The organism is Sulfitobacter sp. SBS6 (assembly GCF_048285585.1).
GTDB classification, from domain to species: Bacteria; Pseudomonadota; Alphaproteobacteria; order Rhodobacterales; family Rhodobacteraceae; genus Sulfitobacter; species Sulfitobacter pontiacus.
Map to the genome: position 1 here is coordinate 1,014,306 of NZ_JBLWBA010000005.1, position 57,671 is coordinate 1,071,976.

Here is a 57,671-nt window from a genome sequence, read left to right on the forward strand (position 1 = left end):
TGCGCCTGCCGCTTGAGCTCTTCGATCTCGTCATCCGCAAACTTCGGCAGGATCGGATCACGGCGATACGCCATAAACGCACAGCGCTTGGCGATCTCGACCGTGTTCTCGATGGCTTCGGGCAGATCGGCAAACAGCGTCACCATCTCGGCCTGCGATTTGAAGTAATGCTGCGCGGTCAGCCGGCGGCGTTCGTGCTGCTGATCGACATAGGCCCCATCCGCGATACAGATCAGCGCGTCATGGGCCTCGTACATATCGGCCTTGGGGAAATAGACGTCATTCGTCGCGACCAAAGGGATGCCCATGTCATAGGCCATCTCGACAAAGCCCCGCTCGGTCAGCTGTTCGGCTACGGGCTGGCCATCCTCGCCGGGGTGGCGCTGCAACTCGACGTAAAGCCGGTCGGCAAAGGCCCCGTGCAGCCGTGCCATCAATGCCTCTGCCGCGGGGCGTTGACCGCCCTGCAACAGCTGCCCCACGGGGCCGCCCGCCCCGCCCGTCAGACAGATCAACCCACCGTTCAGCGCCTCCAGCTCCTCCAAGGTGACCTGCGGCAGCGCCCCACCCTTGTCGATATAAAGGCAGGAGTTCAGCTTCATCAGGTTTTCATACCCGGCCTCGGATTGGGCCAGCAAAACCACAGGGGCCGGATCGCGCGGTTTTTCCCCCGGTTGCACCTTCACATAGGTCAGATCCACCTGACAGCCGATGATCGGTTGCACACCGGCCCCCGCCATGGCGACCGAGAATTCCAACGCGGCGAACATGTTGTTGGTATCCGTCAGGGCCAGCGCCGGCATATCGGCCCCCTTGCACAGATCAGGCAGCTTTTTCAGCCGCAACGCCCCTTCCAACAACGAATACTCGGAGTGCGTGCGCAGGTGAATGAATCGGGGTGCTTGTGCCATGGGGCCAACTTACCCAAGCCCACCCGCAGTCACCAGTCCCACCGGCACCCCGCGCCCGTTTTTCCAGCAACACGACAGGTCCTGGAGCGCAGGACGCCACAAAATCTCTTGCCAAGCCCCCTTGCCCCCGCCTAGCCTCGTTCAACATTTGCCCGCGCCGCGTTCTACGTCGCATCGAACGCCGCGCAGATCACGGGCTGAGGTACCGCGGCGGAACGAACCCTATGGACATCACTTTTCTCCTCAACGGGGAAGTCGTGTCACTGACCGGCGTCTCCCCCACCCTGACGCTGCTGGATTGGCTACGCGAAACCCGACATCTGACCGGCACTAAGGAAGGCTGCAACGAAGGCGATTGCGGTGCCTGCTCCGTCATGATCAGCGACGATCAGGGCCACCGCGCCCTGAACGGCTGCATCCTGTTCCTGCCCCAGATCAACGGCAAATCCGTCACCACCGTCGAAGGGCTCTCGGCACCTGATGGCAGCCTGCATCCTGTGCAGCAAAGCATGGTCGACCACCACGGCAGCCAATGCGGCTTTTGCACGCCGGGCTTCGTTGTCACCATGGCCACAGACCATCTGAACGGGGCCACGGATCACGACACGCAGCTCGCCGGCAACCTGTGCCGCTGCACCGGTTACGCCCCAATCATCCGCGCCGCCAAAGCCGCCGAGGCCGCCCCCGTGCCCGCCCACCTGCGCAACCTCAAACTTCCAGATGGCCCTAAATCCTCGGGGGGGCCGGCGCAGCCGGACGGGGGCGGACAGCCCCCTGCGACCTCGCGCCCTACGACCACGGATGAACTGGCCCGCTGGTACGTCGATCACCCCGATGCGACCCTGATTGCGGGGGCAACGGATGTCGGCCTCTGGGTCACCAAACAATTCCGCGATCTGGGGCCGGTCGTGTTTCTCAACCAGATCCCCGACCTGCGCGGCATCACCGATGGCGGGGATCACTGGCGCATCGGCGCAGCCACCACCCTTGCCACGCTTACCGCGCATTTTGCCCCGCTCTACCCCAGCTTGGGCGCGATGCTGCGGCGGTACGGATCCGCGCAGGTGCGCAATGCGGCCACCATCGGGGGCAACATCGCCAATGGCTCGCCCATCGGGGACGGCCCTCCGGCGCTGATCGCGATGGGGGCAACATTGCACCTGCGTCACGGCGATACCCGCCGGAGCCTGCCGCTTGAAGACTTCTTTATCGACTACGGCAAACAGGACCGCGCCCCCGGCGAATTTGTCGAGGCGATCACCGTCCCGAAACTCCCCACTGGCAGGGATGACAGCCTGCGCTGCTACAAGATCAGCAAACGTTTCGATCAGGACATCTCGGCCCTGTGCGGCTGTATCAATATCACCCGCGCGGGCGATGTGATCACTGACGCACGCATCGCCTTTGGCGGCATGGCAGGCACGCCGAAACGGGCAAGCCAGACCGAAGCCCTGTTGATCAACCAACCTTTTGACGAGGCGACGATCCGCCGCGCGATGGATGCCTTGGCGCTGGATTATCAGCCAATGACCGACATGCGCGCCTCGGCGCAGTATCGCCTGCTGACCGCCCAGAACCTGCTGCTGCGCTATCTGCATGACGTGAACGGCCTGCCCACGAACCTGCACGAGGTGACAGCATGAGCGTTGCCAAACCCCTCCCCCATGATGCAGCCAAGCTCCATGTAACCGGGGCTGCGCGTTACGTTGACGACATCCCGACACCGGCCACAACGCTGCATATCGCCTTTGGACTGAGCACGGTGGCCGCGGGCACGCTCAACGGCATGGACCTGCGCGATGTCGCTGCTGCCCCCGGGGTGGTGGCGGTGCTGACGGCGGCAGATCTGCCGTTTGACAATGATGTATCGCCGTCAAACCATGACGAACCCCTGCTGGCCACCGACGCGGTACATTATGCGGGCCAGCCCGTCTTCATGGTCATCGCGACAACCCACCTTGCCGCCCGCCACGCCGCACGGCTTGGGGCGGTGGACATCACCCCGACCACCCCGATCCTGACCATCGAAGAGGCGCTGGCCGCCGATGCACGGTTCGAGGATGGCCCCCGCATCTACCAGAAGGGGGACGCTGCCGCCGCGCTGACCACCGCCCCCCAAACTCTGAGCGGGACGATCAATATCGGCGGGCAAGAGCATTTCTACCTCGAAGGTCAGGCCGCCCTCGCCCTGCCGCAAGATAATGGCGACATGGTCGTCCATTCCTCGACCCAGCACCCGACCGAGATCCAGCATAAGGTGGCAGAGGCCCTTGGCACGCCGATGCACGCCGTGCGGGTAGAGACGCGGCGCATGGGCGGGGGTTTCGGCGGCAAGGAAAGTCAGGGCAATGCGCTCGCCGTGGCCTGTGCCGTCGCGGCCGCGCGCACGGGACGCCCCTGCAAAATGCGATATGACCGCGATGACGATATGATCGTCACAGGCAAACGCCATGATTTCCGCATCGACTATACCGTAGGCTTTGACGCCACTGGCCGCATCTCGGCGCTGGATTTCACCCATTACACCCGCTGTGGCTGGGCGATGGACCTGTCCCTGCCCGTGGCCGACCGCGCGATGCTGCATGCGGATAATGCCTATCACCTCGATAACATCCGCATCACCTCGCACCGCTTGCGCACCAACACGCAAAGCGCCACGGCGTTTCGCGGGTTTGGCGGGCCACAGGGGATCGTGGGCATCGAACGGGTTATGGACCATATCGCGCAGTCACTCGGGTTTGATCCGCTGGCGGTGCGGCGCGCCAATTTCTACGCCGATGTGATGCAGCCTGACGCTACCGGACAGGCCCATGACCACCGCGCCCTGCCCCATGATACCGAGGCGGATCTTGCCTCTCGCGGGGCACCGCCCGCACCACAGGAAAGCACGCCACCCCAGCCCACGGGTCTGCAAACCACACCCTACCACCAACCGGTGCAGGACTGTATCATCAACGCGCTGACCGACCGGCTGGCCCAAACATCAGACTACGCCGCCCGCCGTGCCGCCATTGCCGACTGGAACGCGACGCAGCCGGTTCTGAAACGCGGCATCGCGCTGACGCCGGTCAAGTTCGGCATCTCTTTCACCCTCACCCACCTTAATCAGGCGGGGGCGTTGGTGCATGTCTATCAGGACGGGTCGATCCACCTGAACCACGGCGGCACGGAAATGGGACAAGGCCTGTTCCAGAAGGTCGCACAGGTCGCCGCCAGTCGCTTTGGCGTTGACCTCTCGGTCGTCAAGATCACCGCGACGGATACCGGCAAGGTGCCCAATACCTCGGCCACGGCGGCGTCTTCGGGGACGGACCTGAACGGCATGGCGGTGCAAGCGGCCTGCGACACGATCCGCGACCGCATCGCCGACCATCTGGCCGAGCGTTATCAGACCACCGCAGACCAGATACGCTTTGCCCAAGGCCAGGTTCATATCGGGGAAGAGGTGATCAGCTTTGCCCAAGCTGCCGCCTCTGCCTATGAAAACCGCGTGTCGCTGTCGTCAACCGGTTACTACAAAACACCCGAAATCGAATGGGACCGCATCAAGGGTCGCGGCCGCCCGTTCTTCTACTTTGCCTATGGCGCAGCCGTCACCGAAGTGGTGATCGACACGCTGACGGGCGAAAACCGCATTTTGCGCGCGGACATCTTGCATGACGCGGGCGCATCGCTGAACCCCGCGCTGGACATTGGCCAGATCGAAGGCGGCTATGTGCAGGGCGCGGGCTGGCTCACGACCGAAGAGCTCGTCTGGGATGCCAAAGGCACGCTGAAAACCCATGCGCCGTCGACCTACAAGATCCCCGCCATCTCGGACCGGCCCGAAGTGTTCAACGTGGCGCTTTGGGACGAACCCAACCCCGCGCAGACGATCTACCGGTCAAAAGCGGTGGGGGAGCCGCCGCTGATGCTGGGCATCTCGGCCTTCATGGCGTTGTCGGATGCGGTAAGCGCCTGTGGCGACGGGTTTGGCGACCTGCAAACACCCGCCACGGCCGAAGCAGTGCTGACCGCCATCGGGAAGGCCCGCAATGCCCTTTGACCGCGCAGCCCTGGCGCAGGCCGTTGCCGCGCATGGCACGGTGGCGCGCATCGTTCTGGTGCAGGTCAAAGGCTCTGCCCCGCGTCCGGCGGGAACGTCGATGCTGGTCTGGGCGGGCGGTGCTTCCGGCACAATCGGCGGCGGCCAGCTTGAGCTACAATCGATGCGCGATGCCGCGGCCATGCTCGCAGGTGGCCCGCGCAGCAAGCTGACCCGCGCCGCCCTTGGCCCCGCGATGAACCAATGCTGCGGCGGGGCGGTGACAGTCGTGACAGAGCGTTTCGACGCCGCCACAGTCAAAACCCTGCCCGACATCTACCCCGACATCTACCTGCGCGCTGTTGATCCGGCGGCCCCGCCCCTTGCCGACAGCTTTCGCGCCAAGATCGACCGTGCCAGTGGCGGCGCGACACCGCTCGCCATTACCCTGCACGGCGGCTGGTTGGCAGAGCCGCTGTGGCAGCCCTCGCGGCAAGTGGTCATTCACGGCGCGGGCCATGTCGGCAGCGCGCTGGCGCGTATTCTGGCCCCGCTGCCGCAGTTTCGCGTCACACTCGCCGACCCGCGCCCCGGGTATCTCGACGATCTGCCAGAGGGCGTCAGCGGCGTCGATGCCCCTTGGGGTGCCGCACTGCACAGCGCCGAAGATGACGCTGCACATTTCATCATGACACCGGCCCATGACGACGATCTGGACCTGTGCCACCGCTTGCTGCAACGCGATTTCGCCTTTGGCGGGTTGATCGGGTCAGACACGAAATGGGCGCGGTTTCGCAGCCGTCTGGCGGCCCTTGGCCATGCCCCCGAACAGATCGCCCGCATCACCTGCCCCATCGGCGCGCGGCAATTTGGCAAGCATCCTCAAGCGATTGCGCTTGGGGTGGCCACGCAACTCTTGCAATTTGACCCCGCCCGCACGAATAAACAGGTTCGTTTGACACAAAAGGAACGCTGCGCATGACCGACACGCCCCTTCTGGCGCTTTCCGGGCTGACCAAAGCCTACCCCGGTGTTGTCGCCAATGATGACGTGTCACTGCGGATCGCGCCGGGCGAGGTCCATGCGCTGCTGGGGGAAAACGGCGCGGGCAAGTCGACGCTGGTCAAGATGATCTATGGGCTGGTCAAACCCGATAGCGGCACAATGCAGATGCACGGAGCCAGTTTCGCCCCGCACGAGCCCCGCGCCGCTCGCGCCGCCGGTGTGGGCATGGTGTTCCAGCATTTCTCGCTGTTCGACGCGCTGAGCGTGGCCGAGAACATCGCCCTCGGGATGGAGAACGCGCCCAAGCTGCGCACCCTCAGCAAGCAGATCCGCGATGTGTCCGAGGCCTACGGCCTGCCGCTGGCCCCCGACCGCATCGTCGGCGACCTTTCTGCCGGTGAACGCCAGCGGGTCGAGATCATCCGCTGCCTGCTGCAAGACCCCAAACTGTTGATCATGGATGAACCCACCAGCGTTCTGACCCCGCAAGAGGTTGAAATCCTGTTCAAAACCCTGCGCAAGCTCAGCGCCGAGGGCACCGCGATCTTGTATATCTCGCACAAGCTCGAAGAGATCCGCAGCCTGTGTGACAGCGCCACGATCCTGCGATTGGGCAAGGTGGTAGGCCATTGCACCCCGTCAGGGACGACGGCACGGGATATGGCAGAAATGATGGTGGGCAGCACGCTCAAGACACCGACCCGCGCAGGCAAGACCCCCGGCGCGGTCAAGCTGGACCTGAGGGGGCTGTCCGCGCCCTCGCCCAGTTCCTTTGGCATGCCGCTGCGTGACATCACCGTGCAAGTCCGCGCAGGCGAGATTCTGGGCATCGGTGGCGTGGCGGGCAACGGGCAGGATGAATTGCTGTCGGCCCTGTCGGGCGAGCTGCCGACCGCCGCTGGCATGATCGGGTTCGAGGGTCAGGACGTGGGCCAGCTTGGTCCCACCGCGCGCCGCCGTCTGGGTATCCTGACCGCGCCAGAGGAACGGCTTGGCCATGCCGCCGCCCCTGATATGTCCCTGACCGAGAATGCGATGCTGACCGGTGCCGTGCGCGAAAAGCTGGAGCGGCGCGGCATGTTGAACTGGCCCGCCGCCAAACGGTTTGCCGAACGTATCATCGCGGATTTCGACGTGCGCACCCCCGGCCCCGGCAATGCCGCGCGGTCGCTGTCGGGCGGGAACCTGCAAAAATTCGTCATCGGCCGCGAGGTGTTGCAAAATCCGCAGGTGCTGGTGGTCAACCAACCCACATGGGGGGTCGATGCCTCTGCCGCGGCGGCGATCCGACAGGCGTTGCTGGATCTGGCCGAGAATGGCACAGCGGTGATCGTGATCAGTCAAGATCTGGACGAGCTGATGGAAATCTCGGACCGCTTCGCCGCGCTGAACGAGGGCCGCCTGTCGGAGCCGCGCGCCGCGGCAGGGCTGACGGTGGACGAGATCGGATTGATGATGGGCGGGGCCCACGGGATGGAGGTGGCGCATGTTTGACGCGTCGCTTGCGGGGGTTTCACACCCCCACACCCCCGTGGAGTTTTCCTTGCAAAATGAAGCAGATGACAAGAACTGGGGCGCGGCATGATGCGGCTTGAGAAACGGCCGCAGGCCAGCCGGGCGTTTTCTTATGCAACGCCGGTTCTGGCGGTGATTGCCACGATGGTTTTTGGCGGCGCGCTGTTCTCGGTGCTTGGCAAAGACCCTGTGGCGTCGATCATGACGATTTTCTGGGAGCCGCTGTTCGGCGATTTCGCCTTTTACTATCGCCCGCAACTGCTGGTGAAAGGAGCACCCCTGGTCTTGATCGCCATTGGCCTGTCGCTGGGGTTCAAGGCGGGGATCTGGAACATCGGGGCCGAGGGCCAGTACATCATGGGGGCCATTTGCGGTGCCGGTGCAGGTCTGGCCTTCTACCCCGCAGAGAGTGTTTTTATCTTTCCGGTGATGGTGCTTGCAGGCGCGCTTGGCGGATGGGTCTGGGCCATGATCCCTGCCGTGCTCAAGGTCAAATTCGGGACGAACGAGATTCTCGTGTCATTGATGCTGGTCTATGTTGCGGAACAATTCCTCGCCTCTGTCAGCCTTGGTTTGCTGAAAAACCCCGAAGGCTTCGGCTTTCCGGGCAGCCGCAACCTGCAACAATATGCATCGGCCCATAATGGTGAGTTAATCGCGGGATCGGGGATGCATTGGGGGGTGGTTGCCGCGCTGATCGCGGTGATCTTTGCCTATGTCTTATTGGCGCGGCACCGGTTGGGCTTTGCCATCCGCGTGACCGGGGAGGCACCGCGGGCGGCGCGGTTTTCCGGCGTGAACCCGACACGGCTGGTTTTGTTCTGCATGGGCATGTCGGGTTTGCTGGCCGGTCTGGCAGGGATGTTCGAGGTCGCGGGTCCTGCGGGGCAGATCACCATCGATTTCAACGTGGGCTACGGGTTCACCGCGATCATCGTCGCCTTTCTGGGGCGGTTGCATCCGGTGGGTATCCTGCTGGCCGGTGGTCTGATGGCGCTGACCTATATCGGGGGTGACATCGCGCAAAGCCAGTTGGGATTGCCCGCCGCTGCCATCCAGGTGTTTCAGGGGATGTTGCTGTTCTTCCTGCTCGCCTTTGATCTTTTCACCCATTACCGGCTACGCTTTGGCCGGACGGAGGTCGCGTAATGGATCTGTCTGCAATCAATCCGGTGCTCTTTGTCGCGGGCTTTCTGGTGGCGGCGACACCGCTGATCTTTGCCGCTTTGGGCGAGTTGGTGGTCGAGAAATCCGGCGTGCTGAACCTTGGGGTCGAAGGGATGATGATCATCGGCGCGATCTGCGGCTTTGCGACCGCCGTTGAAACCGGATCGCCCCTGTTGGGCTTTGCCGCCGCGGCCGTGGGGGGCGCGTTGCTGAGCCTGCTGTTCGCCTTCCTGACGCAGATCACGCTGGCCAATCAGGTCGCATCGGGCTTGGCGCTGACGCTGTTCGGGCTGGGGTTTTCGGCGTTGCTGGGGCAAAGCTATGTCGGGATCAAACCACCGCGCCTGCCGGATGTGAACTTTGGCCCGCTGCATGACATCCCCGTCATCGGGCCGATCTTCTTTTCCCATGACATTATTCTGTACTTGGGCTTTGCGCTGGTCGTCGCCGTTTGGGCAGTGCTGAAATTCACCCGCATGGGGCTGATCCTGCGCGCTGTCGGCGAAAGCCACGAGGCGGCCCATGCCCTTGGCTACAAGGTGGTGCGCATCCGCACGCTGGCGATCATGTTCGGCGGGGCCTGTGCCGGTCTGGGCGGGGCCTACATCAGCCTGATCCGTGTGCCCCAATGGACAGAAGGCATGACCGCAGGTGTGGGCTGGATCGCCCTTGCGCTGGTGGTTTTTGCCAGCTGGAAGCCCTGGCGGCTGTTGCTGGGTGCCTATCTTTTTGGCGGTATCACGCAGCTTCAGCTGAATCTGCAAGGCGCGGGCGTTGCCATTCCGGTCGAGTATCTGGCAATGTCGCCCTACCTCATCACCATCCTTGTGCTGGTGATCCTTTCCGCGGATAAAAGCGCTGCTCCGGCATCGCTGGGCCGCACTTTCCACGCCTCTCACTAGGGGCCTATCTTCAAGCGCCGGATAAAAGGCGCGTTACTCAGGGGACTACGTTATGAAATTCACCACACTTATGGCCAGCGCGGCACTGGCGCTTGGGCTTGCGGGCGGCGCATATGCCCAAGACAAGACCAAAGTCGGCTTTGTCTTTGTTGGCCCCGTCGGCGATGGCGGCTGGACCTATGAACACAACCAGGGCCGTCTCGCAGTCGAGAAAGAATTCGGCGACGCTGTCGAAACCGTCTTTGTTGAAAACGTGGCCGAGGGCCCCGATTCCGAGCGTGTGATGACGCAGATGGCGCTGGACGGCGCGGACCTGATCTTTACCACGTCATTTGGCTATATGGACCCGACCATCAATGTCGCGGGCAAATTCCCGGATGTGAAATTCGAACACGCCACCGGCTACAAGCGTGCCGACAACGTGTCGACCTATTCCGCGCGTTTCTACGAAGGTCGCGCCATTCAGGGTCACATCGCGGGCAAGATGACTAAATCGAACATCATCGGCTATATCGGGTCCTTCCCGATCCCCGAAGTGATCCGGGGCATCAACTCGGCCTATATTCACGCCAAGAAGGTGAACCCCGATGTCGAGTTCAAGATCGTCTGGGCCTACACATGGTTTGACCCCGCCAAAGAAGCAGATGCGGCCAAGGTTCTGATCGAACAGGGTGCGGATGTTGTCCTGCAGCACACCGATTCCACAGCACCTCAGGCGGCGGCGCAAGAAGCGGGTGACGTGATCACCTTTGGTCAGGCGTCCGACATGGCGCAATACGCGCCCAAGCCGCGCGTCTCGTCGATCATTGACGATTGGGCCCCCTATTACATCGCCCGCACCAAAGCGGTCATGGATGGCACCTGGGAAAGCAAAGACACATGGGACGGCATCGGTGCCGGCATGGTTGGTATCGGCGAGATTACGGACGCCGTGCCTGCTGACGTAAAAGAAGAAGCGCTGGCGCTGAAAGCATCGATCGCGGATGGGTCCTACCACCCGTTCACCGGCCCGCTGAAAAAGCAGGACGGTTCCGATTTCCTGGCGGAAGGCGAAACCGCCGATGACGGCACGCTGGCGGGCATGAACTTCTATGTCGAAGGCATCAAGGGCGACATTCCGAACTAAGCCGGACACTGACCTGTCACGATCAAAGGCCTCGCATCTGCGGGGCCTTTTTTGTTGCGAAATCACCGCGGTGTCCCGTCTTGCGACAAAACGCATCTGGTGCGGGGCGACCAAGCTGCCTACAGAAGGTACATGCGCTTTCTGCCCGCCTTCCCCTGCCAACTTCTTGCCACCGTTCTGGTGCTGCTGTCGCTTGCGACATCGGGGTTTGCGCATCGTTTCGCGCCCGTAGACCTGTCGCCCGAGCTGCAAGCCTATGTTGCCAATGGCGGCGCGCTGGCGGACCTATGCGGCACTGGTGATAGCCCGCACTCAGGCACTATGGCCGATTGCAAGACCTGCCGCCTGATCGGTGCCATGGCGCTGCCCGAAGCGGTCACCGGCCTGCCCGTTCCCGTGCTTGAGAAAACGCAAACCCTGCGCTTTGTCGCGAAACGGCTGCTGCACACGCGCAAGCCTGACCCCAGCCGGCTGACCCGCGCCCCGCCCCAAGTCTGAACATCTATCCCATCTGTTCATTCTTTCCGCCTGCCGATGATGCAGGCCCTTAGGCTTGGAGCCCTCATATGACGACCCCTACCCAAACCGCGCAGCCCGACGGCGGCGTGAACAAACTCTACTTTGCTGCATGGCGCTGGCATTTCTATGCGGGGCTGTTCGTGCTGCCCTTTCTGTCGGTTCTCGCCATAACCGGCATGGCGATGCTGTGGATCGCCTGGATTGACGGGCGCGACGGTGAATTTACCCCGGTGACCGTGCAGGAAACCGCCCTGTCGGTCTCGGCACAGTCGCAAGCCGCGGTCGAGGCCGTGCCCGGCGGCACGCTGGTGCAATATGTGGCGCCGCGCGCGCCTGATCTGGCGGCCCTGTTCCGCGTGGACCACGATGGGGATGCGGTGATGGTTGCGGTTGATCCCTATACGGCCAAGGTAATCGAGAGCTTTCCGCGTCGGTCCGGCTGGTACGATTTCGCGGATGGCATCCACAGTGATCTGATGCTGGGGGTGACCGGTGATCGCATGATAGAAGCCGCGGCCTCGATCGCTTTGGTGCTGATTGCCACGGGGCTTTATATGTGGTGGCCGCGTGGTGCAGGCTGGCGCGGGACGCTGGTGCCACGTTTCACCAAGGGCCGTGCGATGTGGAAATCGCTGCATGGTGTTGTGGGCATCTGGGTATCGGCCTTTCTGGTGCTGTTCCTGATCTCGGGCCTGTCCTGGGCGGGCATCTGGGGCGGCAAGATGGTGCAAGCCTGGAGCCAGTTCCCCGCCGAGAAATGGGATGCCGTGCCCCTCTCGGACGACATCCACGCCAGCATGAACCACCACCGCCGCGAGGTGCCTTGGGCGCTGGAACAAACGCCGATGCCTGCCTCTGGTAGCGCGGCTGGGGAGGCGGGCATTGAAGGGGCCGTCACGATTGACAGCATCGATGCATTGGCGCGCGAGATCGGCTTTGACGCGCGCTATCAGATGAACCTGCCGCAGGACGATACCGGCGTCTGGACGCTGAGCCGCGATTCCATGAACACCGACAGCACCGACCCGATGTCGGACCGCACCGTGCATATCGACCAGCACAGCGGCAATATCCTCGCCGATGTGCGCTATGCCGATTATTCTCTTGCGGGCAAAGCCATGGCGCTGGGGATTGCGCTGCACATGGGCACGTTGGGGCTGCTGAGCGTGCTGGCCAATACGCTGGTCTGCCTGTCGGTGCTGTTCCTCTGCGTCAGTGCGCTGGTGCTTTGGTGGAAGCGTCGCCCTACCGCCGCTGGCCGCCTGTCCGCCCCGCCCATGCCGTCAGAGCTGCCGTTGTGGCAGGGTGCCGTGCTGGTCGGGCTGTTCGTGTCGATGGCCTTCCCCATGGCCGGGGCCGTGCTGCTGAGCGTGCTGGCGGTCGATGTGTTGATCCTGTCGCGCCTGCCCGCGCTGCGCCACCGTCTGACCTGACCTGAAGCCCCCGCGCCGTTTGTCAAATACGGCGCGGGGGATGCATGCCCACTACCCATCCGCCTGCAACACGCTATCATCAGCGTCATGATCAAAATCCACCACCTGAACCGGTCCCGCTCTCATCGCATTTTGTGGCTGCTCGAAGAAATCGGCGCGCCTTATGATGTCATCCCCTATACCCGCGATGCCAAGACCAACCTCGCCCCGCCCGAACTAAAGCTCGTGCACCCCTTGGGCAAATCCCCCATGGTCGAGATCGACGGGACGCTGATCGCCGAGAGCGCGGCCATCACCGAGGTGCTTTGCACCCGTTTCGCGCCGCAGATGATCCCCGATCGTGACAGCGCCGCCTATTTGCAGCACCTTGAACTGATGCATTTCGCCGAAGGGTCCGCGATGACGCCGATCCTGCTGAACCTCTATGTCAGCCGTTTGGGCGACGCCGGTGCACCGCTGCATCCGCGCATCGCGTCTGAACTGGAGAACCACTACAGCTACATGAACAGCCGCGTGCGGGCCTCGGGGCATTTTGTGCAAGATACGCTGTCGGCGGCGGATATCATGCTCAGCTTTCCGGCAGAGATCGCGATGCAGCAGGGCCGCGCCAAGGATTATCCCGCGCTCGCTGGCTTTGTCGAGATGATCCACGCGCGCCCCGCCTATGGTCGCGCCACCGCGCGCGGCAAGACTGATGCCTAACCGCGCGGTTGCACGTCCCACCTGCCCATGTCACCCATAAGCAAAGAGCTTGGGGCCGGCGGGACAGGCCTGCGTGAAACCAGTGCAAGGGACAGGGGGCAGCTATGACAGAAAACACATCCGATATCCTTGTGATCGGCGGCGGCATCGCGGGCATCTCTGCCGCGGCGCGCCTGTCCGGTGATGCAAAAGTCACGGTGATCGAAGGGGAAAAAGCGCTTGGCTATCACGCCTCGGGCCGGTCGGCCGCGCTGATCGAAGAAAACTACGGTGCCCCCTCCGTGCAGGCGCTGAACAAGGCCACCATCGGCTACCTGCACGACGGCGGCTACCTGTCCCCGCGCGGCCTGATGATCATCGCCGACCGCCACGAGGAAGAGGCGTTTCACAGCGATCTCGCCCATATGGGGGTCGAACAGATCACCCCCGATGATGCGCTGCGCCTTGTGCCTATCCTGGCCGCCGAGCGCATCGCCTTTGCCGGCTACCACGCTGACGCCCATGATATTGATACCGACCGTCTGCTGCAGGATTTCGCCAAAGAGCTGCGCGGCAATGGCGGACGGATTGAAACCGGGCATCCCGTCACATCCATCACCCGCACGGGCAATACGTGGAAGGTCACCGCAGGCCCGCACATCCATCACGCCGCAAAACTGGTTAACGCCGCCGGAGCCTGGGCCGACCAGATCGCCATTCTGGCCGGTCTGCCCCCCATCGGCATCACCCCCTACCGCCGGTCCATGGCCCGCATTGCGGCACCGGGCGGGCATGACCTGTCGCGCTGGCCGATGTTCTTTGGCGTGGGCGAAAGATGGTACGCCAAGCCCGACGCGGGTGCGCTGCTGATCTCGCCCGCCGATGAGGACGCGACCGAACCGCAGGACGCATGGGCCGACGACATGGTGCTGGCCGAGGGGCTGGAGCGGTATCAGAATATGGTCGCCGTGCCGCTGACGAAACCCATCGCGACATGGGCGGGGCTGCGCAGCTTTGCCGTGGACCGCACGCTGGTGCTGGGCCCCGATCCCGCCCAGCCCGACTTCATCTGGAGCGCGGGACAAGGCGGCTACGGCTTCCAGACCAGCGCCGCCGCCTCGCAACTGGTGGCAGATCTGACCCTTGGCAACGCCCCCTCGCTGCCCGATCCGGTGGACGAGGCACTGCGCCCCGATAGGCTGCGCGCATGACAGCCAAGCTTCCCCCAAGCGCCAGCGTCGCTCTGCCCACCCGCGGTGCCATGCTGCACGCCCCCGCCGCCGACCGGAACAAAGACGCCCTATGTGACCTGCTGCGTGACCATGCACCTCAGACAGGTCGCGCGCTCGAGATTGCCAGCGGGACGGGGCAGCATATCGCCGCCTTCGCCCGCGCCCTACCCGATCTTTACTGGCAGCCGACCGAGCCTGCCCCTGACCGCCGCGACAGCATCGACGCCTATATCGCCGAAGCCGGGCTGACCAACGTCGCCCCCGCCGCCCCGCTGGATGCCACGGCGACGGGTTGGCACAAGCCACTGCCACCGCAAGACCTGATCTTCCTCGCCAACCTGCTGCATCTGATCCCGACAGAGGCCGCGCAGCAGGTCATCGCCGAAGCCGCGCTTGCGCTCGCCGCCGGTGGCACGTTGATCCTCTATGGTCCGTTCCGCCGCGAGGGTGTGCTCACCTCCGACGGAGATGCGAAATTCGACGCCGAGCTGCGCACCGCCGATCCTGCGATCGGGTACAAGGATACGGTCGACATCACGCGTTGGCTCAGCGATGCTGCACTAAGCCCGATCGACAGGATCGACATGCCCGCCAATAATCTGGCCTTTATCGCACGAAAGCCGTGACCCTATGCCCCGACTTCGCGTTCTTGCCCTCCTCTCTGCCCTTGCCCTTTCGGCCTGTGGTGCGCCGCAACTCTCTGTCCCTGTGGGGGATGTGACGGCGGCCAATTTCGGCGACCGCAAGCCGTTCGACTGGCCCGGCCAAAGCCCCGACCGCTATGCGGTGCACGGCATCGATGTGGCGCGCTTCCAGCAACCGCTGAACTGGGGCGAGGCCCGCGTCTCCGGCGTGAACTTCGCCTTCATCAAAGCCACCGAAGGCGGCGATCTGCTGGACCCGATGTTCCAGAACCACTGGGAGGGTGCCGGCCGCGCCGGTGTCGCCCGCGGGGCCTACCACTTCTACTATTTCTGCACGACGCCCGAGAAACAGGCCCGCTGGTTCATCGAAAACGTGCCCAAAGTGCCGGGCATGCTGCCCCCCGTGCTGGATCTGGAGTGGAACCCCTTTTCCCCCACCTGTACCCTGCGCCCGCCCGCCGATACCGTCCGCCGCAACGCGCAGACCTTTCTAAGCATCCTGCGCGCGCATTACGGGCAGCAGCCCGTCGTCTACACCACGCCGGAGTTCTATGCCCAGAATGACATGGGGCGTCTGCGCGGTGTTGAATTCTGGCTCCGCTCCACCGCCGCCCACCCGTCCGAGAAATACCCCGACGAGCGCTGGACCTTCTGGCAATACACCAGCACCGGCCGCGTCCCCGGAGCCGCCGGCGACATCGACATCAACGTCTATGCCGGTAGCCCCAGCAGTTGGGACAACTGGCTTTCGCGGCGTCAGGTGCGGTAGATCGCCGCTACAATCTAGCAAGGCAAGACCTTTGACATTGCAATTATAAATTGAACCTGGCAGGATTTTCCGAGCGAAAACGGCAGGTATATGACGACACGTCGAAATTGGACCGAAGGCGAGGTCACTGAGGCTTTGTCACTGTATCTGCGGCTTCCTTTTGGCAAGTTCCATTCCGGCACACCGCAGATCATCCGCATGGCAGAACGGATCGGACGCACGCCATCGGCCGTGGCAATGAAACTGTCCAATCTTGCCGCGCTGGATGACACACTGCCGCAAAGGGGGCTCGGCAACCTTTCTGAGATGGACCGGTAAGTCTGGGCGCGGTTCCGGCAAGACCCCTCTATCGTATTTAATGCCTATGAAGCGCAGATATTGCCGTCACCCCAGCAGACACCCGGTTTTTCCGAGCAGCGACAGGCAAACTGGATCGCAAAGCAATCCGAAGTCACCGAACGTACGGTTGTGCAGCGGCGCGGACAAAGCTTCTTTCGCGAGATGATCCTGAGCAACTATCGCTCTCGCTGTGCCCTAACGGGTATCGACGATACGCGCCTGCTGACCGCAAATCATATCGTCGGGTGGCAAGAGGACGATGCTCAACGGTTCTACCCCGAAAATGGCATTTGCCTGAACGCCCTTCATGATCGCGCCTTTGACCGACATCTGATCAGTTTTGACGATGATTACCGCATGATCATGGCCGATGATTTGCCCGCCGAATCTAAACGCAAACTAGCTGTCGGTGCCTCCGAAAGGTTACAGTTACCAGAACGGTTCCTGCCCGACCCTGCGTATCTTCAACATCACCGGCAGCGCATGGCCGAGCGGCAGAGCATGCCGCCGCTCGACTAGGTTCAAGCCTCACCCATCCACACGGATCGTTGCGTTTTTCGGGTCGTAGGGGCTGTCCTCCACCACTTCGGCGTCCCACAGCTGGTCGAACATCTTGACCTTCAGCTTCGTGCCGACCTCCGCGATGTCGGGTTTGACGTAGCCCATGCCGATGGATTTACCGAAGGCCACCGAATACCCGCCCGAGGTCAGACGCCCGACGCGGGTGTCGCCGTGGTACAGCACTTCGCGGCCCCAAGGGTCGGCGTCGTCGGGCCCGTCGATCAGCAAGGTCACACATTTGCTGCGGATACCATGGGCCTGCATTGCGTCCTTGCCGTGGAAGTCCTTGGACAGGTCGACAAAGCGCGGCAGATCAGCCTCTAGCGGGGTGGCATCGCGGCCCAGTTCATTGCCGAAAGCGCGGTAGGATTTCTCTTGCCGCAGCCAGTTCTGTGCCCGCGCGCCGACCAGTTTCATCCCGTGTTTCTCGCCCGCCTTCTCCAGCAGATCGAACAGGTGGTTCTGCATCTCGATCGGGTGGTGCAGCTCCCAGCCGAGCTCTCCGGTATAGGCGACGCGGATGGCGCGGACGGGGACCATCCCCAGCTCGATATTGCGCATGGTCAGCCAGGGGAACCGCTTGTTGCTCAGCACCGTCTCGGGGTCCGCGTCCTTGATGACCTCTTTCAGGACATCGCGCGATTTGGGGCCCGCGATGGCAAAGACACCCCATTGCGTGGTCACGTCATGACATTCGATATACCCGAATTCGGGTGCTTTATCGGCGATGGCCTTGCGCAGGAAATCACTGTCATAGGCCGTCCAGGCCCCGGCGGACACAAGGTAGTATTCATCCTGAGCGAGCCGCACGATGGTATATTCAGTGCGCGTGGTGCCGTTGATCGTCAGCGCATAGGTCAGGTTGATCCGCCCGACAGAAGGCAGCTTGTTGCAGGTGAACCAATCCAGAAAGGCAGTGGCCCCCGGCCCCTTGACCAGATGTTTGGTAAAGGCGGTCGCATCGATCAGGCCCACGCCCTCGCGGATCGCCTTGGCCTCATCGACCGCATGCTGCCACCAGCCGCCGCGCCGGAAGGACCGGCTGTCGTGATCATTGAACCCCAGCGGCGCAAAGTAGTTCGGGCGTTCCCACCCGTTCACATGGCCGAACTGTGCGCCACGGGCCGCCTGACGGTCATAGGCAGGCGAGGTACGCAAGGGCCGACACGCGGGGCGCTCCTCATCCGGGTGGTGCAGGATATAGACGTGCTCATAGGCCTCTTCGTTCTTGCGCGCGGCATATTCGGTGGTCATCCAGTCGCCATAGCGTTTGGGGTCCAGCGACGCCATGTCGATCTCGGCCTCGCCGTCGACCATCATCTGCGCCAGATAGTAGCCCGTGCCCCCCGCAGCTGTGATCCCGAAGGAAAACCCTTCGGCCAGCCACATATTGCGCAACCCGGGTGCCGGACCAACCAGCGGGTTGCCGTCGGGCGTATAGCAGATCGGTCCGTTGAAATCGTCCTTGAGGCCGGAGTCCGCACAAGACGGGACGCGGTCGGCCATCGCCATATACTGATCCGCGATCCGGTCCAGATCCAGCGGAAATAGATCGGCCCGGAAGCTGTCCGGCACCCCATATTCGAACCGCGCAGGCGCGCCGCGTTCATAAATGCCCAAAATCCAGCCGCCCCGCTCTTCGCGGGCGTAGGATTCATTATCGGCGTCCCGCACAACCGGATGCTCCGGATTGCCATCGGCGCGCCATTTGACCAGCTCGGGGTCCTGATCCATCACGATAAACGTATGTTCGACCGGAATGGCAGGCATCTTGATGCCCAGCATCTTGGCGGTGCGCTGCGCGTGGTTGCCGCTGGCGGTAACGACATGCTCGGCGGTGATCACGACCTGCTCGTCCGAGGGGACAAGGTTCCCGCCCTTCTCGACCATCTTGGTGACGGTAACCTCCCACGCCGCGCCATTCCAGTGAAAGGCATCCGCCTGCCACTTGCGCTCGATCGCCACGCCCCGCTGCCGCGCGCCCTTGGCCATCGCCATGGTGACATCGGCGGGGTTAATGTAGCCGTCCGTCTGGTGGTACAGCGCGCCTTTCAGATCGTCGGTCTTGATGAGCGGCCATTTTGCCTTGATCTCGTCCGGCGTCATGAAGGTATAGGGCACGCCGCAGGTCTCGGCGGTCGAGGCATAGAGCATGTATTCATCCATGCGTTCGTCCGTCTGCGCCATGCGCAGGTTGCCCACCACGGCAAAGCCCGCGTTCAGGCCGGTCTCTTCCTCAAGCGTCTTGTAGAACTTGATCGAATAGTCGTGGATGTGGGTCGTCGCATAGGACATGTTGAAATAGGGCAGCAACCCTGCCGCGTGCCATGTAGACCCCGAGGTCAGCTCGTCCCGCTCAAGCAACATCACATCATCCCATCCGGCGCGGGCCAGATGATAGGCAATCGACGTGCCAACGGCGCCGCCGCCCACAACCAGTGCTTTGACTTGAGTTTTCATGAATCCAATGCTCCGCCAGAATAGGTCTTAGCGACATTTAGCAGTCCCCGCGCAAAACGCAGAACCCAGCCGACCAAAGACAGCACAAATGCGACCAACGTCGAAAAACTCGCGCGCAGGCCGCTTCCAAATGGTTAAAATCCCCGCCGGAGGCATCGCATCCCTGCCGGTGGCAGGGATCGATATACAGCCCGCGCCGTCCCGACTACGCCAGGGATTCGGGAAGAATCTTGCCCGGGTTCATAATGTTATCGGGGTCGAGCGCCTGTTTGATCGCGCCCATGACGCCCACTGCCGCTCCCAGTTCCTTGACCAGATAGGGGCGTTTGCCCTGTCCGATGCCATGCTCTCCGGTGCATGTCCCCTCCATCGAGATCGCGAGCTCGTTGAGCCAGCTAATGAACGCCTCGGCGCGGGCGACTTCATCCGCGTCGTCCATATCCAGCAGCAGCGAGGCGTGGAAATTGCCATCGCCTGCGTGGCCGACGATGGGCGCGATCAGGTCCAGCTCCGCCGCTTTGGCGTTCGCGCGCCCGACCGCTTCGGCCAGCCTTGAGATCGGCACACAAACGTCGGTCGCCACCGCCTTGCAGCCGGGGCGCAGGGCCAGCATCGCCCAATAGGCATCATGGCGCGCTTGCCACAGCTTGTTGCGTTCCTCCATCGTGGTGGTCGCCTGATAGTCGGTGCCGCCGTTTTCATCGGCAAGCGCTGCGAATGTCTCGGTCTGTTCGACTACACCGGCGTCGGAGCCATGAAACTCCAGTAGCAACATCGGCGTTTCGGGCAGCGACAGTTTGGCATAGGCATTCACCGCGCGCACGACCATCGCGTCCAGCAGCTCTATCCGTGCGACGGGCAGCCCGTATTGGATCACGCTTTGCACCGTTTCACAGGCCGCCTCGACCGAGGGGAAGGAACAGCGGGCAGAGCTGATTGCCTCGGGGATGCCTTGTAGCTTCAACGTGATTTCGGTGATCACGCCCAATGTCCCTTCAGAGCCCACCATCAGACGCGTCAGATCGTATCCGGCGGATGATTTGCGCGCCCGTGCGCCGGTGCGGATCACCGTGCCATCGGCCATCACCGCCTCGACCGCCAGCACGTTGTCCTTCATCGTGCCATAGCGCACCGCATTGGTGCCCGAGGCCCGCGTCGCCGTCATCCCGCCAAGCGAGGCATTGGCCCCGGGATCAATGGGAAAGAACAGCCCCTGATCGCGCAAATGAGTGTTCAATGCCTCGCGGGTGACGCCGGGTTGCACGCGGCAATCCAGATCGCCGGCGTTGACCTCGACCACCGCGTCCATCTGCGTGACGTCGATCGACACGCCCCCCGCGGGCGCATTCACATGCCCTTCAAGCGAGGTGCCGGTGCCGAAGGCGATGACCGGCACCTTATGCGCGGCGCAGACCTTGACCACAGCCGCGACATCGTCGGTCGAGCGGGCAAAAACCACTGCATCGGGGGCCTGATTTCTGATCCAGGTCGTCGTATGCCCGTGCTGTTCGCGGATCGCGTCCCCCGTCTGGAAGCGTTCGCCGAATTGCTGCTTGAGGATACCCAAAGCGGTGTCGATCCCGGTCTCGTTGCGGGGCATGTCGGTGGCCTGTGCCATGTGGTCTTTCCTTTGGTTCAGAATGGGCGATCACTCGCCAAGGGCAATGCCTTCGCGGCGCGGGTCAGCCCCGCCGCGCAGATCATCGCCAATCGAAATCATATGCAGCCCCGAGGTCAGCGCGCGGGTGTTCACCTCGTAGCCAAGGCCCATCAGCGCATCGGCCATCACGGCGGCGTCGGTGCCTTCCTCAAGGTCGTAGGGGCCGAACCGGTTGATCGCATGGGGCAGTGCTGCGGCCTGTTGCACATCCATCCCCCAATCCAGATGCGCGATGATCGCGCCCGCGACATAGCCGATGATGCGGCTGCCACCGGGGCTGCCCACGGCCAGAACCGGCGCGCCATCTTTCATCACAATCGTCGGTGCCATCGACGAGCGCGGGCGTTTTCCCGGCTCGACCCGATTGGCAATCGGCACACCATCGGTATGCGACCGGAAAGAGAAATCCGTCAGCTCGTTGTTCAACAAAAACCCGCGCACCATCAGGCGGCTCCCAAAGCCGTTTTCGATGGTGGTGGTCATGCTTGCGACGTTACCCATGCTGTCCACGATCGACACATGCGAGGTCGACGGCAGCTCGATAGAGATATCATCGGCAAAATTTAGGGCATGGTCGAAAGCGGGCGCGCCTGCGGTGACTTCGGGCAGCGCATCGTCGCCCTGCAACAGCTTGGCGCGTTCCGCCAGATAGGATGGGTCGAGCATACCGGTCACCGGCACCGGCACATAATCGGTATCGGCCACATAGCGCCCCCGATCCGCAAAGGCGAGCCGCGAGGCATCGCCGATCAGTCGCAGCACATCCGCGTCCGCCGGTCCGGCGCTCAGGTCCGCATTTTCCAGCAGCCCCAGTATTTGCCCTACGGCCAGCGCACCAGAGGACGGCGGCCCCATGCCGCAGACCTCATGCCCGTGATAGGGCGCGCAAAGGGCGTCGCGTTCCTTGACCCGATAGATCGAAAGATCGACCTCTGACAGCACACCGGGGTTGGTGGCCCCTTGGACAGCCCCCACGATGTCGCGCGCAATGTCGCCGGTATAGAAAGCCTCCACCCCGCGTTCAGCCATCGCCGCGACCGTGCGGGCATAATCGGGATTCTTGAGCGTATCGCCTGCCTGCACCGGCGTGCCGTTCGGCATGAAATAGGATGCTGTCGTTTCCGACGTTGCCAGCCGTTCGGCGTCATCAGCCACCAGCCCCGCAAGACGTGGGGACACGGCAAAGCCCTTCTCGGCCAGTGCGACAGAGGGGGCCAGCAAATCGGCCCAGGGCTGGTTGCCCCATTTCTCATGCGCTGCGGCCATCAACGCAGGTGTGCCCGGCGTACCGACCGACCGCCCGCCAACGACGGCGTCAAAGAACCCCAGCGGGACCCCCTGATCGTCCTGAAACAATTGCGGCGTGACCGCCAGCGGCGCAGTCTCGCGCCCGTCCAGCGTGGTCAGCCTGCCCGATGCGGCGTCATACCAGACCAGAAACGCCCCGCCACCCAGGCCAGAGCTTTGCGGCTCCACCAGCCCCAGCATCGCTTGGACGGCGACCAGCGCGTCGGCAGCGGTGCCCCCCCGTGCCAGCACATCCGCCCCTGCCTGAACCGCATGAGGGTTGGCAGCGGCGACCATCCAGTTCCGGGCGATGACGGGTTTGCCCGCATCCTTAGCCTCGAAGGCGGCGGTGATCTGCGGCGACATGCCGGTAAAGCTGCCTTGGCTGGCACCTTCGGGCGCAACGCTATCGGCGGCCTGTTGCGCGAAAGCGGCCCCGCTTACAAAACCACCTATGGCGATGGCTGTGCAGGTCCGCCCGATGTATTTTACAATGTGATGTGCAAGCATGGTCCCCTCCCCGTTCCGGTGCTCGGGGTCAACCTACTTGTTTTTAGCGCCAGCGCAAATTGAACCGCACAGGCGCTGCGCCTAAAGCATCGAGGGGACGACCTGATCGGGCGGACGGTGCCCGTCTTCGAAGGTCTTGATGTTGATGATGACCTTCTCGCCCATCTCCACCCGCCCTTCGAGCGTCGCAGACCCCATATGCGGCAAGAGCACGACATTGCTCAGCTCGCGCAAGCGCGGGTTGATGTCGGTGCCGTGTTCATACACGTCCAGCCCTGCGCCTTGCAGCTCGCCCGCGCGCAGCATCCGCGTCAGGGCGTTTTCGTCGATCACCTCCCCCCGGGAGGTGTTTACGATCACCGCGTCGGGCTTCATCAGCTTCAGGCGGCGGGCGTTCATCAGATGGAAGGTGCTGGGGGTGTGCGGGCAGTTGATGCTCATCACGTCCATGCGGGCCACCATCTGGTCAAGGCTTTCCCAATAGGTCGCGCCAAGGCTCTCTTCGATCTCGGGGCGCAGACGGCGGCGGTTGTGGTAGTGGACCTGCATGCCAAAGGCAGCCGCGCGCCGTGCGACGGCCTGACCAATGCGGCCCATCCCCAGAATACCCAAACGGCGGCCGCTGACGCGCCCGCCAAGCAGCGCAGTCGGGGCCCAGCCCTGCCAATCGCCTTTTTGCATCTGTGCCATGCCTTCGGACATGCGCCGTGTGACCGCGAGAATCAGCGCCATGGTCATATCGGCGGTGTCTTCCGTCAGCACGCCGGGGGTATTGGACACCAGAATCCCGCGCTGCCGCGCTGTCATCACGTCAATATGATCGACCCCCGCCCCGTAGTTCGCGATCAGTTTCAGCCGGTCCCCCGCCTGCCCGATCAGTGCTGCGTCGATTTCATCGGTCACGGTGGGCACCAAGATATCCGCAGTTTTCATCGCCTCGCCCAGTTCAGAGCGGGTCATCGGCGTGTCATCCGCGCGCAACGTCACATGAAACAGTTCCGTCAATCGCTTTTCGACGACTTCCGGCAACCGTCGCGTGACTACAACACTTAGCGGTTGCTTTGACATTGTGGGCCTCCCAAATATGGCTTTGCACTGTGCTTGGTGGCATGGTGTCCCAAGCAGAGACGAGGCACAAGAACCTCGCAGGGCAAAACTGCATTAAATCAACGGCAACAGACCAGACAGGCAGTCATGAAACCGATGTTACGTTCCGTCCTTTTGGGCGCCCTTGCAGCCGTTCACCTGTGCACCACCCCGGTTTTCGCGCAAGAGGTCGGCCAAGTGACCAACCTGCCGGTGCCCCGTTTCGTGTCCATGAAAGCGAGCGAGGGGAACGTGCGGCGCGGGCCGTCGCTGACGCACCGGATCGATTGGGTGTTCAAACATCGCGACCTGCCCCTGCGCATCACGGCAGAGCATGGCCATTGGCGCCGCGTCGAAGACCGCGACGGTATGGGCGGCTGGGTGCATTATTCGCTTTTGTCGGGCACGCGCACCGTTCTGGTCGAACAGGACCGTCTGCAGCTGCTTGTCCGCCCCGACCCCAAGGCCCCCGTCGAGGCAGAACTTGAACTGGGCGTGATCGCGCGGCTCGGAGCCTGCGACCTTGAATGGTGTTTCCTGAGGGTCGGCGGCTATAAAGGCTGGGCCCCCAAAGCGCGGCTCTGGGGCGTGGGCCCGAAAGAGCTACGCGACTGACCGCGCAATTGCACATGCCGCGGTCTTGGGCTTAGGTGACAAAAACCGTCCCCATGATCAGGAGCTCTCATGCGCGCAGTCACCTATTCCACCCTTGGCGAAGCACGCGACGTGCTAACCCTGACCGAGATGCCAACCCCTGCCCCCGCTGCGGGCGAGGTGCTGGTGCGGCTGGCCGTGTCGGGCGTCAACCCGTCCGATGTGAAATCCCGACGCGGGCGCCCCGGCATGACCCATCCGCCCTTCGAGACTGTGATCCCGCATAGCGATGGTGCCGGCGTGATCGAGGCCGTGGGCGACGGTGTGGACCAAGCCCGCGTGGGACAGCGCGTCTGGATCTGGAACGGGCAATGGCAGCGCCCCTTCGGCACTGCCGCGACCCATATCGCCCTGCCGCAAGCGCAGGCCGTCCCGCTGCCCGATGACGTGAGCTTTGACACTGCCGCCAGCCTTGGCATCCCCGGGTTGACCGCGGCCCACGCCGTGTTCAACGGCGGTGATGTCGCGGGGCAAACGCTGCTGATCCAGGGGGGCGCGGGCACCGTCGGCTATCTCGCCGTGCAATTCGCCGCCTGGGCAGGGGCGCGCGTTATCGCCACCACCGGAGCCAGTGGGGCCGAGCGCGCAAAATCCGCAGGCGCACAGGTCGTGCTGGACTATAGCGCCCCCGATCTGGCGCAACAGGTGCTTGATGCCAACGGTGGTGCCCCCGTCGACCAGATCATCGAGGTCGAATTCGGGGCCAATATCGCGCTGGATGCCGAAGTGATCAAACCCAACGGGCGCATCGCGGCCTATGGCTCTGCCAAGGTGATGGAGCCGACGCTCCCCTTCCTGCCCCTGCTCTTTAAGGCGGTGACCATCGACATCATCCTCGTCTACCTGCTGACCGAGGCCGAACGTGCCCTCGCGATCAAGAAAACCCATCAAGCCTTGGCCGAAGGGGCGCTGCACTGCCCGGTCGAGCAGACATTCGCGCTGTCAGACACGGTCAAAGCCCACGAAGCCGTCGAAGCCGGTGCCCGCGCCGGTGCGATCTTGATCAACTGCGAAGGCTGACAGTCCTAGCACGCGACATATACTGCACCCTTGAAGCGAGGGGGACGGCGGCGGTGCGCCCCCACGCCCCCCTTACGCGCGATCACGTGTTCGCTCGGCCGCAGGATATCAGCAGCAAGACATACGGCGGCAATAGGCCCCCTGCGGCCGAGCGACCCCGCTGATCCTCCCCAATAGAACACAGCCTGCTCTGCCCCAACCACGGCTCAAGAATAAATTCCGAGATTCTCCCCACTTTTTCTCCAGAAAGGTATTGCACCCCCCCGCACTCCGGACTAATTACGCCCACACGTTGGGATGTAGCCAAGTGGTAAGGCAACTGTTTTTGGTACAGTGTACCGTAGGTTCGAATCCTACCATCCCAGCCACTTCACTTTAGACATTATTAAGATCAGGCCTTCGGGCCGAAAGCCGAGCGTGTCCTACTCGCGTCGCAGCGCAGCGCTTGCTGATCTAACCGCGGCAGCGACAGATATCCTCCGATCTCTAAACATAAAAAAACACCCGGCCCTTTCACGAAGGGGCAGGTGCTTTCGCTAAATGTACTGAGAGCGATTGAAGCTCAGTCGGCAGATTTAAAACTTACCGATGACATTCAAGAAGACGCCTTTGTGTTCGTAGTCGATATCGGCCAAATCGTCGGAGACGTTGCCATATTCATAGCCAAGTCCCACCTTCGCATTGCTGCCCAAATGACGGTAGACGCCCACCAAGCCACCGGTGTCGCGCGTGCCGGTTTCAGGACTCCATAAAACGCGGCCCTCGGCCATGACGTCCCATTTGTGCACCACGTGCCAGTCAGCGCGCAGCACACCTAGATGGGCGGAGGATTGAACAAAATCATCCGTACCCCGTGGGGCCACTTCACCAAAGCGGTAGCCGTATTTCCCACCCAACGTAAGCTTGGGCGAGATGTTGTAGTTCACGTCAACGCTCGCGATCACACTTTTCTGGCTGGGGCCTTCGTCGGAGTCATCTACGGTCAACTGCTCGGATGCGGGTAGGTCGCGCAGATAGGACAGTTTCATCAATCCGTTGAAGCGGTTATTTTCGACGGGGCGGTAGGCGTAGCCGACAGATGCCTCGATGAATTCCCCATCTAGGAAGGAGGACTGATCGGAATCGGAAACAAACGCGTCAAATTTGGTCAGAACCCGCCAATCATCGCTGGTCTGATAGGACGTGCCACCGCTCAGCAGCCAGGTGTCGCGGTCGCGGGTTGTGCCCTCTCCGTTTTCATGGCGGCGCTCGAGACGCAGACGTGCTTCGAGGCCCTCTTGTTCAGCATACGTCGCACCCAAAGATATCGCCCGTCGGGTGAAATCGCCATCGACATCGTCAGCGATCTTACCCGCCTCCATCGCGCCCGAGAACGTCCATTTCTGGTTCGGCGAATAGTTGACACCGTAGTTATTCGTAAGCGAACGCCGGTTGCCGAACATATCGTATTTGTTTTCGCCATAGGTCGTCAGCTGTTCGCTGTAGGTCCGTCGCCCACCAACAACAAAGGTCCCCCCGTCGTCGCCCGAAAGCTCGCGCCCCAAGACTTCACGCGTCGGGTCCAGAGTATAGCCCAGATAAACTTCGTTCCCCGCTGTCGGCGCATATCCCAACTTCAACAGGCCACCGACACCGCCGTCGCCGCCTGAAACCTCGCCGCCCAGCCTGACGTGTTCGCCCAAACGGACAGACCCACCGACACCCATACGATTATTGTCGTCCAGGCCGCCGTCATTCATCACGGTGCCCTGTCCAAAGACATAGACCTCGCGGTCCTCATTCGGCTTGTAGGTGACACGCACGCCCAGATCCAGACGCGCACCGCCATCGCCGGGGCGGCCTTGGAAGCGCTCTTCGTCGAAAGCAAGGCCCGTCTCTACGGTCCAGACATCGTCCAGCGCGTATGCGAGGCTGACATCGACTTCGCTGCGCCGGTCCCCGCCTGCACGGTCGAACTGTTCGCCCGAGAAACGCAAGGTGATACGGTCTGAGGTGTCTACCTCGCCGTAGACGCCATACAGTTTCTGATCCTGACTGATTTCATCATCAAGGGTAGAAAACCCTCCTTCTTTGTGCTCGTGGTAGAAGCCCACAAAGCCTTCGCGGTCAAAGCCCGCATCGATCAAATCCATCCGCCCCGCAAGACGATAGGCCAACGCCGTGCGCGCGGTGCCGCTTGTTCCCTCAGACGATAGCGTGAAACCGCCATCGGTGCTAAACGTGTTCCCAAAACCAGGCCCTTTGGTCTGCGCAACTTCGGCTTCAAGCCAGCTGTTATCTGACACCTCATAGCGGGCATCGACCCCTTGCATGTCCTGATCGGCTGCACCTGTCGTTTCGCGCATGGCCGTGACGCCAAAACGCAGACGGTCATTGGCCCAGCCCTGCACCCTACCCCCAACAGCGTTGCCGCCGACATCTTCGAAGGTGGGTGTATATTCGTACGTCGCGACGAGGTTGACCTCGTTGCTGCCAAGCCCGCCGTCGCGCACCACCGTGTTATCCGGTGCCGAGGAGCTAAGCGGTCTGCGTAAGATCACCACGCCCTGCAGGTAGTCGATGTCGTAATCTACATCCCGCTCAAGGGTGCGACGTTCTATGATGCGACCTGTGTCCGGGTCGCGCACCTCGACCATCAGGGTTTCGGAATAACCATTGATATCCTGACGCGACAGGAAATAAGCGGAGCCGCCAGTGCCGCGCAGAACATCGCGCTGTGGCAAAGTGTCTGGCTGTGCGGCATAGGCTTGCGCCTCTAGACGCGCATTGCCTGATGTTGTGACCTCGTCCGACTGATACGCCAGTTTGCCCCCGTAAAGGCTGCGATCATTGCGCAGCATCGTATTGCCCGCAATGTCCGCTTTGAAGTCGCCCCAAACGGCATAGCCCTGTTTGCGCTCTACCCGCAGGTAGATACGGCCAGAGGTCGGCGCATCATCGTAGGATGTGGAGTCGTCCCCGTAGACAAGATAGTAGTCTTCAGGGTCCAACCGATCCAGCACACGACGCGGGTCCTTGTCGTTCAGACGGCCAAAAAGGTCGTCAAGCTCGCCTTCCCCCGTATCGACCGACAGCGTGATCAACGTCGACCCTTTGATACGCCCTTTGGCATAGACAGCCATGCGCCCGTCGGCTTGCACGTCGTCGGTTTGCTCCAACGTGTCTTCGATCCGCTTGGACAGGGTCGCGTCAACGATCCCGACATAGAACCATTCGCTTTTCGGGATATCGATCTCACGGGTGATGTCGCGCAGGGTGCGGTTTCCCTGTCGCACCTCGACGCGTACGTCGTGTTCGCCGGGCGGCAAGATACGCTGCATTACGAATTTGCCGTTGGCGTCGACAGGCACCGTCTCTCCCATGACCATGACGGATTGCCCGCGACGGACATGATCGCCAAATGCCGTCACCGCCCCACCTTGAACCTGAATGCGCCGCCGAGCGGTGCGGTCTTCGCCCTCGCCTGCCGCGGCAATCGGCCCGTTTAGCAGCGGCTGCCCCAGATCAGCGCGCGCGGTGCGCAGGAGCGGTAGCTCTATTGTCTCGTCATAACGCCCCTGCGCATCATAGACCCGCAGCACATAGCCGTATTCGCCTTCCCCGTTTGACGGCATCGTCCATGCCGCCACGCCATTGGGCGCAATTGGCAGTTTCGCCACCAAAGGTTTTGTCGGGCGGGTCAGGTCCATGATGCGGACTTCACCGCGTGTGATGTAAGCGGGGTAGTTCGTGGAGGCTCGGAAGCGCAGTGTTTCGCCCGCGCGGTAGCTTGCGCCAAGATCGGCCGTTGTGATGTTCAGGATCGGCTTGGCGTCCAACCCGTCGAACTTCACCTGTACCTGCGGGCTAGTGACAGCACGTTCTTGTCTACGCTCCGTCACTGGTGCGCGCTTTGCACCGGCCACCGGCGCGTCGTCGATCGAGATGGCAAAACCCACGTCAGAGAATGCGCCTGCCGGTGCCGTGTCGGTGAATTCGGCAGGCACAGACGGCGCACCTGCGCCGCTGTCTTGCCCCCACGCTCCGCTTCCAATGGGCACAATTGCAGTGGTCGCAAACAACGCCGCGTAAACGGAGCGACGCACACCGGGGAGAATAAATTTCTTGCTCATCATTCCGCCCTCAATTCTTGCGTACATAGGTTTTTTCGATGGTCATTTTGTAGTCACCGATCCTGCGCCAATCGCGTTGGATCTGTTGTTCGACTAGCCTTGTTAGCGCCCGCGCGCGGGTTTGCTCGACCACTCCACTGTCGCGTGGCAGGTGGAACGTCAGCCGGATCATCGACGGGGTCTGCGCGATTTTGCGCAACATTTCCGTGACCCCTTTTTGAAGCTGGGGATGCGCGACGGTCTGGCCGGTCTGCGGATCCCGAATAAACCCGCGGGCATTCAGGTCCACACGGACGATACGGCTCATGGAGACACCAAAGTTGATCTCTGACATCTTGCCCGGCGTCATACGCATGACACGGGGATTTTCCGTCGTGACCCTGTAGCCCGTCGGCAGGCTTCGGGTGTCCAGCTTCAGAATGAAGTTGCTGCCGCGATCCGCTGGCAAGATAGCGCAAGGCACGTGGTAGCGACCAAACTCATCTGTGGTGATGATGGTGCCATCAACACCGGCAACACGCGCGGCAGGAATACCTTCCTCTCCCTGATCCTGATAGCCGTTGTGGTTATCATCCTTGAACACCTTCCCGATCACGTCGCCGCAATCAAAGACGGGCTCTACCGCGACGGTCACTGTGGCTGTCGCACTGGGGGCAAGCCGTTCACCGGACAGATCATCGAAAACGTCAGCCGTGTTCACATGATCACCTGCGCTGGCCGATTCCAGAATACGGCCCGACAGGTTCAGCGTCATCGAGGATTGCGGCCCAATCCGCAAATCAGCGAATGAAACCCTGTTGTTGGTCACTTGAGGTTCGACATCGGAGCCATCCACTTGCGCCGAGCCGGGCACGAACACGAAGTCGCGGGGCAGCGTATCCACCACATTCGCCGTGACGCTGAACCTTGGGTTGTTGTTGGTCACGGTGATTGTATAGGGCACGGTTTGGCCGCGGTTCACATTCCGCAAGGCTGCGGTTTTGGTGATGCTAATGCCTTCCACGGGGAACTCGCTTGTCGGGAAGACATAATCGGTGGTCTCCTCTTGCGTCTCGCCGTCCGAGTCATTGTTGTCATCCGACACATCCGAAAGCTGCAAGGGCTCCGTTTGTACGCCCTCCACCTGGGTGGTGATCGCTGTGACGCTTGCCTGTGACATCACCGTCGAAGAGGCAACGTCGCGTGAAGTGGGCACATATGTCGCCTGATAGGTCGCGGTTTCCCCCGGCTGCAAACGCCCCTCGGGAGAGCCGCTACTAGTGCGTCTGAAACTCGGCCCCGTGGCATAGCGCAACTGGGCACCATCCGCGTTGAAGAGACGAAGGTTACCAAGCGCCACGCGTTCGACCGGCGCATTTGAGGTATTGGTGACTGTGAACGTATAGACCAACGTCCCCGCCGGACCGGCACTGTCTTCGCGGACCTCTACCTCGTTCACGATGTCAATGTCACCGACCGGAGCCTGCACTACGCGCTCTATCGCGGTGGCGCAGATATCGGGCGCATCCGTTTGACAGATGGTATAGGTCATCTCGTAGATACCGGCGGGATTTCCCGGTGCCAGCGTCAACGTGCCGTCGGCGTTGAGCGTCAGCTCCTCGGCGATTTCGTCAACCGTGATGGTGACGGTGTCCACGCTTGCTGCTGCACCATTAACGATATCAGACCCCAAAATAGACGCGGTCGTGCCCCCATCTGTGGTGAGCTCAGCAAAGTCTTCCGGCTCCGCCGTGATGGTGCCTACGGTGACGGTCTCTGTCACTGTGCTGCAAACCGTACCGGTCGCGGCGTCGCAGATTGTATAGATCAGCGCATAGTCACCCGGTGCCGTTCCTTCGTTGATGCTGACGGTATAGTCCTCGTTCAGGGTCAGCTTGGCGTCGATGGCATCGACTGTCAGGATCACATCCTCGGGCGTGACCGTTTCGCCATCGAACGTATCGGATGCCAGAATGCTCTGCGCCGTTGTGGCCCCTGCAATGCCGTCAAGCGGTGCAAAGTCTTCCGCCACAGCGACCAAGGCGGCTACCACGACTTCGAGTTCGGCGGTCTGGCAATTGGTTGGGTTCAGCGCCTCGCACAGCTGATAGGTTACAGTATACGTACCACCGGGTGCGCCTGCAGGCACATCGACTGTGCCGTCAGGGTTGATCACAACCCCTTCCAGCCGGCCATTGTCCGTCAGACGAAGCGTCACGTCCTGCGGTGCCACGGGTTCGCCGTTCAGCGTGTCCGGGCCGTTCCCATTGTCACCAAGAACACTGGTCAGTGTGCCACCGTTAGCAGCATCGATAGGCGTGCCCGTATAGTCATCGGGTTGAGTTTCAAGCGCCCCCGCGTCCACCGTCACCGCAAGTCGCGCGGTATCGCAATTGGCCGGGTTCAACGCCTCGCAGAGTTGGTATACAATCTCGTATGTGCCTGCAGGCGTGCCGTCGGGCACGTCGAGAGCGCCGGTCGCAGGGTCGAGCGTCGGCACAGGGCCCCCGTTAACCGATGTGGCTGGTGTCTGCACGGAGACTGACACGTCTTCGATCCCAGCAGGCGCATCACCGATTGTATCAGCACCCGCACCATTATCCTGAAGGATGTTCAGAGCATTCGTGGCCCCGGCCCTGCCGCCTATCCCAACAATCGTATCATCTTGCGCAACGATTTCTGCCGCATCCACGACGATAGTCACCGTAGCGGTTTCGCAATTGCTGGGGTTGAGGTTCTCGCACAACTGATAGGTAATGTCATGGCGACCGGCTGGCGTGCTCGGCGCGACATCCACCGTGCCATCTGTCGGATCAAGCACCGGCACTGGCCCACCGTCGATCGACGTCGCAGGGCTGGCTACCGTCAGCGTCACATCGGCCAAATCGACAGGTGCACCATCAAGCGTGTCCGCCCCGTTGCCGTTGTCATCCAGCACGTTCAGCACATCCGCTGCCCCGACAAGACCATCCACGTCAGAGACCTGATCATCCTGCAAATCCAGCACCGCCGCATCAACAGTCACGCGCGCGGTGGCCGTGTCACAGTTGGTGGGGTTCAGGTTCTCGCACAGCTGGTACAGTATTTCGTAGGTGCCTGCCGGTGTGTTCGGCGCAACGTCAATCGTGCCGTCCGCGGGATCAAGAACCGGCACAGGGCCGCCATTGATCGGCGTGGCGGCACGGTTTACCGCCAGTGTCACATCCTCGATTGTGGCTGCGGCACCACCCAAGGTGTCGGTGCCATTTGCATTGTCGGCCAATACGTTCATCACATCTGACGCGCCCGCAATACCGTCTACGCCCGAAACCGCATCATCCTGCGCAACAAGCTCTGCCGCAGCGACCACGAGGGTAACTGTCGCAGTATTACAGTTGGTCGGGTTCAGATCCTCGCAAATCTGATAGGTGATGTCATAGCGGCCCGCTGGCGTGCCAGCAGGAACATCAACGGTCCCGCTTGCCAAGTTCAACTCCGGCACGGGGCCACCGTTGATTGGGGTTGCTGGCGATTGCACGGCGATGGTCAGTGCGTTGATGTCAGCATCGACACCACCAATAGTATCCGGGCCGTTGCCGTTATCCTCAAGCACGTTCAGCAGGTCAGTGACGCCATTCAAACCGTCAATGTCGCCTGCCACGTCGTCTTGTGCGATCACTGGTGCCGCATCTACCGCAATGTTCACCGATGTTTCCGAACAGTTGGTCGGGTTCAGCGCTTCGCACAATTCATAGCGGATTTCATAGCTGCCCGCCGGCGTGCCCGCAGGCACATCAACCAAACCAGTCGCTGTATCAAGCACCGGAACCGGACCGCCATCGACCGGCGTTGCTGGTGTCACCACCGACAGAATTGTGTCCGCCAAAGAAGCAGGCTCGCCATTCAGCGTATCCGGCCCCGAACCGTTATCGGCAAGAACGTCCAGCGCGCCGGGTGCGCCGTTCAGACCATCAATATTCGTGATCTGGTCCGCATGCGCCACAAGATCAGCCGCATCAACCGTGAGGGTTACCGTCGCAACGCCGCAGTTGGACGGGTTCAAGTTTTCGCAGACCTCGTAGCTGATGGTGTAGGTTCCAGCGGGCGTGCCAGCTGGTACATCCACCAGACCTGTGGCGGCATCGAGCACCGGAACAGGACCGCCGCGGATCGCTGTCGCAGGGGTGTTCACGCTAAGCGTAACATCACCGATGTCCGCAGGCTCCGCGCCAAGCGTGTCCGCTCCGTTGCCGTTGTCACCAAGGACATTCAACAGATCATCGGCGCCGTCGACACCATTCACGCCGACAGCCACATCGTCTACCGCAGTAATCGCAGCCGGATCGACATCGATCTGCACAACGGCCGTGGCGCAGTTGGTGGGGTTCAAATCTTCGCAGACCTCATAGCCAATCTGATAGCGGCCTGCCGGCGTCCCAGCGGGCACATTGACCGCGCCGGTAGCAGGATCGAGCACGGGCACCGGACCGCCGTTGATGGAGCTTGCAGCAGCGCTGACAATGATGGTCACATCATCGATGTCAGCAACCACCCCGCCGATGGTGTCTGGGCCATTGCCGTTGTCACCCAGCACGTTCAGCAGATCGGGGGCACCAGCACGGCCGTCCACACCGGTCGCGGCATCGTCAAACGCTTCGATTTCGGCGGGCACAACGGTGACAGAGACCGTCGCCGTTTCGCAGTTGGTCGCGTTGACGTTCTCGCACAGTTGGTAGGTAATCTCGTAGGTGCCTGCCGGTGTATTCGCGGGAACATCCACAAGGCCCGTAGCAGGGTTCAGCACAGGCACGGGGCCATCGTTGATTGGTGTGGCAGTGGTTGTCACGCTCAGGGTGACGTCGCCGATCACAACGGCTTCGCCATTGACCGTGTCAGGGCCGTTGCCGTTGTCCGCAAGCACATCCAACACGCCTTCGGCCCCGACCAGACCGTCTACGTCAGCGATACTGTCATTGGCGGGCTCTACGCTTGGTGCATCCACCTCCACTGTGATCGTCGCGGTTTCACAGTTTTCGGGGTTGATATCTTCGCACAGGGCATAGGTGATCTGATAGGTGCCGGCGGGTGTGCCGGCAGGCACATCTACGGAACCGTCTGTAATATCCAAAGCCGGAACAGGCCGCCCGTCGGTTATTGGTGTGGCCGCCGTATCGACGCGTAGCGTGACATTGTCGAGGGTCGCCGGGGCATCATTCAGCGTGTCGGGGCCGTTGCCATTATCGTTGAGGACATTCAGCACATCCGCCGCACCGGCATAACCGTCTACGTCTTGCACAGCGTCGTCCTGTGCCAGAATTTCTGCGGCATCCACAGTGACGGAAGCCACCGCAGTCGCGCAGTTTTCCGGGTTCAGGTTTTCGCAGATCTCATAGGTGATCTGGTAGACGCCAGCTGGTGTGCCAGCGGGCACATCGATGGTTCCGTCCTGTGGATCAAGAACCGGCACGGGGCCACCGTTAATAGGTGTCGCCGCCGCTTCAACCGAAATAGTGACGGTCTCCAGAGTTGCAGGGGCATCGTTCAGTGTATCCGCGCCAAGACCGTTATCGACCAGCACATCAAGTACGTCATTCGCACCCTCAAAGCCGTTTATATTACTTGCTGAATCATCGAACGCTTCGATGGGTGCTGCGATAACCGGCACCGTAACCGTCGCGGTATCGCAGTTGTTCGCATTGTTCGTTTCGCAAATTTGGTATCTGATCGTGTAGGTCCCGGCAGGTGTGCCTTGGGGCACATCGACCAATCCTGTCCCGGGATCAAGCACCGGAACCGGACCGTCATTGATAGGCGTTGCCGCCGTCTCTACCGTGAGAATGACGTTTTCAAGGCTTGCCTGCGCACCACCTAACGTATCGATGCCATTCCCATTATCGTCCAGTACATTCAGCAGATCATCCGCGCCGTCGGTGCCATTCACATCAACAGAGCGGTCATTGCGCGCGATAATCTCAGCCTGTCCGAAAGACGTTGTAGTCACGTCATCATTGTCACCGCCTCGCCCCGGTGTTCCGGTTCCATCGCCGTCGCCTGCATTGTCACTGTCGGACAAGTCAGAGACCGGCGTATTGTCCGGCGCTGTCGCGCGTGCCGTGGCTTGGTTTTGGATCGTGTTGTCGCCTAAATCCGCGAGCAGTAGCGTGTATGTGGCCGTATAAATCCAAGTTTCACCTTCTTGGAGCACTCCATCACCGTCGTCCCCCGATTGATACACCGGCGTCGGGGCATCGCCCGCGCCGTCGAAGGTTGTTTCAGTCAGTGAAACGGTTTCCAGCGCCAAGGACGAGAGGTTGGACACCTGGTAAGTATAGCTGATGGTTTCGTTAATCTGGCCATTGTCGTCGTCGACAACTTCATCATTGAAGACAGAGGATTTCACTACTCCGATTCCGGGAAAAGTTGCAGACACCCGAGCCGACGTAGAGCGCTGGCCAAGCGCATTTCGATACGAGTAGTTGACCGGAGTGACCGAACCCGCAAAACCGGCAACAGGGGTAAAAGTTAGCTCGCCTGTGGTGTCGTTCTGGCTCCATTCGCCCTCGCCTGGAACGGTGAAGGACACCGTGTCGCCTGCACCATCCTGCGTGATACCTGTCGCGCCCGCTGGGGGAACGAGGCTCACCGATTGACGACCAAACTCCGACGCCGCAAGGCTCGCGTTGTTTGGACCGTTATCATTCGCCGTCGCGACGCTGTCGTTGTCCAAAATTGAGAAGGTCAGCGGCTGGTCGGGCTCACCCGTGTCGCTGTCGGGCTCTGCAACCGGCGGCACAAAATCCGCACATTCATAGTCGAATGTCTCAAAGGCACTGTAGCTCGGATTGTCCAGACGCACGACAAAACGGTTGTTGGCAGTCCGGCCCATAACAAAGCTGGACTGGTTGCTATAGCGAATCTCGAGCCCCGACTCTGGCTCGTTGTTATAACTTGTGTCACCAATAAGCGTGAAAGTTTCGTCGCGGCCGGACACGGTGCCAAAGTCACGGCCAGTGGTTGCTGTAGAGTCAATACGGATAAAATCGACCGCGCCCGAACAGACGGGCACAAATACCCGTTCATTGTTCGGACCGTCCACGTCGTTGAATTGAACAAATATATCAGCCGTAACGGGCACACCACCGGTATTCGTGCCGATATTATGCGTCCCCGTGCGGTAAAGCGACCATCGAATAAAAACCTCATCTTGACCCACAGATGAAATAGTCGGTCGTCCCCCAACAGTAACGAAGTTGTGGTTCAGTGTTGCCTGGATCATCTCGGCGACGATATCCACCGAAACCCCGCCAACCGTTCCCGCGTTTGACCAAATGGCACGGCGGGTCTCGTTCTCACCGGCTTGGGTCGGGTTGCCTACGGTGTTGATGACCAAAGATTGCGCATAGGCAGGCGCAGCATAAAGCACAGCCGCAAAAAGCAAGCTGAAGAACACGCGGAACATCAATGCCCTAACGGCATGACCCCCCGCACGAATCGAAAGATTTACGGAAAATTTTTCTCGCAAGAAAGCACCCCGCACCCAACCAAGGTGCAGGCATCTCGCCGCAGTTACCACTGTCACTCACTAAACCCTTAACTACTCAACCGCGAACACGGCCTCTTCTGCCCTTCTGCAAATTACCACTGCATTTTGGACATCAACATCGGTAACTGTACGAAGTCGCGGGCAGGCTTCAAGACCTCCGTTAACCATTTCGTGAACCGCGCCGAGATTTGCGAAACCTTGTTGCGGATGAACCACACGGCAGGCGGGAGCACTCTGTATTAACGTGTGTTTTGGCATAGTTACCACAGTAGTTTCTACGAATACCCCCGCAAGCGCGGCGGCCGCGCAGTGGGTCCACCGTGCAACAACGACGCCCGACAATGCGGCGGGCATCGCTGTTTCAGGGGCCAAACGCGCTATTGGCTGGCCATGCCAACCATCATCGATCCCAGTGCGACAAGGTGGATCAACATGATCGCCCTGTCGTTCCACAGGGTGCCTACGATGAACCAACCGATGACGCCGACGATGAACAGATAGAGGTTCCACGGCGTCCAGCCGAATCCCGTCGCGGCGTAGCCGAGGATCTGCACGACCGACGCGGCCCATTTGATCCAGAACGCAAGTCGGGTGCTGCTGCGCAAGGCGATCAGATCAGACGGCACGGGTCAGCCCTCCGTCGATGCGCCAGTTCTGACCGGTGACATAGCCGCCTTGGTCGGACGCCAACCACCCGATGAGGGAGGAGACCTCTGCCTCGGTGCCATACCGCCCCATGGGAATGCGCGCGCGGCGGTCGTCTGTTTCGGGCAGGCTGTCGATGAACCCCGGCAAGACATTGTTCATGCGGATGTTCTTGTCTGCGTATTGATCGGCGTAAAGCTTGGCGAACCCAGCAAGCCCCGCGCGGAAAATCCCTGATGTGGGGAACAGCGGGTCGGGCTCGAACGCCGCGAAGGTAGAGATGTTGATGATCGCGCCGCCGCCCTGTGCTGCCATGATCGGGGTCACCAGTCGCGTGGGTCGGATCACGTTCATCAGGTACACGTCCATGCCCTGATGCCAGTCGTCATCCGTCATCTCCAAGATGTCGCCCTTGGGTCCGTGACCGGCCGAGTTCACCAGCACATCCACGCGCCCCCATCGTTCCATAGCGCCATCGACCAATTGCGCCAGATCATCAACCGACTGGTTGGTGCCGGTGACACCGAAGCCGCCAAGCTCTTTGGCCAGCGCTTCGCCTTTGCCAGAGGACGACAGGATCGCGACCTTGAACCCATCGGCGGCAAGCTTTTTGGCAACCCCTGCCCCCATGCCGCTGCCGCCCGCTGTGATTAACGCTACTTTTTCTACACTCATGACGTTTGCCTCCTTTATGTGTTAGACAGCGCTAACGCGTCTGCTTCACCGCAGGTAAGCGCTTTGCAACGCTTCGACCAGCCAGACATACTGCTGCATGACGATAGGATTTCTACTGTGCCGACCTCGAACGACCTCCCCCCTCTGAACGGGCTGCGCGCCTTTGCAGCGGCGGGCCGCCATCTTACCTTTCGCGCCGCAGCTGATGAATTGGGCGTGACCCAAGGTGCCGTGGCCCAACAGGTGCGCGGGCTAGAAGACCACCTGAACCTGCGTCTCTTCCTCAGAGAACCCCGCGGATTGGCCTTTACCGAAGAGGGGCGCGCCTATCACATCGCGATTTCCCGCGCCTTCGATCAAATGGCCGATGCAACAGATGCGCTGCGCACGGCCCCGTCCCACGTCACGATCAGTGTCACCCCCACCTTTGCGTCGAAATGGCTCATCCCCCGACTGGCAGCGTTTACCCAAGCCCACCCCGGCATTGATCTGCGCATCACCGCGACCGAAAGAGTGTCCAGCTTTCACGCGGATGGGATCGACCTTGCCGTGCGGCAGGGCAATCCGCCATTCGGGGCGAGCCTGCGCGCTGATCTGTTGTTCGAGCAGCAGATCGTCGCCGTCTGCGCCCCCCATTTGGCAGAAGCGCTGAACACGCCGATGGACGCGGCAGGTATCGCAGAGGCGACACTGCTGCATGACACGCACGATCTTTGGCCGCAGTTCATCAAAACGGTGTTTGGGCGCGATGTCCCGACGGCGCGCGGTCTGCGGTTCAACCAGACGACGCTTAGCCTTGATGCGGCGCTTGCCGGTCAGGGGATCGCCCTTGCCAACCGGTTTCTTGTCCAGCGTGATCTACGTGCGAAACGGCTGGTGCAACCGATCGAAGGCGCATTGAGCGGTGGTAGCGGGTTTTACCTTTTGTCCCCACGGCAAGGCTCCCCAAGCGGTGCCGCCCATGTCCGCGACTGGCTACTGGGCCGCGCCCGCGACGACGTGGCAGAGGCCGCCCTAACGCCAAACGACGAAAGCAACCTTCCCATAGCGGAACCCTGACCCGCTGGCGGGGGTTCTTCTTCATAGATGTCACAAGACAAAGGGCCCCCTTCTCATGAAGACGACACTGACCGTTAACGGCGAAGACCATAGTCTTGACGCCGACACCCGCACGTCGCTGCTGGATGCGCTGCGCAATCACCTGAACCTCACCGGCGCCAAAAAGGGCTGCGACCACGGCCAATGCGGTGCCTGCACCGTCATGGTCAACGGCCGCCGCATCAATTCCTGCCTGACGCTCGCCTGTATGCACGACGGCGACGAGATCACCACGATCGAGGGTCTGGGCGACGAACGCAACCTGTCCGACATGCAGCAGAACTTTGTCAAACACGACGGTTTCCAGTGCGGCTATTGCACACCGGGTCAGATCTGCTCAGCCACCGCCATGCTCGAAGAGTTCAAAGCCGGCTGGCCCTCTAACGTATCCGGCAGCCTGACTGCCTCGCCCGAGCTGACCGACGACGAGATATCAGAGCGGATGTCCGGCAATATCTGTCGCTGCGCCGCCTACCCCAACATTGTCGATGCGATCCGCGAAACGGCAAAGGGGCAGTCATGAAACAGTTCGATTACATCCGCGCCGGCGCCAATAGCGATGTCACCGGCACCCCAGATGCCACGATCATCGCCGGGGGCACCAATCTACTGGACCTTATGAAGCTAGAGGTGATGACGCCCGACCGGCTGGTCGACATCTCGCGTTTGGACCTCAAACAGATCACCCCAACCCGCGACGGCGGGCTACGCATCGGTGCCTTGGTCACCAACTCTGATCTGGCGGCGGATATGACCGTACGGTCGGATTATGCCGCACTCTCCTCCGCCCTGCTGGCGGGCGCGTCCGGTCAGCTGCGCAACAAGGCGACCACGGGGGGCAACCTGCTGCAACGCACCCGCTGCTACTATTTCTACGACACCGATCAGCCCTGTAACAAACGCGACCCCGGCTCCGGCTGTAGTGCGATGGAGGGGGCGAACCGTCTGCACGCGATCCTTGGTGTGACCGACGAATGTATCGCCAGCCACCCCAGCGATATGGCGGTGGCCATGCAGATGTTAGGGGCCGAGGTCGAGATCGAGACCACCGATGGTGTGACCCGCACTGTGCCGCTGTCCGACTTTTATCTGATCCCCACCGACCCCGCCGTCGAAACCGTCTTGCAACCCGGCGAGTTGATCACCGCCGTGATCCTCCCCGCCCCCGCCGAGGGTCGCCAGACCTATCGCAAGGTACGTGATCGCGCGTCCTACGCCTTTGCGATGGTATCGGTCGCGGCGCGGATCAAGGTGACGGATGGCAAGATCACCCAAGCCGCAATTGCCTGCGGCGGTATCGGATCAATGCCTTGGCGCGATCCGGCGGTCGAGGACGCGTTGATCGGGCAAGAACCCGCGCGCGAGGTGTTCGGCAAAGCCGCCGATATTCTGGTCGCGGAGGCCGCACCGAAAGAGGGCAATGCATTCAAGGTGCCGCTGGCCCGACGCACGCTCATCGCCACACTCAAGGAACTCACGGGGGTACAGCAATGACCGACGGTAGCAATATTTCGACCGCCGAACTGACGATGGATGAACCCGATGACCGCAACCGGCTGGATGCCACGGTTCAGGGGTTGATCCACACCGGCATGGACCGCCCTGACGGCCCGCTGAAAGTATCAGGCCGCGCCACCTATGCGCATGAGGATCAGCCCACGGGCATGATGACCGGCGTCTTGGTGCGCGCCCCTGTCGCGGGCGGTCAGGTCACCGGCCTGAACGCCGAGGCGATCCGCAAGCTGGATGGGGTGCGCGGTGTGTTCCACGGTAAGACCTTCCTGCGTAATCCCGCACAAGGCACCGCGAACGAAGCACCGGTGCAGCCGGACGGCAAGATCTCCTATGTCGGTCAGCCCGTGGGCTTGGTAGTCGCCGATACGTTCGAGCAGGCCCGCCATGCGGCCCATATGGTCGAGCTTGAGATCACGCCCGACGATGCGGTCACTGACCTGGAAACGGCAGAGATCGAGACACCGAAGGAAAAACAATCCTCCCAAGGTGATCTGGACGCCGCCCTGTCGCAAGCCGCCTATACCGTGGACGAAACCTATCGCACCGGCGGGCATAGTTCGTCGGCGATGGAACCCCACGCCGCAATCGCGCAATGGGACGGCGAAAAGCTGACCCTGCGCGGGTCGTACCAGATGCTCAAATACAATGTGAATGAACTGGCCGACGCCCTTGGGATCGACCCAGAGAATGTGCATCTTCTGGCACCGTTCGTGGGGGGTGGCTTCGGCTCCAAACTGGGGATCAGCCACGAGGCTGTGGCCGCGGCGCTCGCCGCGCGCGAGTTGGGGGCACCGGTGGCTGTCGTATTGACGCGCCAGCAGGTGCTAGAAGCGACAATGCGTCGATCCGAGACCGTGCAGCACATCAAGCTCGCCGCGGATGCCGACGGGCGCATGACCGGCATCGGGCACGATTCCACCGTGTCGCAACTGATGGACGAAAGCTTTGCAGAGCCGGTAGCCCAGGCCACGCCATTTCTTTACCGCGGAGAGAACCGCGAGATCGGGATGCACATCAAGCGGATCAACCGCATGTGTGCAGGCTCTGTCCGCGCGCCGGGGGAAGCGGTCGGGATCACCGCGCTTGAAATCGCGATGGACGAACTGGCGGTCGCAAGTGGCATCGACCCTGTCGAATTGCGCAAACGCAACATTCCGGATGTTGACCCGTCAGACGGGCGCGCATTCTCGTCCCACAAACTTGCCGAGGCGTTGGATGATGGGGCCAAGACCTTTGGCTGGGACAGCCGCGAGGTCGGCAAGACGGATGGTGAATGGCTGATCGGCTACGGCATGGCTTCTGCCACCCGCGTCAATATGCTGGGCGAAAGCCACGCCCGCGTGACCCTGAACCAGGACGGTAGCCTGCTCGTTGAAACCGATATGACCGACATCGGCACGGGCACCTATGCGATCCTCACCCAGATTGCGGGCGAGATGCTGGGCGTTCCTTCGGACCGTGTGACCGTGCGTTTGGGCGACAGCAGCCTGCCCAAAGCCGCCGGTTCCGGTGGCAGCTGGGGGGCTGCGTCCTCGGGCGGGTCGGTTTTTGTCGCCTGCGAAGCCCTGCGCAAAAAGATCGCCGAGGCTATGGGCGTAGATGAACGCGACCTGACCCTGCAAGATGGGGTCGCCACCGCCAACAACCGTCGCGCCGATCTGCCGGAATTCACCAAGGATGGCCCGCTCACGGTCAAGGGCACGATCAGGAAGGGTGACACCCAGACCGACCGCCGCCAGGCCACCTTCGGTGCCTTCTTTGCCGAGGTCGGCGTGAACAGCGTCACCGGCGAGACGCGCGTGCGCCGGATGCACGGCAGCTTCGCCGCCGGTCGCATCCTGAACGCCAAGACAGCGCGCTCGCAATGTCTGGGCGGCATGACCTTTGGCATCGGCATGGCGCTGACCGAAGAGCTGATGTTCGACAAACGCGACGGCCATCTGGTGAACAACGATCTGGCTGAATACCACGTGCCGGTAAACCTTGATGTGCCACAGCTGACCGTGAACTTCGTGCAGGAACGTGACCCTTGGGCGAACCCCATGCAGGCCAAAGGCATCGGAGAGCTGGGTATCTGCGGCGCAGGCGCATCCATCATCAACGCGATCTACGACGCCTGCGGTGTGCGGGTGCGTGACCTGCCCGCGACGATGGACAAGATCCTGTCAGGTTTGCCAGACGTATAGCTGGCAAACCCCGTTCAAGACGCAACCGGCAGGCCAGAGGCTGCGCCGGTTGCACACGACGCGCTTCATACAGGCGCTTGCCACCAGACGACGCGCTATCGCCCTTGCGGCACACCGGGCAAGGCACATAGCATTTCGTATAGGTAGCTGGCTGCGATCATCGCGGTATTGCCCGCAGGATCATAAGGCGGAGATACCTCGACGAGATCACCCCCAACAAGGTTCAACCCCGCCGTTCCGCGAATGATTTCCAGACCTTGCATGGTTGTCAGTCCGCCAACCTCGACCGTGCCGGTTCCTGGCGCAAAAGCGGGGTCAAGACTATCAATGTCATAGGTCAGATAAACCGGCGCATCCCCAATCTTGGCACGGATATCCGCCATCAAAGGGGTCAGCGATTTGTGCCAGCATTCTTCGGCCTGAATGCACGTCCAGCCCTGCTGCCGCCCCCAGTCAAAGTCGCCCTTGCTATAGCCTGTCCCGCGAAGGCCTATCTGGAACACTTTGTCGTTTTGCAGGCAGCCTTCCTCCCATGCGCGGCGAAACGGGCAACCATGCGCTTCTTTCTCGCCGAACATCTCGTCGTTGGTATCCGAATGGGCATCCACATGGATCAACGCGACAGGACCGTGCTTTTCTGCAATCGCCCGCAAGATCGGCCAACTCAGCGTGTGGTCCCCCCCCAAGGTCAGCGGGATGGCCCCATGCGATAGCACCTCGCGGTAGTGGTCTGAGATGATGGATACCGATTTCTTGAGATCGAATAGGTTGATCGGCACGTCGCCGATGTCTGCCACCTGAAGATGCTCGAACGGGGCGGCTCCGGTGGCCATGTTATAGGGCCGGATCATGCGGCTTTCGTCGCGTATCTGCCGGGGGCCTAACCGCGTACCGGGGCGGTTGGAGGTGCCTATATCCATCGGGATGCCCAGAAAACACGCATCCAAGCCCGCCGCGGTCTCGGCCGCGGGGAGGCGCATCATGGTGGCAGGCCCGCCGGTCCGTGGCATCGCATTGCCGCTAAGAGGCTGATTGTATACTGAACTAGTCATCGTCACATTCCCTTTCCCTGTATCAAAGCTTTCGCCAAGCAGACAAACGACCAAGCTTCGATGTCTTCGCGCAGCTTCGCAGGTTTGCCCGCAAAGCCAAGCAGCTTTCCGCGCGTCCTGTCTTCTATGCCTCTTGAAAAAGCCGCGCGGCTTTGCCACCTATGGCAGTGTGAGGACGACCTCCCCTGAATGGAAAACTGTCGGGACGACCCGGCCCTTCAATGAGGTATAACATGCGCTCTGCATTTGACCGTCTTCGCCACGCCATCAGTTTTGAAGTTATCGCGCTGATCCTTGTGATCCCCGCTGGCGCGATCCTGTTTAACGTGCCCCTACATGACTTTGGTGTCGTGGGCATTGTCAGCGCCACGCTCGCGACGCTTTGGAACCTTGGCTATAACGTGCTTTTCGACTTGGCCTTACAACGGCTGACTGGAACCACCCTGAAATCGCGCATCGTCCGGGTGCTGCACGCACTGGCGTTCGAGGCGGGGCTGCTGATGGTTCTGCTGCCCTTCATCGCGTGGTATCTGGGGATCAGCCTGTGGGATGCCTTCGTGCTGGATATCGCACTGGCGGCATTCTACCTCGTTTATTCCTACGTGTTTAACCTGATCTACGACACGCTTTTTCCGCTACCCGAATGGTCGCAAAAGCAGGCAGAAAGCGCCTAGCTCATCAACCCATTGTGGTGATCAGACCGGCAAGGTGAATGACGCCTTGATCCGGTCCATCACCACGGTGGTTTTGAACCCTTTGATATCGGGATTGTTGTAGAAAAAATCGCGGGTGAACGCCTCGTAATCCTGCATGTCCTTGGCGCTGACGATCAGCATAAAGTCGGTCTCTCCGGTCACGTAGTAGGCGCTCATCACTTCTGCCCGTTCCCGCACCGCTCGCTTGAAACGGTCGATGATATCGGACCGTTCCCGCGCCAGTTCCACCGCGATCAGCATGGTAAGCGGGCGGCCCACGGCCTCGGGCGAGACGACGGCGATATCGGCCTCGATCGCCTTGGTCGCACGCAGCCGCGCAAGGCGCCGCTGGACCGAGGTTTGCGACAGCCCGACCAGTTCGGAAAGGCGCGCGCTGGTGAGCAGATTGTCGCGCTGCACGTGATGCAGGATTTTCCGGTCTATCGCGTCAATCATCCTAAATTCCCCATATCTTACAAAAGTTTGCAGCTTTTACCCGCGTAGCCGCATTATTCGCATAAATGCACAGCGCGAAAAAGCTAAACTCGCACAATACCCTGGCAGGAATCCCCACATGATCGACCATTCTTTTACACAGCACGAATATGCAGCACGTCTGGCGAAAACACGCGCCGAAATGGCAAACCGCGGGCTGGACGCGCTGTTTGTCACCGATCCGTCCAATATGGCGTGGTTGGCGGGCTATGACGGGTGGTCGTTTTACGTGCATCAAGGCGTGCTGTTGACCCACGAAGGCCAGCCCGTCTGGTGGGGCCGCGCCATGGACAGCGCCGGTGCCCAGCGCACCACCTATCTGGATGATGACAATATCGTCGGCTACGATGACACCTACGTCCAGAACCCCGACAAACACCCGATGGAGGATCTCGCCCGTCTCATCGCGGACCGCGGTCTAGAGAATGCACGCATCGGGTTCGAGCTGGACAACTATTACTTTACCGCTTCGGCGTTTCTGACGCTGCAAACGCGGCTGCCGGGCGTCAATATCCAGAACGCCACGGCGCTGGTGAACTGGCAACGTGCGGTGAAATCCCCGACCGAGCTTGAATATATGCGCCGCGCCGCGCGGATCGTGGAACGGATGCACGAGGTGATCCGCGAAAAGGCCGAGGTCGGGATGCGCAAGAACGATCTGATCGCGGATATCTATCACGCCTCCGTCAGCGGGGCCGAAGGGCATTGGGGCGACTACCCCGCCTGCGTGCCCATGACGCCCTCGGGTCTGGATGCCACCGCGCCGCATATCACATGGGACGATGCCCCCCTGCGCAACAACGAAGGCACATTCTTTGAAATCGCGGGCGCGCACCGACGCTATCAATGTCCGCAGTCGCGTACCTTGTTCTTGGGCAAACCTCCGCAGAAGTATCTGCATGCAGAGAATGCCGTGCTCGAAGCGATTGATGCCGGGCTAGAGCAGGCCAAACCCGGCAACCGCTGCGAAGACATCGCCCGCGCCTTCAACACCACCCTGCGCAATCGCGGGTTCGAGAAAGACAGCCGCTGCGGGTATGCCATCGGCCTGTCCTACCCTCCGGACTGGGGCGAACGCACCATGTCGTTCCGCGCAGGAGATACCACCGTGCTCGAACCCGGAATGACCTTTCACTTCATGCCCGCCCTTTGGCTTGACGACGGCGGGATCGAGATCACAGAGCCGATTGTCATCACGCAAACCGGTGTCGAATGCCTGTGCACCACCCCGCGTGCGCTTGTGATCAAGGAATAGCGCCATGCGGGACAATCCTATCTCGGCCACCATCGATTTCGAGTGCGACGGCGTGCAGCACGGCTATCTGCGCCTGCCCTACAGCCGCAATGACAGCGCTTGGGGGGCGATCCAGATTCCGGTGACCCAAGTGAAAAACGGCGACGGCCCCTCTGCCTTGCTGACCGGCGGCAACCACGGCGACGAATACGAAGGGCCGCTGGCCTTGGTCGAGCTTGCCCAGACCTTGCAGGCCAAGGATGTCACGGGGCGCGTGATCATCCTCCCCTTCATGAACCACCCCGCCTTTATGGCGGGGACGCGGGTGTCTCCGCTGGACGGGGTGAACATGAACCGCAGCTTCCCCGGCCGCCCCGATGACACCCCCACCCAGAAGATCGCGGACTACTTTCAACGGGTGCTGCTGCCGCTGGCGGATGTCGTGCTTGATTTCCATTCGGGTGGCAAGACGCTGGATTTTCTGCCCTTCGCCGCCTGTCACACGCTGGACGACCCTGACCAACAGGCCCGCTGCCGCGCCGCGCGCGATGCGTTCAACGCGCCTTTCAGTGTAGAGATGCGCGAGATCGACGCGCTTGGCATGTATGACGACGCGGCAGAGACGATGGGCAAGACATTCGTTACCACCGAATTGGGCGGCGGCGGCACTGCCACGCCTGAAACCGCGCAGATCGCCCGCAAAGGCGTGCGCAACCTGCTGATCCACGCTGGTATCCTGCAAGGCCAGCCCGTCACTGCGCCATCGCGCATGCTGTCGCAAGACGACGACCGTTGTTTTCACGTCACCAACCACGGTGGGCTGGTCGATTTCAACGTCACCCTTGGCGACACAGTGGCCGAAGGCGACCTGATCGCGCGTCTATGGGACAGCCAGCATACCGGCCTGCCCCCGCGTGAAATCCGCGCCCAGATGGGGGGCATCGTGATCGCCCGCCATCACCCCGGACTGGCACAGCCGGGCGATTGCCTTGCCGTGCTGGCCACCGAACTCACCTGAAACTCTCCTAAACAGAAAGCCTGACCTATGCTTCGCAATGATGATCAACTCGCCACATGGGACCGCGAAAACTTTTTCCATCCCTCTACGCATTTATCACAGCATGCGCGGGGTGAATCCGCGACGCGGGTGATCACAGGGGCGTCGGGCGTCCATATCGAGGACCGCGATGGCAACCGGATGCTGGACGCCTTTGCCGGGCTCTATTGCGTGAACGCAGGCTATGGCCGGACCGAAGTCGCCGACGCCATCGCCGAACAGGCGCATCAACTGGCCTATTACCACTCCTATGTGGGCCACGGCACAGAAACGTCTATCACGCTGGCAAAGATGATCATGGACCGCGCACCGGCGCATATGTCCAAGGTCTATTTCGGTCTGTCCGGCTCGGACGCGAACGAGACGAACATCAAGCTCGTCTGGTACTACAACAACATCCTTGGTCGCCCGCAGAAAAAGAAAATCATCTCGCGCTGGCGCGGCTACCACGGGTCGGGGCTGATGACCGGATCGCTGACCGGCCTGTCGCTGTTCCACGATAAATTCGACCTGCCGATGAACCCCGTGATCCACACGGACGCGCCCTATTACTACCGCCGCAAGGACCGCACCCAGTCCGAAGCCGAATTCACCGCGCAATGCGCCAACGCGCTTGAGGCGCTGATCCAAGCCGAAGGGCCGGACACCATCGCAGCCTTTATCGGGGAACCCGTATTGGGGACCGGCGGCATCGTGCCCCCGCCCGCCGGATATTGGGACGCGATCCAAGAGGTGCTGAACCGCCACGACATCCTGCTGATCGCGGATGAGGTCGTGACCGGCTTTGGCCGTCTGGGGACGATGTTCGGGTCGGAACACTATGGGCTGAAACCCGATCTGATCACCATTGCCAAGGGTCTGACCTCGGCCTATGCGCCGCTGTCGGGGTCGATCGTATCGGACCGGATGTGGAAAGTGCTGGAACAGGGCACGGACGAGAACGGCCCCATCGGTCACGGCTGGACCTACTCGGCGCATCCGATCTGTGCCGCGGCGGGTGTCGCGAACCTCAAGCTCATCGACGACCTGAACCTTGTTAGCAACGCGGCCGAGGTAGGCGGATATCTGAACGCCTCGATGAAAGAGGCGCTTGGCGATCATCCGAATGTGGGGGACATCCGTGGCGAAGGGCTGCTTTGCGCGGTTGAGTATGTGGCCGACAAGGCAGACGCCACCCCGCTTGATCCTGCTGCCAAGGTGGGGGCCGCGATCTCTGCCGCGATGCTGGAACGCGGCGTGATCGCCCGTGCCATGCCCCAAGGCGACATCACCGGCTTTGCCCCGCCCTTCTGCATCACCCGCGCAGAGGTCGATACCGTCGTCGCCGCGACCGCGGATGCGGTAAAAACCGTGCTGGGATAAACGCCCCGGTTCGCCTTGTTTCGCAGGGCGAACCGGACCCCACAGGTGGGGCATACTGCGGGCGCTAACACGGCGCTTGGGCGTTGCAGCCCCTGATTGTTTGCGCAATGACTACCCCAAGCTACGGGAGGAGCGCAGATGCCACATTGGTCACAGGCGATCACGGATCGCATACAAACAGAAACCCATTTTGACGGTCGCGAGATCAAATGCTTCAAGGATCGCCCCGCCGACCTGAACGCCATGCTCGCCGCGGCCCTTGCCCGCGCCCCCGATCAAGAGGCCGTGGTCAGCGGCGAGACCAGACTGACCTATACCGAGCTTGACCTGCACGTGGGCCGCATCGCCGCAGGGCTGCGCGCCCGTGGGGTCGAAAAGGGCGACCGCGTTGCGCTGCTGCTGTCGAACCGCTGGGAATTCATCGCGACCATGATGGGCTGTCTGCGGCTTGGCGCGATTGCCGTGCCCATCAACATCCGCGAAGGCACGCCAGAGCTGGCGTTTATCCTGCGTCAATGCGGTGCCAAGATCGCTGTGCATGGCATGGATGTCGCCGACCGCCTGCCCGCACCCGCCGATCTGCCCGGGCTGACCCACCGCTTTTGCGTTGGCGGCACAGTGGCGGGGTCCGACGCGTTTGACACGCTGCCCGCGCAGACCCCGCTGACCGACGCCGTGCCGCTGCGCGAGGATGGCATCGCGGTGATCCTCTATACCTCGGGCACCACAGGCCAGCCCAAAGGGGCGACGCTGACCCATCTGAACATCGTCCATTCCGCGATGCATTTCGAGCTTTGCATGGAGCTGGGGGCCGGTGAACGGTCGCTGCTGTGCGTGCCCGCAAGCCATGTGACCGGGCTGGTCGCCACCGTCTTTACTATGCTGCAAACCGCAGGCTGCACCGTGATGATGGAGGTCTTCGGTGCCCATGAATTCCTGTCGCTGACCGCCGACGAAAAGGTCACGCAGACGCTGATGGTGCCAGCGATGTACAACCTGTTCCTGCTGCGCTGCAATGTCGAGGACTACGACCTGCAACACTGGCGGATCGGGGGCTACGGCGGCGCGCCGATGCCGCAATCCACCATCACCGAACTGTCGGAAAAGCTGCCGAACCTCTGCCTGATGAACGCCTATGGCGCGACGGAGCTTACCTCTGCCGTGACGATCCTGCCGATGGGGTTCGGAACCAAACGCGCGGATAGCATCGGCATCGCCGTGCCCTGCGCCGACATCCGCATTGTCGATCCTCAGGGCAACGACGTGCCCGACGGCACCCATGGGGAGCTTTGGATCAAGGGCGCGATGACCGTGCCCGGCTATTGGGACAACCCCGACCGCACCGCCTCCGAGTTTCACGACGGCTACTGGAAAAGCGGCGATATGGGGTCACGCGATGCCGAAGGGTTCATCTGTCTGCACGACCGCCGCAAGGATATGATCATTCGCGGCGGCTATAACATCTACAGCGCCGAGGTCGAAAACGCCCTGACCGCCCACCCCTCCGTGATCGAATGTGCCGCCATCGGCTGCCCTGATCCGGTGCTGGGGGAGAAGATGCATGTTTTCATCCACACCACCGATACCGCGCTGGATCTTGATGCGATCAAGGCTTTCGCACGCACAAAGATGGCGGACTACAAAGCGCCGGATTTTGCGACGTTCGAACCCGATCCCCTGCCGCGCAACGCCAATGGGAAGATCGTCAAGAACACGCTTCGCGACAGGCTGAAGGCGCAGGCCTGAGGGCATGAAAAAAGCCGCAGCGCTCATAGGCGCTGCGGCTTTCATCTGTGTCGGTTCAGGCGCGATCAGGTCGCGGCCGGTTGCTCGTAGGCGAGCTCATGGTCGCCAAGGTCCATGATGTCTTCGCCGGATTTGTCCCATTCGGCGCGATCTTCGTCCGTCGCTTTGGGCGAGAACAGACCGGTCACCGCATAGAACACACCGATCAGCGGTGCCGTCCAGCAGGCAAAGGCCAGCGGGATATACAGCAGGTTGGTCAGGTTACCGTCCATGACCCCCAGCCCCAAAGCCGAGATGACAAAGGCACCACCGGCGTTCCACGGGATCAGCGGGCTCATCAGCGTGCCGCCCTCTTCCACCGCGCGGCTGAGGTTCAGGGTCGAATAGCCCATCCCGCGGTACAAGGGCGCGTACATACGGCCCGGCAGCGCGATAGAGATATAAGGATCACCCGCAACCATATTGGTCGCAAATGCCGTCCCGATGGCCGAGCTTTGTACCGCGCCAAAGCTTTTCACGCGGCTGACGATCGCCAGAATGATCGCTTCCAGACAGCCGGTGCGCTCCAGCGCGCCGCCAAAGCCCAAGGCAATCAACATCAGCGAAATGGTCCACATCATCGACTGGATGCCGCCCGCGTTCAGCAGGCTGTCGATGTCGGCGATGCCCGTGTCGATGGAATAGCCCGACTGCGCAAAGGCGAACACGTCATGCAGCCCCGCGCCCTGCCAGAAGATCGCCACCAGTCCACCGGCCAGCACACCGGCAAACAGCGACGGCAGCGGCGGCTTTTTCATCAGCGCCAGCACGATCACGATCAAGGCAGGCGTCAGCGGGATGATCCCGAGGCTAAAGCGTTCCTCCAGACCGGTTGTGATCTGATTGATGCTGCTGACGTCGCCTGCACCCTCTTCGATCAGCATAAAGCCGACGACCACATAAATCACCAGCGCGATGATCATCGCAGGGACGGTCGTGGGCAGCATGTTCTTGATGTGGTCGAATACATTCGTGCCCGTCACCGCGGGCGCGAGGTTCGTGGTGTCCGACAGCGGCGATACCTTATCGCCAAAGAACGCGCCCGACACGACCGCACCGGCGGTCCAATAGGCCGGGATACCGAAACCCGCACCGATCCCCATCAGCGCCAGACCAATGGTGCCGACTGTGCCCCAGCTGGTCCCCAACGACAGGGAAACCACAGCACAAAGGATCATCGCGGCTGCCAGAAAGATCGACGGGGTCAGCAAGGTAAGCCCGTAATAGATCAGCGTAGGCACTGTGCCCGACGCGATCCAGACGCCGACGATCATGCCGACCACGATCAACACCGCCAATGACGGCATCGACACGTGGATCACGTGGAATACGCCTTCGCGGATGTCCATCCACGTCTGACCGCGAAACACACCCAGCAGGGACGTGATGGCCAATCCGAGGATAAGGGGAATATGCGGCGTGAAGTCGCCATAGTAGAAAAGTTGCAGCGCCAGAAGGCCAAGCGTCAGAACGACGGGCAGCAGCGCCAGCGGGAGCGATGGAAGGTCTTTATTGTCCATTTTGTCCTCGTTTTTGTATTCTTGTTTACTGATACACACACAGATTCCCTTTAGGGTGGCATTGCGGGCCTGTGATGCCAACCAATCTTATTCTAGGGCGATTGAACGTAATTTCCGGCAATTTTCCGCTGTATTTCAAAGAGGCTAGACAAAACCTGCACTCAGGGGCGCTATGTCTTTGCAAATATTGCCGGATGATGCCGCGCTGATTTCGCGATTTTCGCGTAAACCCCGCACTGTGCAGCAAAATTTTGCGCATCATGCTTCATGTTATTGAACTTCCCGCGTAATTATATGAATTCTGCAATGCAGCAACGAACAGGAATCATTTTTGATGCATCATTTGTCTCGCTCCCGCCCGATGTCTCGCCGGTCACTATTGCGCGCAGGGGGGGCAACTTTGGCTTTCGCCGCTGCAACCGGTTTGCAAGACACTGCTGCCTGGGCGCAGGCCAGTGATACGGCGGAGCCTTTTTCCTTTGATATTCTGATCGAACGGGCACGCAGCCTCGCGGGTGAAGAGTACACCGCGCCGACGCAACTGGGCGAGCCTTTCACCACGCTGGACTATGACGATTACCGCAACATCCGCTTCCGCGAGGACAGCGCGATCTGGAAAGGCCCTGCGGCGCAGGCGGTGGTACATGCCTATCACCCCGGCTGGCTGTTTGACGGCACCGTGTCGCTTTACGAGATCGTCAATGACAAGGCGCAGCCGCTTGGCTTTACCTCGGATGATTTCATCTACCAGTCCAAAGCGCTTGAAAAGATCCCGACCGGTACCGAACTGCCCGGCGTCGCGGGCTTCCGAATGAATGCGCCGCTGAACGATCCGCAGCAGTTCGACGAGATCGTGTCCTTCCTCGGGGCGAGCTACTTCCGTGCCTTGGGGTCGGGCAACCGCTATGGCCTGAGCGCGCGCGGGCTTGCGGTGAATACTGCCACCTCCGAACCCGAGGAATTCCCCCGCTTCAGCGCCTTCTGGCTGCAGCGTCCCGCACCCGGCGAGACGAAGATGACCTTTTTCGCCCTGCTGGAAAGCCAGTCGGTCGTGGGGGCCTACAAGTTCACCGTGACACCCGGTGCCACCACCACGATGGATGTGACCACCGAACTGTTCTTCCGCCAGGACGTGCAGCAACTGGGCGTCGCGCCGCTGACATCGATGTATCTGTTCGGGCTGAACGATCAGGGTGGCTTTGACGATTACCGTGCCCGCGTCCACGACAGCGAGGCGCTGGTGGTCAACACCGGCCAAGACACGCTGTTCCGCGTGCTGAACAACCCGCCCAAGCTCGCCAATTCATACTTTGGCGCGCAATCGCCGAAATCCTTTGGCCTCGTGCAGCGCCACCGTGCCTTTGACGACTATCTGGACGCCGAAGCCCACTACGAGCTGCGCCCGACGCTGATGGTCGAACCAAAAGGGGACTGGGGCGAAGGCATGGTCCGCTTGATCGAGATCCCGTCGGATCTGGAGGGGAACGACAACATCGTCGCCTTCTGGACCTACAAGAACGGGTTCGCGGCGGGGGATAGCAAAAGCATTTCCTACCGTCTGAACTGGGGGATGAACCCGCCCGGCGCGTCTTCGACACTTGCCCAAGTATCGCGCACTCTTGCCGGAAATGGGGGCATCGCGGGCGTAAAACCGCGCAATGATCGCCGAAAGTTTGTCATCGACTTCGAAGGTGCAACTTTAGGGGAACCAAACGCCGAGAACGTTGTTGAAGCCAATGTAAACATCGCCGGCGGCACAGTTGCAGGACAAGTACTGCAGCAGATCGACGGCCACGATCACATGTGGCGACTGGTTCTAGAGGTCGTCGCCGAAACTGATGCAACGGTCGAACTGCGCGCCAATCTGGTCGCGGGCGACCGTAGCTTGACCGAGACTTGGGTATACCAATGGCTGAAAGAATGAATACGTCTGTGACATCAACTGCGACCACCGAACAAATGACCGACTTTGACCGTTATGTGCCTCGCCCTGCCCCGCTGGATATGCCGCGGCAGGTGCTAGAGCATGATGCCCGCCCCTCCCTGTTCGAGGTGGTGAGCCGCATCTTCATGCGTAATGCCTGACATGCCCTCTTATTTACGCGATGGTGCCACGCGGGTCAGCCGCGTTGGTGCCATTTGCTTTGCCCTGCTATGCGCAACAGCGGCAGCCGCGACGCTGGCGCAGGCAGGGCTTAATACCGGATTTGATATCTGGGACGGCTTCGCCGTGGCGCTTATCGCGCTGACGACCGCCTGGTTGGCCTGGGGGGCGGGGCAGGCGTTTTTGGGCGTGCCTTCTTTCGATCCCCTCCCTGATATGGACCTGAGCAACGCGGATTTCCCCCCGACGGCGATCCTTGTGCCGATCTGCAACGAAAACCCGACAGAGGTTTGCGCGCGCATTATGGCAATGCGCCAATCCATGCAGGCCGCGCACGTACCCGTCGATTTCGCCATTCTGTCCGATACTTTTGACCCCGACGCCCTGATCGCAGAACGCGCGGCGCTGGCCCCGCTGTTGGGCAATGAAAGCGCTGCGAACCCGGTCTACTACCGCAACCGTACCGACCGATATGGCCGCAAGGCGGGCAACGTCGAGGATTTCATCCGCAAATCCGGCGGGGCCTATGAATACGTCGTGATCCTTGACGCCGACAGCCTGATGGAGGGCGACACGATCCGCCATCTTGTCGCACGGATGGAGGCAGACCCGAGCCTTGGCCTGCTGCAAACCCTGCCCAAGATCTTTGGCGCGGGGTCGCTGTTTGGCCGTGCGATGCAATTCTCTGCCAGCTTTCATTCGCCGGTTTTTGCACGCGGTCTGGCCCGTATGCAGGGGCGCACGGGCCCGTTCTGGGGGCATAATGCCATCGCCCGTGTGCGCGCCCTGTCGCAATGCTGCGGCCTGCCAGAACTCAGCGGTCCCGCCCCTTTCGGCGGCACCATCCTAAGCCATGACTATGTCGAAGCCGCCCTGCTGGTACGCGGCGGCTGGCGCGTCGAGATGGACCCCCGCATCGCCGGTTCCTTCGAAGAAGGCCCCGACAATCTGCTCGCCTTTGCGCGCCGTGATCGCCGCTGGTGTCAGGGCAACCTGCAACACATGCGTCTGGTCGGCGCCCCCGGGCTACACGGATGGAGCCGGTTCGTCTTTGTCCAGGGGATCATGGCCTATCTGGTATCGGTCGCTTGGGGGGCCTTCCTGATCGTGTCGCTGCTGGCCGCTGCGACCAATGCCAGCCCTGATTATTTCCCCAACGCCTATCAGCTTTTCCCCGTTTTCCCCGACGACAAGACCTTCCAGATCGTGGCGCTTGCCTTTGGGATCGGTGGGCTGCTGTTGCTGCCCAAGCTCGCGATCTTTGGCGAAGCGGCTGCAACAGGCCGCGCCAAGGGGTTTGGCGGGGCGCTGCGCGCGCTTGGCTCTGTCCTGTCTGAAATCTTGCTGACCGCGCTGATTGCGCCCGTCATGCTGATGTATCAAAGCCGCGCCGTCGCCGAGGTCTTTGCGGGCAAGGATGGCGGCTGGCCAGCGACCGCACGCGGCGAAGGGCGGCTTACCCTCGCCGAAAGCTGGCGTGCCAGCCGTTGGGTATCGCTGTTCGGGGTCGCGGTGACTGTTGCCGTCTATCTTTGGGTGCCGAACCTGATCTTCTGGCTCTTGCCGGTGACGCTGCCCATGTCCATTGCGCCGCTGTTGATCGCCGTGACCTCGCACGAGAGCACCGGCCAAGTTTTTACCACGCCGCAAGAACGGGCCACGCCCGCCGTCATTGCAGCATATCGCGACAACCTGAGATCGGGTGCCGCCCCAGAAGGATCGTCGCATGACACAATCGTCCAACCGGCCTGACGCCCAGCTTATTCCCATCCGGCGCGGCGTCGACCTGCCGCGCCGCGCGCGTGATCCGCGCATTGATGCGTTTCGCGGGCTGGCGCTGATCATGATCATCATCGACCACATGCCCGGCAACCCGTGGGAGCATCTGACCATCCGCAACATCGGGTTCTCCGACGCGGCAGAGGCGTTCTTTATCATGTCGGGCATCGCGGCGGGCATCGCCTATTCCCCCGCCATTGGCCGCTGGATGTCGGGCGAGCTGCGTCTTTGGGATGCGATGGCCCCGCTGTGGCGGCGGGCGTGGCAGCTTTATATCGTGCATATCGTGCTGACGGTCGCGGCCATCGGTCTTTATGCCTGGGCGGCAGATACATTTGTGCGCTCGGAATTTCGCGTAATGCACAACCTCGCCCTTTTGTATGACCAGACCGGTGCCGCGATGGCGGGGCTGGTCACGCTGGGATACCAGATCGGCTATGTGAACATTCTGCCGTCCTATACTGTCTTGCTGCTGGCAGGCCCTGCGCTGATCGCCGCTGTGCTTTACGCGCCACGCACGACCTTGGCCGTTGCGGGGGCGTTCTGGCTTTATGCAGGAGCCACCCGACTGACCATCCCGAACCACCCCGGTGGCGGCGGCTGGTTCTTCAACCCGCTCACCTGGCAGTTCATCTTTGTCATCGGCCTTGCCATTGGCGTGCGTCATCGCAAGGACGAACGGTTGGTCCGCACCTCTCCGATCCTGTTCAAGCTGGCGCTCGGTCTGCTGCTGTTCATCTTTGCCTGGCGCTACGTGCCCGGTCTGGGGTCGTTCATGAATCACAAGATGGCGCAACTTGGCGGGCTTGGCGTGCCCAGCAACATCACGACGCACAACAAGTCGATGCTCGCGCTGCCGCGCTTGGTGCATATCCTCGCGCTGGTCTATGTGCTTTCGTGCCTTCCCGTGGTGACCCGCATCTGCGCACATCGCTATGCCGCCCCCTTGCGTCTGATGGGCAGCCACGGCCTGCTGGTCTTTGGGCTAGGGACGATCCTTGCACTGGCCGGACAGATCATGATGGATGTCGAACCTACGGTCACCGCCCTGCCGTGGACCCTGCCGCTGGCCGCCATCGCTGTGTGCTATGCCGCCGCCCTGCTGGCCGAAGCCGCCCGCAAACAGCCCCAGCCAAAGCAGCCCGCCCCGACCAAAGCCGAGGCCCCGCGCGCCGAGGTGATCACCGGCAGTTCCACAGCGTAAACAAGCCCGTTAGTGCCATGACCGAAAGACCGCCCGATGCGCAGACTTGCCCTGCCATCGGGTTTTCTTTACGTCCAAGACCGCCCATAAGCGAAAAACAGTGGAAATAGGGAATGTTCCCCTATCTCGTAGTGTAATTTAGTGTGT

The 57,671-nt window shown here is 61.6% G+C and carries 42 protein-coding genes and 1 tRNA gene (1 of these 43 only partly in view); 31 read left to right on the forward strand and 12 right to left on the reverse strand.

The features are described from left to right. A protein-coding gene (gene dnaE, locus ACNQ62_RS08325; protein ID WP_418094625.1) for a DNA polymerase III subunit alpha crosses the window boundary here: on the reverse strand, positions 1-911 show its start. It extends 2,623 nt beyond the left edge of the window; only the first 911 of its 3,534 coding nucleotides appear in the window; the start codon lies at positions 909-911; the stop codon falls past the left edge of the window. 224 nt (positions 912-1,135) lie between these two features. Here dnaE and xdhA point away from each other — a divergent pair, with 224 nt between their 5' ends. The 15 genes from xdhA (at position 1,136) to ACNQ62_RS08400 (ending at position 16,786) form a co-directional block, all read left to right on the forward strand. Continuing rightward, positions 1,136-2,554, forward strand: a complete 1,419-nt coding sequence (xdhA, locus tag ACNQ62_RS08330; RefSeq protein WP_418094626.1) for a xanthine dehydrogenase small subunit — start codon at positions 1,136-1,138, stop codon at positions 2,552-2,554. After that, complete coding sequence (xdhB, locus tag ACNQ62_RS08335; protein WP_418094627.1) at positions 2,551-4,956, forward strand: xanthine dehydrogenase molybdopterin binding subunit; 2,406 nt, start codon at positions 2,551-2,553, stop codon at positions 4,954-4,956. Before xdhA ends, xdhB begins: the two co-directional genes overlap by 4 nt. After that, the gene (gene xdhC, locus ACNQ62_RS08340; RefSeq protein WP_418094628.1) at positions 4,946-5,917 is read left to right on the forward strand and encodes a xanthine dehydrogenase accessory protein XdhC; all 972 of its coding nucleotides are present in this window, start codon (positions 4,946-4,948) and stop codon (positions 5,915-5,917) included. The genes xdhB and xdhC overlap by 11 nt, the downstream gene beginning before the upstream one ends. Further along, positions 5,914-7,434 (forward strand): ABC transporter ATP-binding protein, encoded by a 1,521-nt coding sequence (locus ACNQ62_RS08345; RefSeq protein ID WP_418094629.1) that lies wholly within the window; start codon positions 5,914-5,916, stop codon positions 7,432-7,434. The genes xdhC and ACNQ62_RS08345 overlap by 4 nt, the downstream gene beginning before the upstream one ends. Positions 7,435-7,521: 87 nt before the next feature. Further along, entirely contained in the window at positions 7,522-8,604 is a 1,083-nt protein-coding gene (locus tag ACNQ62_RS08350; protein ID WP_418094630.1) for an ABC transporter permease, read from the forward strand. Then, on the forward strand, positions 8,604-9,524 hold the full coding sequence (locus tag ACNQ62_RS08355) for an ABC transporter permease (protein WP_005852064.1): 921 nt from the start codon (positions 8,604-8,606) through the stop codon (positions 9,522-9,524). The genes ACNQ62_RS08350 and ACNQ62_RS08355 overlap by 1 nt, the downstream gene beginning before the upstream one ends. Before the next feature lie 52 nt (positions 9,525-9,576). Then, positions 9,577-10,650 carry a BMP family ABC transporter substrate-binding protein gene (locus tag ACNQ62_RS08360; protein ID WP_005852062.1) on the forward strand — a complete coding sequence of 358 codons (1,074 nt, stop codon included), beginning with the start codon at positions 9,577-9,579 and terminating at the stop codon, positions 10,648-10,650. 132 nt (positions 10,651-10,782) lie between these two features. Further along, positions 10,783-11,148 carry a hypothetical protein gene (locus tag ACNQ62_RS08365; protein ID WP_037943639.1) on the forward strand — a complete coding sequence of 122 codons (366 nt, stop codon included), beginning with the start codon at positions 10,783-10,785 and terminating at the stop codon, positions 11,146-11,148. A gap of 68 nt (positions 11,149-11,216) precedes the next feature. Then, the gene (locus ACNQ62_RS08370; protein WP_418094631.1) at positions 11,217-12,602 is read left to right on the forward strand and encodes a PepSY-associated TM helix domain-containing protein; all 1,386 of its coding nucleotides are present in this window, start codon (positions 11,217-11,219) and stop codon (positions 12,600-12,602) included. Positions 12,603-12,689: 87 nt separating this feature from the next. Then, entirely contained in the window at positions 12,690-13,304 is a 615-nt protein-coding gene (locus tag ACNQ62_RS08375) for a glutathione S-transferase family protein (protein WP_418094632.1), read from the forward strand. A 104-nt stretch (positions 13,305-13,408) separates the two neighbouring features. Next, on the forward strand, positions 13,409-14,494 hold the full coding sequence (locus ACNQ62_RS08380; RefSeq protein ID WP_418094633.1) for an NAD(P)/FAD-dependent oxidoreductase: 1,086 nt from the start codon (positions 13,409-13,411) through the stop codon (positions 14,492-14,494). Beyond that, entirely contained in the window at positions 14,491-15,141 is a 651-nt protein-coding gene (locus ACNQ62_RS08385) for a DUF938 domain-containing protein (protein WP_418094634.1), read from the forward strand. Before ACNQ62_RS08380 ends, ACNQ62_RS08385 begins: the two co-directional genes overlap by 4 nt. Before the next feature lie 4 nt (positions 15,142-15,145). Then, positions 15,146-15,928, forward strand: coding sequence for a GH25 family lysozyme (locus tag ACNQ62_RS08390; protein ID WP_418094635.1), 783 nt, complete (start codon positions 15,146-15,148; stop codon positions 15,926-15,928). Between the two features lie 90 nt (positions 15,929-16,018). Beyond that, positions 16,019-16,246: a hypothetical protein gene (locus ACNQ62_RS08395; RefSeq protein WP_418094636.1), complete on the forward strand. Its 228-nt coding sequence runs from the start codon at positions 16,019-16,021 to the stop codon at positions 16,244-16,246. A gap of 60 nt (positions 16,247-16,306) precedes the next feature. Further along, positions 16,307-16,786: an HNH endonuclease gene (locus ACNQ62_RS08400; RefSeq protein WP_418094637.1), complete on the forward strand. Its 480-nt coding sequence runs from the start codon at positions 16,307-16,309 to the stop codon at positions 16,784-16,786. Between the two features lie 9 nt (positions 16,787-16,795). Here the strand turns inward: ACNQ62_RS08400 and ACNQ62_RS08405 are convergent, their stop codons facing one another. From ACNQ62_RS08405 to ACNQ62_RS08420, 4 genes are all read right to left on the reverse strand, one after another. Beyond that, positions 16,796-19,288 carry a GcvT family protein gene (locus ACNQ62_RS08405; RefSeq protein ID WP_418094638.1) on the reverse strand — a complete coding sequence of 831 codons (2,493 nt, stop codon included), beginning with the start codon at positions 19,286-19,288 and terminating at the stop codon, positions 16,796-16,798. Between the two features lie 205 nt (positions 19,289-19,493). Further along, entirely contained in the window at positions 19,494-20,906 is a 1,413-nt protein-coding gene (locus tag ACNQ62_RS08410) for an FAD-binding oxidoreductase (RefSeq protein WP_288959768.1), read from the reverse strand. Positions 20,907-20,936: 30 nt separating this feature from the next. Then, the gene (gene ggt, locus ACNQ62_RS08415; protein WP_418094639.1) at positions 20,937-22,745 is read right to left on the reverse strand and encodes a gamma-glutamyltransferase; all 1,809 of its coding nucleotides are present in this window, start codon (positions 22,743-22,745) and stop codon (positions 20,937-20,939) included. An 81-nt stretch (positions 22,746-22,826) separates the two neighbouring features. Then, positions 22,827-23,813: a 2-hydroxyacid dehydrogenase gene (locus ACNQ62_RS08420; protein WP_037943631.1), complete on the reverse strand. Its 987-nt coding sequence runs from the start codon at positions 23,811-23,813 to the stop codon at positions 22,827-22,829. Positions 23,814-23,939: 126 nt separating this feature from the next. Between ACNQ62_RS08420 and ACNQ62_RS08425 the strand changes: the two genes are divergently transcribed. From ACNQ62_RS08425 to ACNQ62_RS08435, 3 genes are all read left to right on the forward strand, one after another. Then, positions 23,940-24,446: an SH3 domain-containing protein gene (locus tag ACNQ62_RS08425; protein WP_005852039.1), complete on the forward strand. Its 507-nt coding sequence runs from the start codon at positions 23,940-23,942 to the stop codon at positions 24,444-24,446. A gap of 69 nt (positions 24,447-24,515) precedes the next feature. After that, on the forward strand, positions 24,516-25,505 hold the full coding sequence (locus ACNQ62_RS08430) for an NADPH:quinone reductase (RefSeq protein ID WP_418094640.1): 990 nt from the start codon (positions 24,516-24,518) through the stop codon (positions 25,503-25,505). A gap of 293 nt (positions 25,506-25,798) precedes the next feature. Further along, positions 25,799-25,873, forward strand: a tRNA-Gln gene (locus ACNQ62_RS08435). Between the two features lie 207 nt (positions 25,874-26,080). On the opposite strand, the gene ACNQ62_RS08440 is transcribed toward ACNQ62_RS08435, so the two are convergent. The 4 genes from ACNQ62_RS08440 to ACNQ62_RS08455 all read right to left on the reverse strand — a co-directional run bounded on the left by ACNQ62_RS08440 (position 26,081) and on the right by ACNQ62_RS08455 (position 38,438). Further along, positions 26,081-29,617 (reverse strand): hypothetical protein, encoded by a 3,537-nt coding sequence (locus ACNQ62_RS08440; protein ID WP_418094641.1) that lies wholly within the window; start codon positions 29,615-29,617, stop codon positions 26,081-26,083. Between the two features lie 10 nt (positions 29,618-29,627). Beyond that, on the reverse strand, positions 29,628-37,034 hold the full coding sequence (locus tag ACNQ62_RS08445; RefSeq protein ID WP_418094642.1) for a hypothetical protein: 7,407 nt from the start codon (positions 37,032-37,034) through the stop codon (positions 29,628-29,630). Between the two features lie 461 nt (positions 37,035-37,495). After that, a complete protein-coding gene (locus ACNQ62_RS08450; RefSeq protein ID WP_289080333.1) occupies positions 37,496-37,744 on the reverse strand; it encodes a DUF6552 family protein in 249 nt (82 codons plus the stop codon). Further along, the gene (locus ACNQ62_RS08455; RefSeq protein ID WP_418094643.1) at positions 37,734-38,438 is read right to left on the reverse strand and encodes an SDR family oxidoreductase; all 705 of its coding nucleotides are present in this window, start codon (positions 38,436-38,438) and stop codon (positions 37,734-37,736) included. Before ACNQ62_RS08455 ends, ACNQ62_RS08450 begins: the two co-directional genes overlap by 11 nt. A gap of 117 nt (positions 38,439-38,555) precedes the next feature. Between ACNQ62_RS08455 and ACNQ62_RS08460 the strand changes: the two genes are divergently transcribed. The 4 genes from ACNQ62_RS08460 to ACNQ62_RS08475 are packed head-to-tail and all read left to right on the forward strand — an operon-like array spanning position 38,556 to position 43,237. Beyond that, positions 38,556-39,497, forward strand: a complete 942-nt coding sequence (locus ACNQ62_RS08460; protein ID WP_418094712.1) for a LysR substrate-binding domain-containing protein — start codon at positions 38,556-38,558, stop codon at positions 39,495-39,497. Between the two features lie 55 nt (positions 39,498-39,552). Further along, positions 39,553-40,059 carry a 2Fe-2S iron-sulfur cluster-binding protein gene (locus ACNQ62_RS08465; protein ID WP_418094644.1) on the forward strand — a complete coding sequence of 169 codons (507 nt, stop codon included), beginning with the start codon at positions 39,553-39,555 and terminating at the stop codon, positions 40,057-40,059. Beyond that, positions 40,056-41,030 (forward strand): FAD binding domain-containing protein, encoded by a 975-nt coding sequence (locus ACNQ62_RS08470; protein ID WP_386173094.1) that lies wholly within the window; start codon positions 40,056-40,058, stop codon positions 41,028-41,030. The genes ACNQ62_RS08465 and ACNQ62_RS08470 overlap by 4 nt, the downstream gene beginning before the upstream one ends. After that, the gene (locus ACNQ62_RS08475; RefSeq protein ID WP_418094645.1) at positions 41,027-43,237 is read left to right on the forward strand and encodes a xanthine dehydrogenase family protein molybdopterin-binding subunit; all 2,211 of its coding nucleotides are present in this window, start codon (positions 41,027-41,029) and stop codon (positions 43,235-43,237) included. Before ACNQ62_RS08470 ends, ACNQ62_RS08475 begins: the two co-directional genes overlap by 4 nt. Positions 43,238-43,332: 95 nt before the next feature. Here the strand turns inward: ACNQ62_RS08475 and speB are convergent, their stop codons facing one another. Beyond that, positions 43,333-44,289, reverse strand: a complete 957-nt coding sequence (gene speB / locus ACNQ62_RS08480) for an agmatinase (protein ID WP_289080337.1) — start codon at positions 44,287-44,289, stop codon at positions 43,333-43,335. 233 nt (positions 44,290-44,522) lie between these two features. On the opposite strand from speB, the gene ACNQ62_RS08485 reads away from it, so the two are divergent. Next, positions 44,523-44,963: a PACE efflux transporter gene (locus ACNQ62_RS08485; RefSeq protein WP_005852005.1), complete on the forward strand. Its 441-nt coding sequence runs from the start codon at positions 44,523-44,525 to the stop codon at positions 44,961-44,963. Positions 44,964-44,984: 21 nt separating this feature from the next. On the opposite strand, the gene ACNQ62_RS08490 is transcribed toward ACNQ62_RS08485, so the two are convergent. After that, the gene (locus ACNQ62_RS08490; RefSeq protein ID WP_005852003.1) at positions 44,985-45,440 is read right to left on the reverse strand and encodes an Lrp/AsnC family transcriptional regulator; all 456 of its coding nucleotides are present in this window, start codon (positions 45,438-45,440) and stop codon (positions 44,985-44,987) included. A gap of 118 nt (positions 45,441-45,558) precedes the next feature. On the opposite strand from ACNQ62_RS08490, the gene doeA reads away from it, so the two are divergent. The 4 genes from doeA (at position 45,559) to ACNQ62_RS08510 (ending at position 50,878) form a co-directional block, all read left to right on the forward strand. Beyond that, positions 45,559-46,734 (forward strand): ectoine hydrolase DoeA, encoded by a 1,176-nt coding sequence (doeA, locus tag ACNQ62_RS08495; protein WP_005852001.1) that lies wholly within the window; start codon positions 45,559-45,561, stop codon positions 46,732-46,734. A 4-nt stretch (positions 46,735-46,738) separates the two neighbouring features. Further along, positions 46,739-47,731, forward strand: coding sequence for a N(2)-acetyl-L-2,4-diaminobutanoate deacetylase DoeB (doeB, locus tag ACNQ62_RS08500; RefSeq protein ID WP_418094646.1), 993 nt, complete (start codon positions 46,739-46,741; stop codon positions 47,729-47,731). 27 nt (positions 47,732-47,758) lie between these two features. Then, entirely contained in the window at positions 47,759-49,132 is a 1,374-nt protein-coding gene (locus ACNQ62_RS08505) for an aspartate aminotransferase family protein (protein ID WP_418094647.1), read from the forward strand. Positions 49,133-49,270: 138 nt separating this feature from the next. Then, on the forward strand, positions 49,271-50,878 hold the full coding sequence (locus ACNQ62_RS08510) for a class I adenylate-forming enzyme family protein (protein ID WP_418094648.1): 1,608 nt from the start codon (positions 49,271-49,273) through the stop codon (positions 50,876-50,878). A 65-nt stretch (positions 50,879-50,943) separates the two neighbouring features. Here the strand turns inward: ACNQ62_RS08510 and nhaC are convergent, their stop codons facing one another. Continuing rightward, positions 50,944-52,437 (reverse strand): Na+/H+ antiporter NhaC, encoded by a 1,494-nt coding sequence (nhaC, locus tag ACNQ62_RS08515; RefSeq protein ID WP_037944945.1) that lies wholly within the window; start codon positions 52,435-52,437, stop codon positions 50,944-50,946. Between the two features lie 361 nt (positions 52,438-52,798). Here nhaC and ACNQ62_RS08520 point away from each other — a divergent pair, with 361 nt between their 5' ends. From ACNQ62_RS08520 to ACNQ62_RS08535, 4 genes are read left to right on the forward strand one after another with little or no spacing between them, the layout of a single operon-like run. Beyond that, entirely contained in the window at positions 52,799-54,361 is a 1,563-nt protein-coding gene (locus tag ACNQ62_RS08520; RefSeq protein WP_418094713.1) for a glucan biosynthesis protein, read from the forward strand. Continuing rightward, positions 54,358-54,522, forward strand: a complete 165-nt coding sequence (locus ACNQ62_RS08525; RefSeq protein WP_418094649.1) for a hypothetical protein — start codon at positions 54,358-54,360, stop codon at positions 54,520-54,522. The genes ACNQ62_RS08520 and ACNQ62_RS08525 overlap by 4 nt, the downstream gene beginning before the upstream one ends. Continuing rightward, positions 54,515-56,293 carry a glucans biosynthesis glucosyltransferase MdoH gene (mdoH, locus tag ACNQ62_RS08530; RefSeq protein ID WP_418094650.1) on the forward strand — a complete coding sequence of 593 codons (1,779 nt, stop codon included), beginning with the start codon at positions 54,515-54,517 and terminating at the stop codon, positions 56,291-56,293. Before ACNQ62_RS08525 ends, mdoH begins: the two co-directional genes overlap by 8 nt. After that, positions 56,268-57,524, forward strand: a complete 1,257-nt coding sequence (locus ACNQ62_RS08535) for an OpgC family protein (RefSeq protein ID WP_418094651.1) — start codon at positions 56,268-56,270, stop codon at positions 57,522-57,524. The genes mdoH and ACNQ62_RS08535 overlap by 26 nt, the downstream gene beginning before the upstream one ends. Positions 57,525-57,671 lie beyond the last annotated feature (147 nt).

Coding starts and splice junctions, on each gene's coding strand:
- xdhA (WP_418094626.1), top strand. CDS start 1,136: ATGGACATCACTTTTCTCCTCAACGGGGAAGTCGTGTCACTGACCGGC.
- xdhB (WP_418094627.1), top strand. CDS start 2,551: ATGAGCGTTGCCAAACCCCTCCCCCATGATGCAGCCAAGCTCCATGTA.
- xdhC (WP_418094628.1), top strand. CDS start 4,946: ATGCCCTTTGACCGCGCAGCCCTGGCGCAGGCCGTTGCCGCGCATGGC.
- ACNQ62_RS08345 (WP_418094629.1), top strand. CDS start 5,914: ATGACCGACACGCCCCTTCTGGCGCTTTCCGGGCTGACCAAAGCCTAC.
- ACNQ62_RS08350 (WP_418094630.1), top strand. CDS start 7,522: ATGATGCGGCTTGAGAAACGGCCGCAGGCCAGCCGGGCGTTTTCTTAT.
- ACNQ62_RS08355 (WP_005852064.1), top strand. CDS start 8,604: ATGGATCTGTCTGCAATCAATCCGGTGCTCTTTGTCGCGGGCTTTCTG.
- ACNQ62_RS08360 (WP_005852062.1), top strand. CDS start 9,577: ATGAAATTCACCACACTTATGGCCAGCGCGGCACTGGCGCTTGGGCTT.
- ACNQ62_RS08365 (WP_037943639.1), top strand. CDS start 10,783: ATGCGCTTTCTGCCCGCCTTCCCCTGCCAACTTCTTGCCACCGTTCTG.
- ACNQ62_RS08370 (WP_418094631.1), top strand. CDS start 11,217: ATGACGACCCCTACCCAAACCGCGCAGCCCGACGGCGGCGTGAACAAA.
- ACNQ62_RS08375 (WP_418094632.1), top strand. CDS start 12,690: ATGATCAAAATCCACCACCTGAACCGGTCCCGCTCTCATCGCATTTTG.
- ACNQ62_RS08380 (WP_418094633.1), top strand. CDS start 13,409: ATGACAGAAAACACATCCGATATCCTTGTGATCGGCGGCGGCATCGCG.
- ACNQ62_RS08385 (WP_418094634.1), top strand. CDS start 14,491: ATGACAGCCAAGCTTCCCCCAAGCGCCAGCGTCGCTCTGCCCACCCGC.
- ACNQ62_RS08390 (WP_418094635.1), top strand. CDS start 15,146: ATGCCCCGACTTCGCGTTCTTGCCCTCCTCTCTGCCCTTGCCCTTTCG.
- ACNQ62_RS08395 (WP_418094636.1), top strand. CDS start 16,019: ATGACGACACGTCGAAATTGGACCGAAGGCGAGGTCACTGAGGCTTTG.
- ACNQ62_RS08405 (WP_418094638.1), bottom strand. CDS start 19,288: ATGAAAACTCAAGTCAAAGCACTGGTTGTGGGCGGCGGCGCCGTTGGC.
- ACNQ62_RS08410 (WP_288959768.1), bottom strand. CDS start 20,906: ATGGCACAGGCCACCGACATGCCCCGCAACGAGACCGGGATCGACACC.
- ggt (WP_418094639.1), bottom strand. CDS start 22,745: ATGCTTGCACATCACATTGTAAAATACATCGGGCGGACCTGCACAGCC.
- ACNQ62_RS08420 (WP_037943631.1), bottom strand. CDS start 23,813: ATGTCAAAGCAACCGCTAAGTGTTGTAGTCACGCGACGGTTGCCGGAA.
- ACNQ62_RS08425 (WP_005852039.1), top strand. CDS start 23,940: ATGAAACCGATGTTACGTTCCGTCCTTTTGGGCGCCCTTGCAGCCGTT.
- ACNQ62_RS08430 (WP_418094640.1), top strand. CDS start 24,516: ATGCGCGCAGTCACCTATTCCACCCTTGGCGAAGCACGCGACGTGCTA.
- ACNQ62_RS08440 (WP_418094641.1), bottom strand. CDS start 29,617: ATGAGCAAGAAATTTATTCTCCCCGGTGTGCGTCGCTCCGTTTACGCG.
- ACNQ62_RS08445 (WP_418094642.1), bottom strand. CDS start 37,034: ATGTTCCGCGTGTTCTTCAGCTTGCTTTTTGCGGCTGTGCTTTATGCT.
- ACNQ62_RS08455 (WP_418094643.1), bottom strand. CDS start 38,438: ATGAGTGTAGAAAAAGTAGCGTTAATCACAGCGGGCGGCAGCGGCATG.
- ACNQ62_RS08465 (WP_418094644.1), top strand. CDS start 39,553: ATGAAGACGACACTGACCGTTAACGGCGAAGACCATAGTCTTGACGCC.
- ACNQ62_RS08470 (WP_386173094.1), top strand. CDS start 40,056: ATGAAACAGTTCGATTACATCCGCGCCGGCGCCAATAGCGATGTCACC.
- ACNQ62_RS08475 (WP_418094645.1), top strand. CDS start 41,027: ATGACCGACGGTAGCAATATTTCGACCGCCGAACTGACGATGGATGAA.
- speB (WP_289080337.1), bottom strand. CDS start 44,289: ATGACTAGTTCAGTATACAATCAGCCTCTTAGCGGCAATGCGATGCCA.
- ACNQ62_RS08485 (WP_005852005.1), top strand. CDS start 44,523: ATGCGCTCTGCATTTGACCGTCTTCGCCACGCCATCAGTTTTGAAGTT.
- ACNQ62_RS08490 (WP_005852003.1), bottom strand. CDS start 45,440: ATGATTGACGCGATAGACCGGAAAATCCTGCATCACGTGCAGCGCGAC.
- doeA (WP_005852001.1), top strand. CDS start 45,559: ATGATCGACCATTCTTTTACACAGCACGAATATGCAGCACGTCTGGCG.
- doeB (WP_418094646.1), top strand. CDS start 46,739: ATGCGGGACAATCCTATCTCGGCCACCATCGATTTCGAGTGCGACGGC.
- ACNQ62_RS08505 (WP_418094647.1), top strand. CDS start 47,759: ATGCTTCGCAATGATGATCAACTCGCCACATGGGACCGCGAAAACTTT.
- ACNQ62_RS08510 (WP_418094648.1), top strand. CDS start 49,271: ATGCCACATTGGTCACAGGCGATCACGGATCGCATACAAACAGAAACC.
- nhaC (WP_037944945.1), bottom strand. CDS start 52,437: ATGGACAATAAAGACCTTCCATCGCTCCCGCTGGCGCTGCTGCCCGTC.
- ACNQ62_RS08520 (WP_418094713.1), top strand. CDS start 52,799: ATGTCTCGCCGGTCACTATTGCGCGCAGGGGGGGCAACTTTGGCTTTC.
- ACNQ62_RS08525 (WP_418094649.1), top strand. CDS start 54,358: ATGAATACGTCTGTGACATCAACTGCGACCACCGAACAAATGACCGAC.
- mdoH (WP_418094650.1), top strand. CDS start 54,515: ATGCCTGACATGCCCTCTTATTTACGCGATGGTGCCACGCGGGTCAGC.
- ACNQ62_RS08535 (WP_418094651.1), top strand. CDS start 56,268: ATGACACAATCGTCCAACCGGCCTGACGCCCAGCTTATTCCCATCCGG.